We start from the raw sequence: 55255 nt of genomic DNA, 5'->3' as shown, positions 1-55255 counted from the left end.
GCAGGTCGATCGGGCTGCCGCGTTCCACGGAGCTGTCGAAAGTGGTGCCATTGGTCAGCTTGCCGGTGTAGTGAACGGTCACTACATCGGTCGGCTTGGGTTGAGGACCGTCGGCTTTCTTGACCACTTCATACTGCAGGCCGGAAGCAGTGGTGACGACGCCCGGCTTCTTGGCGTTTTCCTCGAGGAATTTCTTGCCGGCAGCCGCCGACTCTTCGCTCAACTTGGCCATGCGCTCTTCAGCACGTTTCTGCAGCGCCGCAAAGGCTTCGACCAGTTCGTCGTCCTTGAGCTTCTGCGGTTTCTTGCCGACGGCATCTTCGATACCCTGGGCCACGGCTTTGGAATCGAGGTCATCCATGCCTTCCTGGGCCAGGCTCTTGCCCATGTTCAGGCCGATACCGTAGGAAGCTTTTTGCGCCGGGGTTTTCAGCTCTACGCTGGAATGCGAATCGCAACCCGCAAGTACCAGGCCTACCAGGGCCACCGCCGCCGCCAACCGATGCTGTTTCATGCTATTTCCTTGTTCATGCGCCTAAAGGGCAATCGTATAAAGCCGCGAGCTTATCAGGCCGCCACGACCAATGGCTACCGGCATGAGAGGGGCAAACAGCCAATAAGTTCAGGTGTTTGGGGCATTTTACAAAACCCTGACAGTCTGCTTACGTCTGCACGGACATGGCTGCGGCGCCACGAGCCAGCAGTCACGGCCATCATGGCTACTTGATGCCAGGCAACGGCTCAGGCATAAGAAGGCAACAACTCGACAAGGATGGTTATCTTGCGCATTTTTTACCGTGTATTACTGGCAGCGTTTCTCCTGATTTGCCTCGGCATCGCGGTGATCCTGTACTACGTCGTCAATCCGAAATTGCCGACTTACGTACCGGCCCAGGTGCGCTATCTGGAGCAATGGAGCGAGGCCGACCGCCAGACCTACTACTACACACCCCAGGGCACCCAGGTCAAAGGCCTGCGTTATGACTGGTTCACGGCCCTGGAATTGCCGTTTTCCGAACAGCGCTTTGCCGAGCCGGCTTATCTGGCGCGCTTCGGCTTTCTGAGCGACCCGAAACGGCCCGCCAGCGCGAACAACCCCGGTAACCTGCCGGTGGGTTTCGCCCGCCATCAGAATCCCGGCAGCCATGAGCAGTACCTGGATATCACCTGTGCCGCCTGCCATACCGGTGAGTTGCGCTATCAAGGCCAGGCGCTGCGGATCGACGGCGGCCCGGCCCAACATGTGCTGCCCTCCAGCGTACCGACGGTACGCGGTGGCAGTTTCGGCCAGGCCATGGTGGCGAGCCTGGCCGCCACCTATTACAACCCCTGGAAGTTCAAGCGCTTTGCCCACAAGGTCCTCGGCGACAACTATGAGGCCCAGTACGATCAGCTGCGCACGGACTTCAAGCAGTCGCTGGACACCTTCCTGCGGGTGGCCTGGAACGATACCCATCGCGGTCTCTATCCGACCCAGGAAGGCCCGGGACGCACCGACGCATTCGGGCGAATCGCCAATGCCAGCTTTGGCGATGCCATTTCCGAGAAGAACTACCGCGTCGCCAATGCCCCCGTGGATTACCCGCAACTCTGGGACATCTGGACCTTCGACTGGGTGCAGTGGACGGCTTCGGCGCAGCAGCCCATGGCGCGCAATATCGGCGAAGCCCTCGGGGTCGGCGCCACGCTGAACTTCTTCGACGCCAATGGCCAGCCGTTGCAAGGTGATGCCCGCTACCCTTCCGGGGTGCGCGTGCGTGACCTGCAACGGATCGAGGAAACCCTCAAGCACCTGCAGCCGCCGCACTGGCCGGAGGATCTGTTCGGCAAGGTCGACCTGCCGTTGGCCGCCAAGGGCCGCGGGTTGTTCGCGGAAAACTGTGCCGGCTGCCATGTGCCACCGGTGACCACGGAAAACGGACGCCCGGTAAAACATCTGGTGTCGATTCCGCTCGCGGTGATCGGCACCGATCCGAACACCGCCAACAACATCGCCGACAATCGTTACGACCTGAGTGCGCTGCAATGGAACCCGGCCGAGCTGGCGAAGCTGCCGGTCCAGCTGCACCCGACGCCCGATGCGCCGCTGGACATGACGCAGTTGTCGGTGGCCAAGGGCCTGGCCTACGTCACCGCCTTCGTCGAAGAGCGTGCTTATCGCGAAGCCAAGGTCACGCCTGAAGAACGCCCGGCCATGGATGGTTTCGGCCTGCCCATCGGCGTGCTCGAACAACGCGCCTACAAGGCCCGGCCGCTGGCCGGCGTGTGGGCCACCCCGCCGTTCCTGCACAACGGTTCGGTGCCTTCGCTGTACCAACTGCTCTCGCCCCAGGACGAGCGCGCCAGCAGCTTCTATCGCGGCACCTTCGAATACGATCCGCGACATCTCGGTTATCGCCAGGAAGCCTTCACCAATGGCTTCCTGTACGACACCCGAATCAGTGGTAACCACAACAGCGGCCACGAATTCCGCGCCGGCAAGCGTGGCAATGGTGTGATCGGTCGCTTGCTGCAGCCCGAGGAACGCTGGGCCCTGCTCGAATACCTGAAAGTCCTGGGCGGCCCGCTGGAGTCGCAACTGCCATGACCCCTTCCCTTCGCGCTTACGTTAAAAGGATCTCTACATGCTGACCCGACTCTGGCTGCGCCTCGGCGCCTTTCTGGGCAAGAGCCTGCTGATCCTGATCGGCCTCGGCCTGGTCGGCTGGGCCCTGGCCAGCGGCTGGTACGCCTGGCGCCACAGTGGCCCGGTATCCACCGAGGAACAGATCCCCGCAGGTGAATCGGCCATGACCCAGGACATCATCCAGACCGCCGTGCGCATCGTCGACCAACACCGCGAGGGCACCCGCTACCTGCGTGACGCGCATGCCAAGGCCCACGGTTGCGTGAAGGCCGAGGTCCAGGTGCCGAGTGATCTGAGCAGCGATCTGCGCCAAGGTGTTTTTGCCGAACCGGGCAAGACCTGGCAGGCGCTGATTCGCCTGTCCAATGGCAACGCCTATCCGCAGTTCGACAGTATTCGCGACGCCCGCGGCATGGCGTTGAAATTGCTCGATGTAGCGGGCAAGCAATTGCTGCCGGGACAACAGGGGCGCAATGAACAGGACTTCGTGATGTTCAGCCATCCGAACTTTTTCGTCAGTGACGTCGCCGAGTACCAGCAGAACATCGGGGCCCAGGCGGACGGCAAGCAGGTGCTGGCGTTTTTCCCGAGCTGGAATCCGACCACCTGGCAGGTACGCCATCTGTTTATTGCCCTGGCGACCTTGGCGCCGGCGCCGAGCAGTCCGACGCAGACCACTTACTTCTCGGTCTCGCCGTACAAGTTCGGCAATGACAACGCCAAGTTCCGCGTGGCTCCCGATCCGCAGAGCTGCCCGGAATATGCCTTGCCGAAGCAGAATGAGGACCTGCCGAACTTCCTGCGCAGCGCCCTGGGCCAACAGTTATCCACAGACCGGGTCCCGGCCTGCTTCGTCTTGCAGATCCAACGGCAGAACGCCCATTTGTATATGCCGATCGAAGACACCAGCATCGAGTGGAAGGAGAGCGACGCGCCGTTCCAGACCGTGGCGCGGATTCGGATCCCGGCCCAGGATTTCGATACGCTGGAACAGAATATCGCCTGTGACAACCAGTCGTTCAGTCCCTGGCATGGGCTGGAGGCACATCGACCGATTGGTGGGATCAACCGGCTGCGTAAAGCGGTGTATGACGCGGTCAGCGATTACCGGCATAGCCGCAATGCCGAACAATGAAAGCCACCCTGCTGACACGTCCCTGTGGCGAGCGGGCTTGCCCGCGCTCGACTGCGCAGCAGTCGCAAAACCGGCTATCTCGGTTTACCTGATGCACCGGATTTGCCGGTTCTGGGGCCGCTTCGCGGCCCAGCGCGGGCAAGCCCGCTCGCCACAAATGGTGTTCGCCGGATACCCTCTACAAACCCCAGACGACAAAAAGCCCGCACAAGGCGGGCTTTCTGTGATGACCTGGCGTTCAGTGCTCCAGATCATTTGAAGATGGCGCAGCGGACGGGACTCGAACCCGCGACCCCCGGCGTGACAGGCCGGTATTCTAACCGACTGAACTACCGCTGCGCGTAGCGTTGAAGCGAAATGGTGGGTGATGACGGGATCGAACCGCCGACCCTCTGCTTGTAAGGCAGATGCTCTCCCAGCTGAGCTAATCACCCTTTCGTTTCGGTGCGGGCGCATTATGCCACAAAAAATCCATAACGCACTGATTTAAATAATCTTTTTTGAATGCCTGAATTTCTCGATAGCGCGCCAGCCAAAAAGCCGCGGGAAATGGCTCGCCGACCGAGGCCGACACCCCGCCGGCGCCGGCCTGCAATGGATTATTTCAGCGCCACCGAAGCACTGCCAGGGCGCCTGTCGAGGTCAGGCTGGACATGCCCACGGACCGCCAGGATGACCACCAGCATACCCAACCCGCACACGCCGGCGGTGATCACGAACGCGACGTTGTAACCACCGCCGTACTGCACCACCAGGCCGGTCAACGACGGCGCGATGATGCCCGCGAGGTTGGCCAGCAAATGAACGAAACCGCCAGTACCGCCCACGCGATTCTTCGGCACGATGTCCTGGATCAGCGCCCAGCAGATCTGTGGTGTGACGAACAGGAAAATACTCGACACCGTGATGCAGGTGACCGCCAGGCTCAACGACGACACCTGGGTGGTGATCATCACGCAGCTGGCCGCCACCCCGAGGCCGACGATCAACACGCACTTGCGCGCCAGGATCACGTTACCCAGCTTCCGCGCCAACGCATCAGTGACAAACCCGCCACCGAGAAAGCCTAATGCCGCGCCCAACCACGGAATCACGGCAATGATACTCATGCTTTTGATGTCCAGATGCTGATAGTCCATCAGGTAGCTGGGCAACCAGGTCAGGAAGAAATACAGCACGTAGTTGAAGCAGAAGAACGCGGTCGCGACGGCCAGTACCGGGGCGGAAAAAATGTAGCTGACCAGGCTGCGGCCTTCCCGCACCCCCTCGACCAATACCTCGGCACGGCTGACACGAATCAACTCGCGCTCGGCCTCGGACACCTTGGGGTGCTGCTCGGGCGTGTCCTTGAATATCCACAACCAGGCCAGCAGCCACAGCGCGCCCAGCAAGGCAATCACCACGAACGACACGCGCCAGCCGTAATTGAACGCCACCAGGCCGACGATCGGCCCGGCCAGGGCGGCGCCCAATGGCTGGCCGCAGTTGGTGAAACCCAGCGCCCGCCCGGCCTCTTCCCGGGGGAACCAGTTGGTGATCGCCTTATTGGTGGTAGTGCCCATCGGGCCCTCGCCCATGCCGAACAACACCCGGAAAATCAGCAGGTGGACGTACCCGGTAATGACCGCCGTCAAGCCGCAAAACAGCGACCAGACACCTGCCGCCCAGGCAAAGACCTTTTTCGGGCCGTAGCTATCGGCCGCCCAACCGCCGACAAAGCACAGGGCGCAGTAGCCGATGAAAAAGCTGCTGAAGATAAAGCCCATCTGGGCATCGTCGATGTGCAGTTCGGTTTTCAACAGTGGCGCCACCACTGACAATGCGGCGCGATCCAGGTAGTTGAGCATGCCGGCAAAAAACAGCAGCCCGGCGATTTTCCAACGGTAGTTGCCTTTCATTTTTCATGGCCTTTATTGTTTTTGGAGTGACAGCGTGGGTGGCTCAACTGACCAGCGCGTGGTCCGTGCAATAGGCCCGCAACACCTCGACATCGGGCACAAAGCCGAGGCCCGGGACGTCGGGCAGGCGCATGCGCGGCTTGAAGGCGAGCTCGGGATACAGCAGGCGCTCGAACTCGATGAAGGGGACTTCCAGCGCCACGTTTTCCGGCAACAATGTGCACAGGTGGGCAACGGCAAGCAGCCCCGGGCCGAAATAGAAGCAATGGGGCACGACGCGGACCGCGTGATCGCGGGCAATCGCAAAGACCTCCAGCATCGCGCTGATCCCCCCGACCTTGGCGACACTGGGCTGCAGGACATCCACCGCACCCTGCTCGACCAAGGCGCGGAGACCGTTCACCCCCGCCGCGTTTTCACCGGCGGAAATCGCCACGCCATGGCGGCGCACCTGGGCCAGGCCGTTGATATCATCCGGTGGCCAGACGGGCTCCTCCAGCCAACCAAGCGCCAGCTCGCGCAACTGTTCAGCCATGGCGCATGCCTGGGCAACGGTCCATGGACAATTGACATCCACCATCAACTCGCCGACCGATATCGGCAGCGCCGCACGGGCCGCCGCGATGGCCGCATAGTTGGTTTCATGCAGTTTGATCTTGCGAAAGCCCTGCTGCTGGGCGCGCTTGACCTGAGCAAACACTTCGTCGGGATCTCCGCCATAACTGACCAGGCTGGCATACAACTCGAGCTCGCGCGGCCTACCGCCCAGCAGTTGGTACAACGGCTGGCCGAGCACCTGCGCGGCCAGGTCCCACAAGGCGATGTCGATACCGGACAAGGCATAGACCATCGGCCCGGTCGAGCCGAAACCATGCAGGGCACGACGCGCGGCCTCCAGAGTCTGCACGCGGTCAGCCAGCGCGGTACCGATGAACATGGGCGCAACCACCTCAGTCAATGCCTTGAAGGTCACCGGGTTGGCGCCATGGCCGAAAGCCTCGCCCCAACCGCTCAGGCCTGTGTCGGTAGTGACCTTGAGCATCAGGCTTTCCATGCGCCGATGTCGGGGGGATGCGGCATTGAAGGCATCGTCATCCCTGCTCGGCCCGAGGTGCTTGCGCTCGGTGGTGCCCGCGGAAAACGGGATGCTCAGGCGGATGATCTCGATACTGCGAATAATCACAGGCAGGTCTCCCAAAGCTTTTTTGTTGATGTTATAAACTGGCAAGGCACAGTGTTACGTTATCGTACAACATCAGGAAGAGCAGAAGGAATGGATCACGCGGGTTATCCGAATTAAAGGAATCGGAAAGGCCGGTATTGGCGGACAGGGCAGGATTGAGCGCGCGGGAATCGAAAAACGCGAGCCGCTGGCGTACTTGAACGAGTACTTGAAAACCACGGCGGGTGATGGGTCAGAAAGGCCTTCGGAAAAACAAAAAAGCCCGCACAAGGCGGGCTTTCTGTGATGAGCTGGCGTTCAGTGGTCCAGATCATCGAATATGGCGCAGCGGACGGGACTCGAACCCGCGACCCCCGGCGTGACAGGCCGGTATTCTAACCGACTGAACTACCGCTGCGCGTAACACTGATAACGAATGGTGGGTGATGACGGGATCGAACCGCCGACCCTCTGCTTGTAAGGCAGATGCTCTCCCGGCTGAGCTAATCACCCTTCGCTTTCGGTGTGGCGCGCATTCTACGGAGCAGTCCAGACTCTGGCAAGCACTTTTTTTAATATTTTTCTCAGGCCTTCCAAAGACTTAGCGAAGGGTTGGCCTATGGGGCCATGAAGAGAATAATGCCCTCCTTTGTATAAAGGAGAGATGCACCCCATGTGGTTCAAGAACCTGCTGATCTATCGCCTGACCCAAGATCTGCCTTTTGATGCCGAGGCGCTGGAGACCGCACTGGCGAGCAAACCGGCCCGCCCCTGTGCAAGCCAGGAGTTGACCACCTATGGTTTCGTCGCGCCCTTCGGCAAAGGCGAGGACGCCCCGTTGGTGCATGTCAGCGGCGACTTCCTGCTGGTGGCCGCGCGCAAGGAAGAACGTATCCTGCCGGGTAGCGTGGTGCGCGATGCGCTGAAGGAAAAGGTTGAGGAGATCGAAGCCGAACAGATGCGCAAGGTCTACAAGAAGGAGCGCGACCAGCTCAAGGATGAAATCATCCAGGCGTTCCTGCCGCGGGCGTTTATCCGTCGTTCCTCGACCTTTGCCGCCATCGCGCCGAAACAGGGCCTGATTTTGGTCAACTCGGCCAGTCCGAAACGCGCCGAAGACCTGCTGTCGACCCTGCGCGAAGTACTCGGCACCCTGCCGGTGCGGCCGCTGACGGTGAAAACCGCGCCAAGCGCGATCATGACCGAGTGGGTGAAGACCCAGGCAGCCGCCGAGCACTTCTTCGTACTCGATGAATGCGAACTGCGTGACACCCATGAAGACGGCGGCATCGTGCGCTGCAAGCGCCAGGACCTGACCGGCGAGGAAATCCAGTTGCACCTGAGCACCGGCAAGGTGGTGACCCAGTTGTCGATGGCCTGGCAGGACAAACTGTCCTTCGTGCTCGACGACAAGATGGTGGTCAAGCGCCTGAAGTTCGAAGACCTGCTGCAGGATCAGGCCGAACAGGACGGCGGCGAAGAAGCCCTGGGCCAGTTGGACGCCAGCTTCACCTTGATGATGCTGACCTTCGGCGAGTTCCTGCCGCAGCTGTTCGAGGCCCTGGGTGGCGAGGAAATGCCGCAGGGTATCTGATCACGCCGTAACAACGGGCGAACGCCTGTGGGAGCGGAGCTTGCCCGCGAAGAACGATGACTCGGTGTGCCAGACAGACCCGGTCGCCAGCATTCGCGGGCAAGCTCCGCTCCCACAGGTACTCCACCGTGTGCAGACTCTCGGTTCGACACAGAGATCCTGGGAGCCGGACTTACCGGAAGGCCATTGAGGCCACCACAAGCTTCGTGGTTAAGCCCCTCTCCCACAGCGCCTGCTTGATCCGCCCCCCATAACAAGGAAAACCCCATGCGCGCACTGGCCACTCTCAGCCGCTTCGTCGGCAATACCTTCGCCTACTGGGTGCTGCTTTTCGCCGTGCTGGCGTTCCTTCAGCCCAGCTGGTTCATCGCCCTGAAATTCGCCATCGTGCCGCTGCTCGGCCTGGTGATGTTCGGCATGGGCCTGACCCTCAAGCTCGACGATTTCGCCGAAGTCGCCCGCCATCCCTGGCGCGTGGCCCTGGGCGTGGTCGCCCACTTTATTATCATGCCCGGCGTCGCCTGGCTGCTCTGCCGGGCCTTTCAACTGCCGGCGGAAATCGCCGTCGGGGTGATCCTGGTCGGCTGCTGCCCCAGCGGCACCTCGTCCAATGTCATGACCTGGCTGGCCCGCGGCGACCTCGCGCTGTCGGTGGCCATCGCCGCCGTCACCACCCTGCTCGCCCCGCTGCTGACGCCCGCACTGATCTGGCTGCTGGCCTCGGCCTGGTTGCCGGTGTCGTTCGGCGAACTGTTCTGGTCGATCCTGCAGGTGGTGTTGCTGCCGATCGTGCTCGGGGTCGTCGCCCAACGGCTGCTGGGGGAGCGGGTCCGCCACGCGGTGGAAGTCCTGCCGCTGGTGTCAGTGGTGAGCATCGTGATCATCGTCGCCGCCGTGGTCGCCGCCAGCCAGGCGAAGATCGCCGAATCCGGGCTGCTGATCATGGCCGTGGTGATGCTGCACAACAGCTTCGGCTACCTGCTGGGCTATTTCACCGGTCGTCTGTTCAAACTGCCACTGGCCCAGCGCAAGTCGCTGGCGCTGGAAGTCGGCATGCAGAACTCAGGGTTGGGCGCCGCACTGGCCAGTGCGCACTTCTCGCCGTTGGCAGCGGTGCCCAGCGCCTTGTTCAGTGTCTGGCACAATATTTCCGGTGCCCTGCTCTCGACCTGGTTCCGACGCATGAGTGAAAAGCAGGACCGCGAACTGGCCGCTGAGCGCGCTCAAAGCTGAGGGGAACTTGACCAGACCGGCAAGAATGCGCACTATACTGCGCAGCGCAGGGACGACCTTGCGGCTTGGGCGCGCTATCCATCCGGGGACGACCCCATCCATAGATGGAGGTTTTCATGTCCTGGATCATTCTGTTTTTCGCCGGTCTGTTCGAAGTCGGCTGGGCCGTTGGCCTGAAGTACACCGACGGTTTCAGCCGCCCGCTCCCCACTACCCTCACCGTCGCGGCCATGGCCATCAGCCTTGGCCTGCTGGGCCTGGCCATGAAGGAATTGCCGCTGGGCACCGCCTATGCGATCTGGACCGGTGTCGGCGCGGTGGGCACGGTGATCGCCGGGATCATCCTGTTTGGTGAGTCCATGGCGTTGTTTCGGCTGGCGAGCGTGGCCTTGATCATTACCGGGTTGGTCGGCTTGAAAGTCTCGGCCGCCTGACATGATCCTTTGTGGGAGCCGGCTTGCCGGCGATGAGGCCAGTGGGCTTTGCATTGCCTGATCGGCCGCCATCGCCGGCAAGCCGGCTACAAGGACCGTGTTCAATCGCAAAGATGTGGGGCCAGAGGGGCCGCCAAAAGCTTCGCGGGCAAGCTCCGCTCCCACACACCTATCTGCGCACCCGCCCCCGCAGTTGCAACACCTGCTCGCGCAGTTGCGCCGGTACCGCCACCTCCGCCCCGACCGGCGTCCCCGCCACCAGGGTCACCCGCGACCACAAGCGCCGGAACAGGCCCTTGGCCGGATCACGGCTGAAGAAACTGCCCCACAAACCTTGCAGCGCCAGCGGAATCACCGGCACCGGGGTCTCCTCCAGCACCCGGGTCATGCCGCCCTTGAACTCATTGATCTCACCGTCACTGGTCAGCTTGCCCTCAGGAAAAATGCACACCAACTCCCCTTCCTTCAGGTACTCGGCGATCTTCCGGAATGCACGCTCATAGATCTCCAGGTCTTCACCGCGCCCGGCAATCGGAATCGCCCCGGCCGTACGGAAGATGAAGTTGAGCACCGGCAAACGGTAGATCTTGTAATACATCACAAAGCGGATCGGCCGCCGCACCGCGCCGCCAATCAGCAACGCATCGACAAACGACACATGGTTGCAGACCAGCAAGGCCGGTCCCTCATCGGGAATCAGCTCCAGGTTGCGGTGTTCGACACGGTACATGGAATGGCTGAGCAGCCAGATCATGAAGCGCATGCTGAACTCGGGCACGATCTTGAAGATATAGGCGTTGACCGCGATGTTCATCAGCGACACCACGAGGAACAACTCGGGAATCGACAGCTTGGCCACGCTCAGCAGCAAGATCGAGACAATCGCCGAGACCACCATGAACAGCGCGTTGAGGATGTTGTTCGCGGCAATCACCCGGGCTCGTTCGTTCTCGGCGGTCCGCGACTGGATCAGGGCATACAGCGGCACGATGTAGAAACCGCCGAACACGCCCAGCCCGAGGATATCCACCAACACCCACCAGGCCTGGTGATAGCCGAGGATCGCCAGCCAGTCGTTGGCCTGCAGGTTCTGCGGCAGGTTGCCGGAATGCCACCACAGCAACAGGCCGAACAGCGTCAGCCCGAACGAGCCGAAGGGCACCAGGCCGATTTCCACCTTGCGCCCCGACAACCGCTCGCAAAGCATGGAGCCGGCGGCAATGCCCACGGAAAACACCGTGAGGATCAGCGTCACCACGGTTTCATCGCCGTACAGCCACTCCTTGGCGTAAGCCGGAATCTGCGTCAGGTAGATCGCCCCGACAAACCAGAACCAGGAGTTGCCGACAATCGAGCGCGACACCGCCGGCGTCTGCCCCAGGCCCAGGCGCAAGGTGGCCCAGGACTGGCTGAAGACATTCCAGTTCAGCCGCAGTTGCGGGCTCGCCGCCGCCGCCCGGGGAATGCCGCGGCTGGCCAGGTAGCCAAGCACCGCCACCAGCACAATGGCGCTGGACACGATGGGCGCGTAGTGCGCCGAAGACATCATCACCCCGGCACCGATGGTCCCCGCCAGGATCGCCAGGAAGGTGCCCATTTCCACCAGGCCATTGCCGCCCACCAGTTCCTCTTCGCGCAGGGCCTGGGGCAGGATCGAGTACTTGACCGGGCCGAACAGCGCCGAGTGGGTGCCCATGGCGAACAGCGTCAGCAGCATCAGCGACAGGTGATCGAACACAAAGCCCACGGCGCCCACCGCCATGATCACGATTTCACCCAGCTTGATCACCCGGATCAACGCGTCCTTGGCGAACTTTTCGCCGAACTGTCCGGCCAGCGCCGAGAATAGGAAGAACGGCAGGATGAACAGCAAGGCACAGAGGTTGACCCAGATACCGCGATCCCCGGTGAGGGCCAGCTTGTAGAGGATGGCGAGGATCAACGATTGCTTGAACAGATTGTCGTTGAACGCCCCGAGGGACTGCGTGACGAAGAACGGCAGGAACCGTCGTGTACGCAGCAGGCTGAATTGTGAGGGGTGACTCATCTTCCCTGTACCTGAGTGGCGCCGAGAGCGGCTTTCTTGTTGGAAGGCGGATCACCGCCCTCGAGCCACAACCTTACCTAATATCGGGCAACTATTTCGCTATTCCTGCCAGGCAAGGTGAAACAAAAAGCTCGCCTTTATAGGCCCCGCGCAGGGTCCGCGAACCGACAATCAGCCAGAGCACCGCCAGCAACGCCACCAGCAACAGGCCGAAGCCGCTGAAAAAACCCAGGTGCAAAGTGCTGGCCAACTTCAAGGTCGCCAGGGAGTAGACCCCCAACGGAAAGGTGAAACCCCACCAGCCGAGATTGAACGGGATGCCCCGGCGCAAATAACGCAGGGTGATCAACACCGCCATCAGCATCCACCACAGGCCCAGGCCCCAGAGGATGAGCCCGGCGACCAGGCCCAGGCCGCTGGCGATCTCGCCCACACCCGATAGTCCGTTGGCGGTGAAAATCGCTGGCGAATCCGCCCCCAGCAACAGCATGCCCAGCGCACCGGTACCGATCGGCCCCAACGCCAACCAACTCGAAGCCGCCATGTTTTCATGGGGCAACTTGTGCAAGGCCATGCGCAACAGCAGGATCACCAGGATGCTGAACGCCACCGGCACCGAAAACGCCCAGAGCACATAGCTGGTGATCAACACATTGAATTGCAGATGGGGATCGAGCAGGTGCGGCGCCAGCAGGCCACCGCTGGCCGACGCCACTTCCGCGGCCACCACCGGCAGCAGCCAGACCGCCGTCATCTGGTCGATGCTGTGCTCCTGGCGGGTGAACATCAGATAGGGAATCAGCACGCCGCAGGCCAGGGACATGGCCACGTCGATCCACCACAGCACTTCGGCGACCTGCACCGCGCTATCGCCCCAGCGCGGCACGCCGAAGACCAGGAAACCGTTGATGATGGTCGCCAGCCCCATGGGAATGGTGCCGAAGAACATCGAGACCGTGGAATGCCCGAAAATCCGCCGCGCCTCATGGAAGAACAACACCCAGCGCGCGCCGTAGAGCAGGCTGAACACGGCGAACAGCAGGATATTGAACAGCCACAGGCCTTCGGCGAAGGCTCGTTGGCCAGGGATTTCAAACGGCAACTGCGCCAGGGCCAGCGCCAGGACACCGGTGCCCATGGTGGCGGCGAACCAGTTCGGGGTGAACTGGCGAATCACTTCGCGGGGATGCTGCAGGTGGCCTAAAGGCCGGATTCCGAATTTGACACTATTGGCGCACGTTTGCATGGCTGACTCCTGTCCTCGGGTGAGGTTGCAGCCATCATAGAACCGGATCGAATATCCATATAACGGGTATTTTCTCTAACTGTTATCTATTTTATAGATAAACATTCAGAGACTGCCTTCGGTTTCGATCACCAGCACCCGCACCTCGCCCAAGGGTTCAGCCAGGTGCTCACAACCGATTTCCGCGTAAAAAATATCGCCGACCTCCAGCACCACGGCCTGCTCGACTCCATCCTTGCGATAACGCATGCGGACCTGGCCATCGAGCACCACAAACACCTCCTGACCGTCATTGACGTGCCAAATATAGGGTTGGTCGGTCCAGTGCAAGCGGGTGCCGATGCCGTTCATGCTGGCAATATCCAGCGCCGCCCAGGGACGGCTGCCGGTGAAGTCGCGGCTGCGGATGATCGTCATGGGCGTTGCCACGCCTGTGGTTGGGACGTCGGGATCGAAGAACAGGGCATGGGCTGGCTCCTTGTCGGGTATTTTCGAGGACTCATGATTGCGCGCAGTCCGTACATTAATAAGTGGCCCGAAAGACAATCTTCGATAAGATCGGGCCAAATTGCTGCTCCGAGCCCACAGCCGATGACCACGATCGATATCGCCGTAATCGCCTTCAACGACATCAGCCCTTTTCATCTGTCCGTACCCACGCTGGTATTCGATGAGCAGCGCGAAGGCGTCGAGATGCCGCGCTTTTCCCTCAGGGTCTGCGGCTTCGAGCCAGGCCCACTGCGGACCTCGGCGGGGTTCGAGATCCAGGTTCATCATGGGCTTGAGGTGCTTGGCCAGGCCGACGTGATCATCATGCCGTCCTGGCGCGACACTGAAGAACGGCCGCCAGAGCCGTTGCTGGAAGCGCTGCGCGGGGCACACCGCAAAGGTACGCGGATCGTCGGCCTGTGCCTGGGGGCCTTTGTCCTCGCCGAAGCAGGGCTGCTGGACGGACGCAAAGCCACCACCCACTGGAATTGGGCCGCGACCTTCGCCCGCAAATACCCCCGGGTACTGCTGGATGCCGATGTGCTGTATGCCGAGTCCGGGCAGTTGCTGACCTCGGCCGGCACCGCCGCCGGCCTGGATTGCTGCCTGTATCTGATGCAGCAACTGTGCGGGGCCGAAGCCACGCACAAGGTGGCCCGGCACCTGGTGGTGGCGCCCCATCGCTCGGGTGGCCAGGCACAGTTTATCGAGCGGCCCCTGCCCATGGCCGGCGAACAGGATCGCATGGGGCAACTGCTGCAATGGCTCGGGCAAAACTTCACCCGGAGCCATTCCCTGGATGAACTGGCGGAGCGAGCGGCCATGAGCCGCCGCTCATTCACCCGGCATTTCAAGCAACTGACCGGGACCACCGTGGGCCAGTGGCTGCTGGGGCAACGGCTGAGCCATGCCCAGCGCCTGCTGGAAAGCAACGCCCAGAGTATCGAAGGCATTGCCCTGGCGGCGGGATTCGGCACGGCCTTGTCGTTGCGCCAGCATTTCCACGCCTCGCTGCGGATTTCCCCGTCGGCTTACCGCGCGCAGTTCATCGGGCGCCGACCCCACTGACGCCGAATACATCCCCTGCAGAAACCAGCTTGCTGGCGATGACGATTTCTCAGGCGACAGCAATGCCGACCATCAACTCGCAATCGCCCTTGTGCGAGCAGAGCTTGCTTGCGAAGAGGCCCGCAAGAGCGCTAAAAGCTTCGCGGCGGTGCGGCGATCCGACAAGCTCCGCTCCCATATTGACCCTGTTCATCCGCCCCTTGCTCCATACGATACATATCCAGTTGAGCCTCCCTGCGCAACCAAGCGGCATCCAGCACCGGCTCCATACCCGATATTGGCCGCTTGATTTCATCGCCACGCACCAACGCACTGCGCAAAATCGCAAACCGTGCCCGGTTGATATGCCCGCCGGAGCCATAGGTGCCGACCTTGCCCAGCCTCGCGGCGACGCCGGTGTGCGCACCGAACCAACCGGCAGCAATCCCCAGGCGCGCCCGGACAAAGGCATGATCACGGAGAATCGCCGCACAGGCCTGGATCAGTCCGATAAACCCCTGGGTCGCCACATCCATGGCTTCCAGGCCATGCAACTGGGCAATGCGCTTGCCAATCCATACGCCCCGGGTCTTGAGCAGCAATGCATCGACGCAGTCATGGGCCAGCTCGACCCGACGCCGCGGCTCGGGCTCGTGCAACAGTGCCCGCCGCAGGCTCTGCAGGGCAAAGGCCATGGGCGCCGCGCCCTGGGGGCGCATCCGCCGCGAGGGCAACACATGACCGAGCAATTGGTGCAGGCCGAACAGACTCTCGGGTTGCAGGAACAATCGAGCCTGGGCGGACAGTGGTTGCCAGGCCACCTCCTGCAACAGGCCGAGCATCTGCGTCAGGTCCGCGGACTGGAGCCTCAAGGCCAACTGCGTGGACGCCGGCAAGGGCGCCCGAAGGCCGGAGCGTGTGGGAGTGGTCATGGCGCGCCGTGGTCATTCCGGTAAAGGACCCCAGTCTGACCAACGCCCCGTCGTTGATCTTGCAATAACCGATCAGTTGGCCGACACGCTCAGGCCAACAGGTCCCGCGCCGGACGACGCCACAGCAACATCAGCAAGGCCCCCAGGGACAGCCCGATCAACATCACGCCGTAGCCGTCGGTCGTGGCGATCAGGCCGAAACGGCGGCACAGGTTGCCCGCCAGCAATGCCGGCAGGCAGAACGCCAGGTAGCTCAGCGCATAAAAGGCCGACATCAATCCTGCCCGCTCATGCGGCAAGGCCAGCGGTACCACACTGCGCAACGCGCCGAGGAAGCCCGAACCGAAGCCGCTGCCCGCCACCAAGGTGGCGAATAAGAACAGAGGGAGACTGCCACTGTGCGCCGCCAGCAAAATCAGGCTGACACCTATGGCCAGCAGTACCGCCCCCAGGCGCAGGGTCTTTTGCGCCGGACGATTGCGCAGGCTGAAAATCGCCAACGCGCCGCTGAGGGTCAGCACCGCCACCAGCACGCCACCGATCAGATTGGAGGTCGAGCCGGTCGCGGCGCGTACCAGCGAAGGCGCGAGTGACAAGTAGAAACCGCCCATGGCCCAGACCGCGACGTCCACCGGCAAGGCTATCCACAGGGCCTTGCGCGCTTGTGCTGGCACATGCAGGGTCGGGCGCAACGACGCCAGCGCGCCCGGCTGTGCACTGACCGTTTCCGGCAGGCGCCAGACAACGGCCGCCTGCACGACCAGCAGGCCGAACAGCATCCAGTACACCAACTGCATCGGATGTGGCGCGAACTCCACCAGTAAACCGGAGCCGAGGCCACCGCAAGCCATCCCCAGCAACGGTGCAATACTGTTGATCAACGGCCCCTTGCGGTTGTCGTTGTCCAGCAGGGACGCACCCAGTACGCTGGTAGCCATGCCGGTGGCAAACCCTTGCAGTGCCCGTGCGGCGATCAACCCTGCGGCGCTGTCGGCCGAGATGAACAGCCACATCGCACCGATATCCAGCAACAATGCCGCAAAGATCACCGGCCGGCGGCCCAGATGGTCGGACAACGAACCGACCGTCAGCAGCGCCGCCAGCAGACTCAGGGCATACACTCCGAAGATCAGCGTCAGGGTCGCCGCGGAAAACTGCAGGGTTTCCTGATACAGGTGGTACAAGGGCGTCGGTGCGCTGGAGGCGGCCAGGAAGGTCAGCAAGCCGAGCGACAGGAACACCAGGCTGGCGCGGTTGGAAACGGGTGTTTCGACGCTATTGGACATGGGCACACTCCACGGCAAGGCACAAAAGCTAAGACATTGCTTTTGCGAAGTGTGCTACGGGCTTTCTCTTAAAGCAAATTCTTTGTGTTAAGGTTTTGACATGGCGATCAAAGAAAGTGTACGTCCGGGTGGCCGCAGTGCGCGGGTGCAGGAATCGATTCATCAAGCGGTCCGCGCGCTTCTCGAGGAGCAGGAGCGCGCGAGCCTGACGGTCCCGCAGATCGCGACACGGGCCGGCGTCACGCCTTCGACCATCTATCGGCGCTGGGGCGACCTGGCGGCGCTATTGGCGGATGTGGCCTTTGCGCGCATGCGCCCGGACGCCGAGCCGGCCAATACCGGCAGCCTGCGCGGCGACCTGCAAGCCTGGGCCGAGCAGTATCTGGATGAGATCAGCTCGGAACCGGGCCGACAGATGATGCGTGACGTGCAATGCCGCCCCAGCACCGGCTATTGCACGACCATTCTCGGCGGGCAGTTACAGACCATTCTGGATCGTTACCCGCAGGCAACGCCGCCCAGCGTCGAGCGCCTGCTCGACCTGATCGTCGCGCCGACGGTGTTCCGGGTGCTGTTCGCGGAAAAGCCGTTGAGTGTCGAGGCCTTGCACCGGCAGATAGAGCTCGCCCTGCACGGCTGAACAGCCAGCCGCGACACTCCACCACGCTGCGACCTTGGTCGACACTGACGCCGCCCGGCCATCGTGCGAGACTGTAGCGCCGAGGGCTGGACCGCCCTGGGGGATGTCTTTTGCCGGGAGTTTCCATGTCGCTGTCCAGCGGGCTGATCGCCGCCGTCGCCCTGGCCTATATGGCCATCATGTTCGCCATCGCCTTTTATGGCGACCGTCGCAGTGCGGCCCTGCCGCCGCGTATGCGCGCCTGGGTGTACAGCCTGTCGCTGGCAGTCTATTGCACCAGCTGGACCTTCTTCGGCGCGGTCGGCCAGGCCGCCGACCAGCTCTGGGCCTTCCTGCCGATCTACCTGGGCCCCGTGCTGTTGCTGGTATTCGCGCCCTGGGTCCTGCAAAAGATGGTGCTGATCAGCAAACAGGAAAACATCACTTCCATCGCCGACTTCATCGCCGCCCGCTATGGCAAGTCGCAGTCCCTGGCGGTGGTGGTGGCATTGATCTGCATGGTCGGCGTGTTGCCGTATATCGCCCTGCAACTGAAGGGCATAGTCCTCGGCGTCAACCTGTTGATCGGCGCCGGAGCCGACGCCATGGGAGTGCGGGCCCAGGACACGGCACTGATCGTCTCGCTGATCCTGGCGCTGTTCACCATCGTCTTCGGCACCCGTAACCTCGACGCCACCGAACACCATCGCGGCATGGTGCTGGCAATCGCCTTCGAGGCCCTGGTCAAGCTGTTTGCCTTTCTCGCCGTCGGCGCCTTCGTCACCTACGGCCTGTATGACGGCTTCGATGATCTGTTCAACCAGGCCCGGACCTCGGCGCTGCTGGCCGAATACTGGGAGGAAACGGTCAACTGGCCGTCCATGGTGGTACAGACCGGCGTGGCGATGATGGCGATCATCTGCCTGCCCCGGCAGTTCCATGTCACCGTGGTGGAGAACATCGAGCCCCAGGACCTGCGCCTGGCCAAGTGGGTGTTCCCCGCCTACCTGATCCTCGCGGCCTTGTTCGTGGTGCCGATTGCCCTGGCCGGGCGCATGATGCTGCCCACCGATGTGTTGCGCGATTCCTACGTCATCAGCCTGCCGCTGGCCCAGGCCCATCCGGCGCTGGCCTTGCTGGCCTTTATCGGCGGTGCCTCGGCGGCCACCGGCATGGTGATTGTCGCCAGCGTCGCACTGTCGACCATGGTCTCCAACGACATGCTGCTGCCCTGGCTGCTGCGGCGACAGAACTCCGAGCGGCCGTTCGAAGCGTTCCGCCACTGGATGCTCTCGGTACGCCGGATCAGCATCGTCGCCATTCTGCTGCTGGCCTACGTCAGCTACCGGCTGCTGGGCTCGACCGCGAGCCTGGCGACCATCGGCCAGATCGCCTTCGCCGCCGTGACCCAACTGGCGCCGGCCATGCTCGGCGCGCTGTACTGGAAACAGGCCAACCGGCGCGGGGTGTTTGCCGGTATCGCCGGGGGCACGTTCCTCTGGTTCTATACCCTGATCCTGCCGATCGCCGCCCGCAGCCTGGGCTGGTCGCTGAGCAGCTTCCCCGGCTTGGCCTGGCTCCACGGCAACCCGTTGAACCTGCCGATCAGCCCCCTGACCCAAGGCGTGGTGCTGTCGCTGGCGGGCAACTTCACCCTGTTCGCCTGGGTCTCGGTGCTGTCGCGCACGCGAGTCTCCGAGCACTGGCAGGCCGGGCGCTTCATCGGCCAGGAACTCCACGCCCGCCCCAGTGCCCGCTCGATGCTGGCGGTGCAGATCGAGGACCTGCTGAGCCTCGCCGCGCGCTTTGTCGGCGAGGAACGCGCGCGCCAGAGTTTTATCCGTTTCGCCTACCGCCAGGGCAAGGGTTTCAACCCGAACCAGAACGCCGACAGCGACTGGATCGCCCACACCGAACGCCTGCTGGCCGGGGTCCTCGGCGCCTCCTCGACCCGCGCGGTGGTAAAGGCCGCCATCGAAGGGCGCGAAATGCAGCTCGAAGATGTCGTCAAGATCGCCGACGAAGCCTCCGAAGTACTCCAGTTCAACCGTGCCTTGCTGCAAGGCGCCATCGAAAACATCACCCAAGGCATCAGCGTGGTCGACCAGTCACTGAAACTGGTGGCCTGGAACCGACGTTACCTGGAGCTGTTCAACTACCCGGACGGCCTGATCAGCGTCGGTCGGCCGATTGCCGATATCATCCGTTACAACGCCGAACGCGGCCTGTGCGGCCCCGGCGAGGCCGAAGTGCATGTCGCTCGGCGCCTGCACTGGATGCGCCAGGGCCGCGCGCATACCTCGGAACGACTGTTCCCCAACGGCCGGGTGATCGAGCTGATCGGCAACCCGATGCCCGGTGGCGGTTTTGTCATGAGTTTCACCGACATCACCGCGTTCCGCGAGGCCGAACAGGCCCTCACCGAAGCCAACGAGGGCCTGGAACGGCGCGTCGCCGAACGAACCCACGAACTGTCGCAACTGAACCTGGCGCTGACCGAGGCCAAGGGCACGGCGGAAGCGGCCAACCAATCCAAGACCCGCTTCCTCGCGGCGGTCAGCCACGACCTGATGCAGCCGCTGAACGCCGCCCGGCTGTTCTCCGCCGCACTTTCCCATCAGGACGACAGCCTGTCCCAGGAAGCCAAGCAACTGGTCCAGCACCTGGACAGCTCGCTGCGCTCGGCCGAAGACCTGATCAGCGACCTGCTGGATATCTCGCGCCTGGAGAACGGCAAGATCACACCCAATCCGCAACCCTTTGTCCTCAACGAACTGTTCGACACCCTCGGCGCGGAATTCAAGGCCCTGGCCCAGGAGCAAGGCATGAGCTTCCGGGTGCGTGGCAGCCGCTTGCCGGTGAACAGCGATATCAAGCTGTTGCGGCGGATCCTGCAGAACTTCCTGACCAATGCCTTCCGCTACGCCAAGGGGCCGGTCCTGCTCGGCGTGCGGCGCCAGGGCGGGCAGCTGTCGCTGGAGGTCTGGGACCGCGGCCCGGGTATTCCCGAGGACAAGCGCCAGGTGATTTTCGAGGAATTCAAACGCCTCGACAGCCACCAGACCCGCGCCGAAAAAGGCCTGGGGCTGGGCCTGGCGATTGCCGACGGGCTCTGCCGGGTGCTCGGCCATCACCTGCAAGTGCGTTCCTGGCCGGGGCACGGCAGTGTGTTCAGCGTCAGCGTGCCGATTGCCAGTCATCCGGCGAGTGCGGCCGGCAAGGCCGCGCCCGTCAACGGCCATGCATTGAGCGGGGCGCAGGTATTATGCGTGGATAACGAAGACAGCATCCTGATCGGCATGCACAGCCTGCTGACCCGTTGGGGCTGCCGGGTTTCGACCGCGCGCAATCGCGAGGAGTGCGCGGCCTTGCTCGATGGCGGCCTGCGTCCGCAACTGGCGCTGGTGGACTATCACCTGGACGACGGCGAGACCGGTACCGGATTGATGACCTGGATGCGCACGCGCCTGGCGGAACCGCTGCCCGGCGTGGTGATCAGCGCCGACCTGCGCCCGGAAACCGTCGCACAGGTGCATGGGGCGGGGTTGGAGTACCTGGCCAAGCCGGTGAAGCCGGCGGCGTTGCGGGCGTTGTTGAGTCGGCATCTGCCCCTCTGAAGGTACGCACCGGGACTCACTTGTGGCGAGCGGGATTGTCGGGACGCCGCACCGCCGCGCTCGACTGTGAAGCAGTCGTAAAACCTGTGATTGCGTTCTGCCTGACACAATGAAGTCGCTGATTTCAGGGCTGCTTTGCAGCCCAACGCGGGCAAGCCCGCTCGCCACAAGTCTGGGCTCGGGCTTGAAGAACCATTACTCCGGCAACTCGACCACACCATTTTCATCGGTCATCGCCCGCTCCAGCAACTCCGCCGGCAGGCTCTTGCTCGCCCGCGCGCCCAACAACTTGAGCTGTTCGCTGCGGCTGACCAGGTTGCCACGTCCGTCCGTCAACTTGTTGCGGGCGGCGGCGTAGGCCTTGTCCAGTTGCTGGAGGCGACTGCCGACCTCATCCAGGTCCTGGATGAACAACACGAACTTGTCATACAGCCAACCGGCGCGCTCGGCGATTTCCCGGGCGTTCTGGCTCTGCCGTTCCTGTTTCCAGAGGCTGTCGATCACCCGCAAGGTAGCAAGCAAGGTGGTCGGGCTGACAATCACGATATTGCGGTCGAAAGCTTCCTGGAACAGGTTCGGCTCAGCCTGCAAGGCCGCCGAAAACGCCGCTTCGATGGGCACGAAGAGCAAGACGAAATCCAGGCTGTGCAAGCCTTCGAGACGCTTGTAGTCCTTGCCGGCCAGGCCCTTCACATGATTGCGCAGCGACAGCACATGCTGCTTGAGCGCCGCCTGGCCGATCACCTCGTCGTCGGCGCCGACGTATTGCTGATAGGCGGTCAGGCTGACCTTGGAGTCCACCACCACCTGCTTGTCACCCGGCAACAGGATCAGCACATCCGGCTGGAAACGCTCGCCGTCCGGCCCTTTCAGGCTGACCTGGGTCTGGTACTCACGACCCTTTTCCAGCCCGGCATGCTCAAGCACCCGTTCGAGAATCAATTCGCCCCAGTTACCCTGGGTCTTCTGCCCCTTGAGCGCGCGGGTCAGGTTGGTCGCCTCATCGCTCAGGCGCAGGTTCAGCTGTTGCAGGCGCTCCAGTTCCTTGCCCAGGGAGAAACGCTCGCGAGCTTCCTGTTGATAACTCTCTTCCACACGCTTTTCAAAGGACTGGATGCGCTCCTTCAACGGGTCGAGCAATTGTCCGAGGCGTTGCTGGCTGTTTTCGGCAAAACGCGCCTCGCGCTCGTCGAAGATCTTTCCAGCCAGTTCGGCAAACTGCGCGCGCAGCTCATCGCGCGAGCCTTGCAGGTCGTCCAGGCGCTGCTGATGGCTGTCCTGCTGCTCGCGCAGCTCGGCGCTCAACGACGCCGCCTGGGCATCCAGGCGGCGCAGCTCGGCCTCTTTCTGGGCGCGTTCGAGGTTCCAGGCATGGGCGGCGTCACGGGCGTTGTCACGCTCGATCTGCAGCAGCTCGACTTCCCGGCGCAACGCCGCCAGTTCCGCCTGCTTGAGCGTATTGGCCTGGCTCAGGTCGCTGACCTCGTCACGACAGGCATCCAACTGCGCGCCGAGCCCCTCCGCCGCCAGGCGGGCACTGCTCAAACGCTCGTCCAGCAGCGCCCATTCGGCCTGGGCGGCACTCGCCCGGCGCTGCAACTGCCAGGCCAGCACCAGCAACGGCAGCGCCGCCCCCGCCAAACCGAGCAAGAGACTGGTCAGATCCAACGCCATAAGGACTCCCAAGGTGCCAACGAATTGTAAAGAATCAAGGGTAACGAACGTGGTCGGCGATGGACAGTTCGGCCCGGGGAGAAATCGTATAGGCCCTGGACAGGGGCAAGGAGTCCAAGCGAAATTTCATGTAGCACTGCGCGCCAGATCGCAGGGCGCGCCACTCTACGCTGTTTTTCGTACGGGTAAAGCCGAAAAAACCCGGCATGCCCGTGCTAGAGCAAGCGCTTGGGACAATCCACAGAAGCTGTGGATAACTCAGTGGACAACCCCTTCCCAACCCTCGCAAAGCCGCATGGAATGGGGCTCGCAGTCAAACTGTCGATTTTTTCACCAATAAAAAAAGACGATATTTTTCATTGACTTGTATTTGCGATACAGGCATTCGAGGGACAGATTGCGCAGATGACAGTCAGGTGACAAGCCCTGGCCCGATTGTGCACAAGTAGTGCGATAACGGTTATATCGACGCACCTTTTTTGCACAGCCCCGGCCTTCCGCTCTCCAGCGCCGCCTCTGGCGCCGGTACGTCGCCCTCTTTCGTGCGGCCTTCCACCAGCGGGATCGTGCCTCGGCGCCCAGGCAGCGGCTTGAACAACATTTTTTGCTAACATACTTCCCTTATCCGTTTCAATGCGATAGTATCCGCACCGTTAGTACCAAGCTGAAAGTCAATTCTGGTCGAACACTCCCGCACAAGCACTCTCCAAAATGGATCAGTCGCTCGAAAAAGGGATCGGCCCCTCGATGGTTTCCAGGTAGATCTTCTCCAGCACAGCCTTATGAAAGGCGGCTGCCGAAACTGATTACTCTGACCGAACCAACCTGCATGATTGATCAGGATCTTCACCCCGGGCCCAGAACCTTAGCCCTTGTTGTGATTGCCTGCCCTCCTAAGTACCTACCTGCCAGCCCAAGCGCCACTCACTTTCATGCGCTTCAACTGGCGGCTTTGTTCCAGTCAGGTTCTTCGTCCGATCCATAATGGTTCGACGCTACTGGAACGTTTTAACGTTGCACGGATCAGATTCCGTGTCATTTGCAGGAACACCTAATAATTATGTCGACTCAAATCCATACCCAGGACGCCATTCGCACCCTGACCAACGCCTTCGCACCGATGAACTGCCTGATCATGGCCGCTCGCAAAGGCTGCTTCAGCTTCACGCTGGTCAACGAACACGGTATCGCTCGTCACAGCGAACGCTTGTATCCGGACCAGTATTCCAGCGCCGAACCGCTGCAGGCGGTCATCGAACGCACGCGCCAAGCCCTGGTTGCCTGAAGTTCGAAACAAGCTGTAACCCAAAAGCCCGGCCTTGGTTGCCGGGCTTTTTATTGCCTGAAGTTTCGCGATTTTGGCTGTATGACTAAGTACGAATAAATATATAAGCCGGGTGCTCATGGCCTAAATATTTTAAAAACAGACCTTTACAGCAAAGATATGACACTACACTTCAACTCAAGCGGCCCGGGCCGCTTCCGGCGGGCCTGAACGCCTCCACCGCTACCTGGGGCCAGGCCACGCCGACCAATAAGAAATCGCCGATCACGGCAGGAGCATCGAGGGTGTCATGGGTATCGCCGCCAGGGAACTGCGCCTTTATGTGATTCGTCCGACCCTGCTGTACCTGGGTCGCCACAGCCTGAGCGCCGAAGCGCTGCTGCTGGGCATCGCCGCCAGCCAGTCGGACCTCGGCTCGGCCCTGCACGACCGTCGCGGCCACGGCCTGTACTGCATCGACGAGGGCCGCCATGCCGCGCTATGGGACCGCTACCTGGCCCCGGACCCGGAATTGGCCAGCCTGGTTCGCGGCCTGGCCAGCCAGCACGCTTTTTTAAGCAGCCCGAATCTCGAACTCGCGGTGAATTTGCGTTATTCCACCGCCATCGCCTGGCTGCTGGTGGAAGAACACCACCCACACCTGCCCGCCATCGACGATCTGCTCGGTATGGCGCGGATCTGGCGACAGACTTTCCAGCCACAAGGACGTTTAAGGGACTTCACTCGCGCCTGGCGCAGTTGTGACTCATCGGTCACTCCGATCGCCTGTTAGAGCCAATACCGAGTTTCTGGAAAAACCCACCGATTTTGGTCGGATTGTCCTACAAAACCGCTCTATCTCCGGTAATTCAGCCTATAGCGCCGAAGCGAAAATGTTGGTAGTTTTCGCCACGGTGATCACCACGGAGTTCTAATAATGAAAAAAGTAATGCTCAAGACCACACTCAGCCTCGCCGTTGCTCTGGCATCCACCCAGTTGTTCGCGAGTGGCTTTGCCCTCAACGAACAGAGCATCAGCGGGATGGGGACCGGTTTCGCAGGTCGATCTTCTTCTGCCGACGATCCAAGCACTATCTACGGTAACCCTGCCGGTATGTCCCGCCTCAAGGGCCAACAAATCACCGTTGGCGCTGCCTCCATCGATGCTTCAACCGATATCAAGGACGTCAGTGGTCGCTCACGGGGCCAGAACGACGGCGACATGGTTCCGTTCACCACAGTGCCGATGCTGTTCTATACCAACCAGCTCAACGATCAATGGTCGATCGGCTTTGGTGCCTACGCCCCCTTCGGGCTGGTCACCAACTACGGCGCCAACTTCCAGGGCCGCGCCTTCGGCAGCAAGAGCGAAGTCAAGGTCGTGACCTTCCAGCCAACCATCAGCTATGCCTTTAACGACAAGGTATCGGTTGGTTTCGGCCCGACCATCAACCGCATTTCCGGTGAACTGCAATCGGATCTGACGCTTAACCCTCTGGTTTCGGACGTCAACGTCAAGCTCAAGGGAGACGACACTGCCCTGGGCTTCAACCTCGGCGTGCTGGTCCAGGCCACCGATACCACGCGTGTAGGCCTGACCTATCACTCGAAGGTAAATTACGATTTAGAGGGGCACACGCAGATCACCGCGCCTACCGCGCTTACAGGCATCGTCAACAGCAATCGCTATAACGCTTCGTTGAAAATCGCGACACCGGAATCCTATGACCTGTCGGTCACCCAGGACATGTCGGACGCCTGGAAACTCTATGCGGGTACCACCTGGACTCGCTGGAGCCGCCTGAAGGACATTACGGTCAATAACGAAGGAGTGACAGCGGCTGCGGGCGGTGTTGCTTCCCCGTCGCTTTTCGGCACCATCACCGAACCACAAAACTGGCACGACACCTGGGCGTATGCCGTGGGTACTTCCTACCAGTTGAGCAAACAGTGGGTTCTGCGCACCGGCCTGACCTTCGACCAGTCGCCAACCAACAACACGGACCGTTCGCCGCGTATTCCTACCGGTGACCGTACGATCATCAGCTTCGGTGCCGGTTATGCCGTTAACGAAAATCTGACCATCGACGGCGCCATTTCCTATCTCAAGGAAGAGGACATCAACGTGAGTAAGTCCAACGCGCTAGCCAGCTACAACGCCAAGTACGAAAACAGCGCATGGGGCTATGGCCTGGGCGCTACGTACAAGTTCTGATTCACGACGAAGCTGAACCGCTCGTTAGCTGGATAGAAAAAACCCGCATCGTCTGATGCGGGTTTTTTATTGCCCCTAGCAAGCGCCCATGCCCAACTGCATCAACGCCAACCCGCCCTGGTGCCAGCCCCACCAGGACAACGCCAGCAGCAAGGCGATCAGCGCCAGGGCCAGCAGCCGCGACCAGAAGCCACTCATGCCAGGCCTGCCTGCGCCTGCAACCGCGCCACGGGCCGCTCACGCACCGGCCAGTTCAAAGCCGCAGCGAGCAGGCTCAGAAGGATCGAGACCTGCCAGATCAAGTCGTAGCTGCCGGTATGGTCATACACCACTCCACCCAGCCAACCGCCAAGGAAAGCCCCCAACTGGTGGAAGAGAAACACGATCCCACCGAGCATGGAGAGATTGCGCACGCCGAACAGGGTCGCCACGGTGCCGTTGGTCAGGGGCACCGTCGACAGCCAGAGAAACCCCATCGCCATGCCGAACAGGTAGGCGCTGAATTGCGTGACCGGCACCCAGAGAAACACCACGATCACCACCGCCCGCGCCAGGTACAGGGCAGTCAACAGGCGTGGCTTGGACATCCTGCCGCCGAGCCAGCCGGCGGTGTAGGTGCCGAAGATATTGAACAGGCCGATCAGCGCCAGCACCGTGGTGCCGACGGTGGCCGGCAGATGCTGGTCGACCAGGTAGGCCGGCAGGTGCACGCCGATGAATACCACCTGGAAACCGCAGACAAAAAAACCGAACGCCAGCAACCAGAAGCCGGAATGGGAACAGGCCTCGCGCAGCGCCTCGGACAGGGTCTGCTCGCCCTCGAACTTGGGCAGCGGCTTGTCCTTGAGCAGGCCCACCAACGGCACGATCAGCGCCACCAGCACGCCCAACACCAGCAACGCCGTCGACCAGCCGAGCCAGCCGATCAACCCCAGGGTCCCCGGCAGCATGGCGAACTGACCGAAAGACCCGGCGGCACTGGCGATGCCCATGGCCATGCTGCGCTTCTCCGGCGGCACAGCGCGCCCGACCACACCGAGGATCACCGAGAACGAGGTCCCCGACAGGCCGATACCGATCAGCAGGCCGGCACTCAGGGACAGGCTCAGGGCGGAGTCGGACAAGCCCATGCAGAACAGTCCGACGGCGTAGAGCACGCCACCGATCACCACCACTTTCGCCGCACCGAAACGATCGGCCAGGGCCCCGGTGAAAGGCTGGGCCAGCCCCCAGATCAGGTTCTGCAAGGCGATGGCAAAGGCGAACACCTCGCGGCCCCAGCCGAACTGCGCGCTCATGGGCGGCAGGAACAGCCCGAAACCGTGCCGTATCCCAAGGGACAGCGCGAGAATCAGCGCGCTCCCGAGCAAAATCCAGCCACTGGCACGCCACATCGATGTCATTGTTATGCTCCATTAACGGGTATATACCCGCTTTATTCAAATAAAACGGCGATTACTCGCCGCTTGCCAACTCTTCCAGCAAGGCCAGCAGGGTCGCGCGCTTTTCTTCCCCGAGACGCTCCACCAGACGCTGCTGCGAGGCTTCCCAGGCAGGCTCGGCGGCCACCAGTCGCTCGGCCCCGGCGTCGGTGAGCCGGACCAGGCGGTTACGCTGGTCGGCGCCCTCGGTCAGGGCCACCAGGCCATCACACTCCAGCACCCGCAGGTTACGCCCGAGGGTACTGCGATCCAGGCCCATGGCTTCGGCCAGGCTGGAAATGCTCGGCTGGTCGAGACGCTTGAGATTACACAACAGAGAATACTGGGCGACGTTGATCCCGAAGCCGTCGAGAGCGCCGTCGTAATGCCTGCTGACGCCACGAGCGGCGCGACGCAGGCTGATGCATAAGCAATCGGTCGATAACATGGTGTGTGTATATACCCGTAACACAGTGAAAACAAGTTTGAACGATAGATCAGTGGTGTGGCGGCTGACGTCATCGCCGGCAAGCCAGGCTCCCACAGGTGGGTGGCGGTGTGGCAAATGTGGTAACCGACGCAGGTCGTGTAGGAGCTGGCTTGCCAGCGATGACATGCGCAAGATCGTCGAAGCTCCCCTCAGACCAATGCCCATCCCACCAACACCGCCATCTCCAGCAGTTCCAGCAACGCCCCCGCCGTATCGCCGGTGGTGCCGCCCAAGCGCCGCAGCATCAGTTGCCGCAACCAGCAGAAGCCCAGCAGCGCCAGCAATACCGCCCCGGCGCCCTTGAGCCCGGCCAGCAGTCCACAAAACAGCGCGCTCGCCAGCAACACATACCAGCCGGCCCGCCGTGGCAGATGATCGGCCAATGCCTGTCCCAAGCCACCGGCACGCACGTAGGGCGTGGTCAGGAACAACCCGAGCAAGGCACTACGGCCGATCAGCGGCACGAACAACAATGCCAGCGTCTGCCGCTGCTCGATCAACGCCAGCACGGCACAGAACTTCAACAACAGCACCAGCACCAGCGTAACCACGGCAATCGGTCCGCTGCGCGGATCCTTCATGATCAGCAAGGTCCGCTCGCGGTCGCCGAAGCCGCCCAGCCAGGCATCCGCGCTGTCGGCCAGGCCGTCCAGGTGCAGGCCGCCACTGAGCAGCACCCAGGCCGTCAACAGCAAGGCGGCATGGAGCAACGGCGGCGCGCCCGCCAACGCCCAATCGAGCGCATAAAGCACCACGCCGAACAACAACCCCACCAGCGGATAGCAGAGCAGCGACCGGCCCATTTGCCGAGGTTCCGGCATGCCCGGCAAGCGAATCGGCAGGCTGCTGAGAAACTGCAAGGCGATCCAGAACGGCAAACACTTCACGGCGCCTCCCTCAGCCCACCGTCGACCGCCACCCGCAGGGCGAACAAGGCGCCATGGGCCACCTCGACCTGCAACAACTGCTCACGCGGCAACCCACGAGCCTGGGCCAGCAAAACCTTCATCACCCCGCCATGACTGATCAACAGCACGCGCTGGCCGGCATAGCGCTGCCGCAAGCGCGATACCGCCGCCAGCACCCGCTCGGCGAACTGCCGCACCGGCTCGCCATCAGGCGGTGTGAAGGCATAGGGATCGGACCAGAACCGGCCCAGGTCATCGGCGTCCGTCTCCATCAACGCTGCCGCGCTCTGTCCTTCCCAGGCCCCGAAATGCAACTCGCGCAGGTCACGCTCGATCTCGACCGGAAGCCCCAGACCCGCACCCAGCTGTTCGGCAAACCGCGCACAGCGCTGCAACGGCGAACTGATCAAGCGATCCCAAGGCCCTTGCCGCGCCACACCGGCATGCATCTGTTCCCAGCCCTTGGGCGTCAAGGCATCGTCCAGGCTGCCGCGCAAGCCGCCACCCAGCTCGGTTTCACCATGACGCAGCAGGTCCAGGCGCAAGGTCATGCCGGGCGATCCGCCACGGCCGCCTCGGCAAAGGTCGCCATCTGCCCGTGCAGGTCGCAGGCCAGGCGCACCAAGGGCACCGCCAGTGCCGCGCCGCTACCCTCGCCCAGGCGCAGGCCCAGATCGAGCAAAGGTTCGGCCAGCAAGCTTTCCAGGACATGCCGATGGCCGCGTTCGGCGCCGCGGTGGGCGAAGATCAACCACTGCCGGCACTCGGGATTCAAGCGCACCGCGACCATCGCCGCGACGGTGCAGATAAAACCGTCGACCAGCGCCGCCACGCCTTCCTGGGCACAGGCCACATAGGCCCCGGCCAGCGCCGCGATCTCGAAGCCGCCCAGGCGGAACAAGGCCTGCAACGGATCGTCGGTGTGTTCGGCATGCAGCGCCAGCGCCCGCTCGATGACCTGCGCCTTGTGGCTGACGCCGGCCGGGTCGAGGCCGGTGCCGGGGCCGGCCAACAACGCCGCCGGGCATTTCAGCAGCGCACAGGCCACGGCACTGGCCGAAGCCGTGTTGCCGATGCCCATTTCGCCGCCGATAAACAATTCAGCGCCCGCCGCCACCGCGCGCCGTACGCTGTCACGTCCGGCTTCCAGCGCCAACCGGCCCTGGGCTTCGCTCATGGCCGGGCCCTGGGCGAAGTTCGCGGTGCCGGCACCGATCTGCAGATGCCGCACACCCGGCAGGTTGAGCATCGGCGTCACGGTACCGAGGTCGTTGATATCCAGCTGCGCGCCCAACTGCCGTGCCAACACGCTGATCGCCGCGCCGCCGCCAACGAAATTGGCGAGCATCTGCCCGGTCACTTCCTGCGGATAAGCCGATACGCCTTCGGCCACCACGCCATGGTCACCGGCAAAAATCGCGATCCATAATGTATCGACCCGCGGCTTGAGGCGGCCCTGCAAACCCGCCAGTTGCACCGCGACCTGCTCCAGCTGGCCCAGGGAGCCGCTGGGTTTGGTCAATTGTTGCTGACGCTCGAACGCCGCGTCCTGTGCCGGTAGATCAATCGCCTTGCACGGGTTCAGCCACCACGATTCACTCATAACGCAGTTCCTTTCAAAGTCAGGGGCAAGCCGGCGACCGTCAGCACCACACGCTGACAACGCTCGGCCAGAGCTTGATGCAGCCAACCGGCTTCATCGACATAACGGCGAGTCAATTCGCCCAGCGGGACGATACCCAGGCCGGTTTCGTTGCTGACAAAAATGATCTCTCCCGGCAACTGCGCGAGGCTCAGTAACAGGGCTTCGCGCTCGTTCTTCAAACGCTCGGCGTCGTCGAGCATGAGTAGATTGGTCAACCACAGGGTCAGGCAATCGACCAACAGACAGGCATCGACCGCCGCGTTCTCACGCAGCACACGCGCCAGTTCCAGCGGTTCTTCGATCAACTGCCAATGGGCCGGACGCCGTTGGCGATGCAGGGCGACCCGCTCGTTCAACTCGCCGTCCTGCGGCTGGCTGGTGGCGATATAGGTCACCGGCAGCATGCTTTGCGCCGCCAGGCGTTCAGCCAGGCGACTCTTGCCGGAACGGGCACCACCGAGGATCAGTTGCAACATGCTAGGACGCCCTTTGTTCAAGACCGCAAAGTTGGCGCAAGCGGTCGGTATCCAGATGTTTTTCCACCAGGTCGGCCAGGCGCTCGATATCGCGCTCGCGCAGGGCGTGATAATCCACCTCCTGTACCTGCGCCAAACCGGCCCAGCGCAGCAGCGCAGTGCACGCCCGGGGCGACTCGAACAACCCGTGCAGGTAAGTCCCGAGCACCTGTCCGTCGGCACTTCGAGCGCCGTCGCAACGACCGTCGGCCAGATGCACCAGCGGTTGCTCCAGCGCCGTGCCGACGGTCACTCCCGCATGGATCTCATAACCGCTGACCTCAGCGTCTTCCAGTGCCAGGCGGCCATGCACATTGCGCAGTTGTTTTTCCTGCTCAAGCTCGGTGCTCAAGGCCAGCAGGCCAAATCCGCCGCTGGAACCCGGAGCCCCTTCCAGGCCCAAGGGATCATGCACCTGCTCGCCGAGCATCTGCAGGCCGCCGCAGATCCCCAGCACCTTGCCGCCATAGCGCAGGTGACGGCTGAGCGCCGTATCCCAGCCTTGCTCGCGCAGATAAGCCAGGTCGCTGCGCACGCTCTTGGAGCCGGGCAGGATAATCAGGTCCGAGGGCGGAATGGCCTGGCCGGGACCGATAAATTGCAAGTCGACCTGCGGATGCAGGCGCAACGGATCGAAATCGGTGTGGTTGCTGATCCGTGGCAGTACCGGCACCACCACCCTCAGCACCTGGTCGGCCTTGTCGGCCTGGCGTTGATCGAGACCGTCCTCGGCCTCCAGGTGCAAGTCCAGCACATAGGGCAGCACGCCGATCACCGGTTTGCCGGTGCGCTGCTCCAGCCAATCCAGGCCGGGCTGCAACAGCGCGAGATCGCCGCGAAAACGGTTGATGATAAAACCCTTGACCCGCGCCTGCTCACTGGCCGACAACAGCTCGAGGGTGCCCACCAGATGGGCGAATACCCCTCCGCGATTGATATCGGCAATCAACAGCACCGGGCAGTCCACCGCCTCGGCAAAGCCCATGTTGGCGATATCCCCGGCACGCAGATTGATCTCCGCCGGCGACCCCGCACCCTCGACCATCACCACCGGATAAGCGGCGCTCAGACGCTGGTGCGAGGCCAGCACGGCCTGCATGGCGATGCTTTTGTAGTCGTGATAGGCCACGGCGTTCATGCTGGTCACGGCACGGCCATGGATGATCACCTGGGCACCGGTGTCGCTGTTGGGCTTGAGCAATACCGGGTTCATATCGGTGTGCGGCGCCAGGCCCGCCGCCTGGGCCTGGACCGCCTGGGCCCGGCCGATCTCGCCGCCGTCGGCGGTCACCGCGCTGTTGAGCGCCATGTTCTGCGGTTTGAACGGCACCACCTGTACGCCCTGGCGGGTCAGCCAGCGGCACAATGCGGTCACCAGGGTACTTTTGCCGGCATCGGAGGTGGTGCCCTGCACCATCAGGGTGGTCATGCCGGCTCCCCGGCAAAGGCCAGCAACGCTTGCTCCAGCCGCAGCCAATCCGCTTCATTGGCGGGCAGGCCGAACCGCAGGCTGCTGTTCTGGGTGAACAGTCGCAGCAGAATGCCTCGGCGCGCCATGAACTCATACAGCGCCTCGGCCCGCGAAGTCACCAGCCACTGGAACAGCGCGCAACCGCCCTGGGGTGCCAGATCGAAACGCGTCAACAACGCCACCAGGCGCTGGCTGGCCTGTTCACTGCGCACCCGCTGGCGCTCATGGCCGGCGCTGTCGGCGAGGCAGACCTGCCCCAGGACCCGCGTCGGCCCGCTGACTGCCCAGGGCCCGACCTGTTCGGCGAGCAGCTTGAGCAACTTGCCTTCGGCCAGGACAAAACCCAGGCGCACACCGGCCAGGCCAAAGAACTTGCCGAACGAACGCAGGACAATCAACCCGACCTGATCACTGTGGACCGCCAGGCTGCGCTGCGGCGTGTTATCCATGAAGGCTTCATCCACCACCAGCCAGCCACCGCGCTGGGCCAGGCGCGCATGCCATTCCAGCAACTGCTCCGGGGCCAGGCTCAGGCCGGTGGGATTGTTCGGGTTGACCACCACCAGCACATCGAGGCTGTCGAGAAAAAACTCGACTTCGTGCTCCAGTACTTCGCGCACGATGTAGCCGTTGCGCCGCCAGGCTTCGGCGTGCTCGGCGTAACAAGGCGACAGCACACCGACCTTGCCCGAACGCCGCAGGCGCGGCAGCAACTGGATCGCCGCCTGGGAGCCGGGCACCGGCAACACCTGGGGGGCGCCGTAATAGCTGCAGGCGGCCTGCTCCAGGCCGTCATCGGTTTCCGGCAGGCGCGCCCAGGCACGCTCGGGGATCGCCGGGATCGGCCAGGGCCAGGGCGCGAGGCCACTGGACAGGTCCAGCCAATCGGCCTCGGCAATCCCGTAATGTTGCACCGCCTTGCGCAGGCGCCCGCCGTGCTCAAGCATAGATCTCAGCTCCCAGACAGAGAATCAGCAACCACAACCACACACCCCGTTGCACCAACTGCCAGCCGCGCTCGATGGAACCGGCGGTCGCCGGCTCCCCTTCGCCCAACGGCGGACGCTGATGCAATTCACCGTGATAAATCGCCGCGCCGCCCAACTCGACGCCCAGCGCCCCGGCACCGGCCGCCATCACCGGCCCGGCATTCGGGCTGTCCCAGGTCGGTCCCTGGCGGCGCCAACATTGCACTGCCAGGCCGGTCTTGCCGAGCAAGGCGTAGGTCAGCGCCACCAGGCGTGCAGGAATATAGTTCAAGACATCGTCGATCCGCGCCGCCGCCCAGCCAAAACGCTCGAAACGTTCGTTGCGATACCCCCACATGGCGTCCAGGGTGTTGCTCAGGCGATACAACACCACGCCGGGCGCACCGGCCACGACAAACCAGAACAACGCGGCGAACACCGCATCGCTGCCATTTTCCAGGACCGACTCGGTGGCCGCGCGGGCCACTTCGGTGTGATCGAGCTCCGTGGTCTGGCGACTGACCAGATAGCTCACGCGCTGGCGCGCGCGATCCAGGTCGTCGCTGCGCAAGGCCTGGGCCACCGGGAGAACGTGCTCCCCGAGGCTGCGCAGGCCGAGGGCGCAATACAGCGCGACGATCTCGACCAGCCAGCCGACATAAGGCGCCCACGACAAGGCCGTGGCCAAGAGGGTCAACGGCAGCACCGCGAGCACCCAGGCGGTGACGCCATGACTGCGCCAGCCACGCCCGCCGGAGTTGAAACGTTGTTCGATACGGTCCGCCAGACGGCCGAACGCCACCAGCGGATGCCAGCGTTTGGGTTCGCCCAGCAGCGCATCCAGCGCAACTCCGGCGACACTCAACAACGCCACACTCATTGACTCACTCCCCAATAATTCTCATACAGCAATTCACACAAGGGGCGCGGCTGCGCCCAACCTTCCAGCACCAGCATAGGGGCTGGATAAAATCCCTGGACCGGCCCCAGGCACAGCACCGCCAGCGGCTTGGCCCCCGCCGGCAGACCGAGCAGTTGCGCCAGTGCCAGCGGCTCGAACAACGAGACCCAGCCCATGCCCAGGCCTTCGGCACGAGCGGCCAGCCAGAGATTCTGGATAGCGCAGGACAAGGACGCCATATCCATTTCCGGCAAGGTCCGCCGACCGAAGATATATCGCTCGCGATCATCCATCAGCGCGGCGACCAGCACCTCGGCACAGTCGTTGATGCCTTCGACCTTCAACTTCATGAACTCATCGGAACGCTCGCCCAGGGCCTCGGCGGTGCGTATCCGTTCTTCTTCCACCAACTGCTGGATCCGGCCGCGCAAGACGCGGTCGCTGATGCGAATAAAGCGCCAGGGCTGCATCAGCCCGACACTGGGTGCCTGATGCGCCGCTTCCAGCAAGCGCGAGAGCAACTCGGGCGCCACGCTGCCACCGGTAAAGTGACGCATATCGCGGCGTTCACCGATGACACGGTAGACCGCCGCGCGTTCTTCAGGACTAAAAGCGTTGTCGGTCATGGCCTCCGCGCGGGTAAGTCCGCGCGCTCCGAGAGTGCGCCGACCTTGGCAAGGTGAATATCAGGTGCCAGCAACGCGGCAATCGCCCGCGGATTTGACGGAAAATAAAAATGCACATAAGAGGCGGTCAGCCGCCCCTGGCGATACACCGCTTCGGCACCGCGCCCGCCATTGGGGCTCAGGCCCCGGGCAATCGGCTCCAGTGCCGTGGTGGTCAGCGAATGGTGATAGGTGTGACCGCGCAACAGCCCTTCCGGCAATTCCACCCCCTGCAAGGCCAGGGCCGCCAGGCGCTTCTGCATCGTCGCCTCCCCCGCCAGCAGGCCGAGCAGCTCGGCGCGTTGCCCTTCGACATCGGTCAGCGCATCGAGCAGATAGAGCATTCCGCCGCATTCGGCGAGCAAGGGCTTGCCGGCCTGATGATGGGCACGGATCGCCGCCAGCATCGGGGCGTTCTGCCCCAGGGCCAGGTGATGCAACTCCGGATAACCACCGGGCAGGTAAAGACTGTCCGCCTCGGGCAAGAGCTGATCGTGGATCGGCGAGAAAAAGCGCAACTCGGCGCCCATGGCCCGCAGCAGGTCCAGGTTGGCGCCATAGATGAAGGCAAAGGCCTCGTCACGGGCGACAGCGATACGCACGCCGGCCAGCAGCGGCTCGGTGGTCACCGGCGCGGGCGCCTCAAAGGCCACCGGCGGCGGCAAGACGACCTCGCAGCTGCCGGCCAGGGCCTCGGCGGCCGCGTCCAGGCGCTTGTCCAAGTCGTTCAATTCGCTGGCCTGCACCAGGCCGAGATGACGGCTCGGCAGCTCGATCCCGGTTTCCCGGGAGAGCGCGCCATACCAGCGCAGGCCTTCGGTCAGGCTGCCTTCGAGCAATTGCGCGTGGCGCAGGGTGCCGACGCGGTTGGCCAGCACCCCGGCAAACGGCAGGTCCGGCTGGTAGCGCGCCAGCCCCAGGGCCAGGGCGCCAAAGGTCTGGGCCATGGCCGTACCGTCGATGACGCCGAGCACCGGCACACCGAAATGCCGGGCCAGATCGGCGCTCGACGGCGTGCCGTCGAACAGCCCCATGACCCCTTCGATCAGGATCAGGTCGGCCTCGCCGGCCGCCTCCCAGAGCAGCCGGCGACTTTCCTCGGCGCCGACCATCCACAAATCCAACTGATAGACCGGCGCACCGCTGGCACGCTCATGAATCATCGGGTCGAGAAAATCCGGGCCGCACTTGAACACCCGGACCTTGCGTCCCTGATTGCGGTGCAGGCGCGCCAGGGCCGCCGTCACCGTGGTCTTGCCCTGGCCGGAAGCCGGCGCGGCGATCAGCACCGCCGGGCAATGACGCGCTAGCCTCATAGCTCGATGCCCTTCTGGGCCTTGATCCCGGCCTGGAACGCATGCTTGAGCAGGCCCATTTCGGTCACGGTGTCGGCCAGTTCGATCATTTCCGGCTTGGCGCCACGTCCGGTGACCAGCACGTGCTGCATCGGCGGACGGGCTTGCAGGTCGCTCAGGACCTGATCGAGGTCCAGGTAACCGTGCTTGAGGGCGATATTCAGCTCATCGAGCACCACCAGGCCGATGCCCGGGTCGCGGAGCATTTCCCGGGAGACGTCCCAGGCGGCTTCGGCGGCGGCGATATCGCGCTGGCGATCCTGGGTCTCCCAGGTAAAGCCCTCGCCCATCACATGGAAGCGCACCTGCTCGGGAAACCGCCGGAAGAACAGCTCTTCGCCAGTGCTGTTACGGCCCTTGATAAATTGCACCACGCCGCACTGCATGCCATGCCCCATGGCCCGGGCGAGCATGCCGAAAGCCGAGCTGCTCTTGCCTTTGCCATTGCCGGTCAGGACCAGCAGCAGGCCGCATTCGTTCGGCGCACTGGCGATACGCTCGTCGATCACGGCTTTTTTGCGCAGCATGCGCGCCAGGTGGCGTTCGTCGCGATCGGGGGATTCGTTCATGGCAGCTCTCCGTTGGGGCTGGATAAGGCAAACGGGGGGCAGGGAAAAACGCGGCCGGAGCCGTCCAGCATCGCCCGCCGTGACGCTGTGGGATGGATCAGGCCGGTCTCCGGGCTCATGAGCGCGTATTCGCGGGACCGCGCGCCTTCCCATGTCGGCTGGACACAGTGGCTCAAGGCGCGGTCTTGACTCATCTACCGTTGCGGGGGCAGCGCCGGAATCGCACCTGTCGAAGGGCTCACCGGCTTCCCTGTTTCACTCTGTCGACGGTTCGCCACAGAGCACCTGAAACAATCGGCGAAGGTTAGAGGGTTGGGGGTGGAGCGTCAAATAAAGCCGCCGCGATAAAAATCACAAGGCCACCGTAACGATCAGGAACAACTGCGACCCAGATCAAAAAACCGGCGCCAGAATTTGTGCTACGTTGAGGAAGGTGATATCAGATAGCCACAACCCCACTCAACAATAAAAAAGGGAAGCCCCATGCAAGGACTGGTCATCAACAATCCGAAACTGGAATTCCTGCGTCCCGCCCTGGAGCGCTGGTCCGAGTGCATCGATCGCTACAACCAGCTTCTCGGTGACGGTCAGGCGCCCTACTGGTTCAACGAGCGGGCCAACCTGGGGTTGTTGTCGGCCGCGGCCTGGGCGGCGGAAATGGTCACCCTGGAGCACTTCCAGACCAAGAAGCAGCTCGAAGACGGCGATCGCGGCGGACGCTGCGACCTACAGATCTCCACCGCCCAGGAGTCGGTCTATATCCAGGCCACGCAACGCTGGCCCAAGGTCAGCAACCTGAACCCGATGCCGGCCTTGCTCGACGTCGCGAGCGATGCCAGGAGAATCAGCCACCCCCACCATCTGAAACTCGGCTGCCTGTTCCTCTCGCCGCTCAAACCACAACAGAGCCCGAGCCCGGAAGACCTGCAGGACATGGTCGACGACCTGCAAAAAGCCAACAGCTGCGCCGTGGCCTGGTACTTCCCCTACGCCTATCGCAAGCTGCACAACGAAGCCGGCCAGTATCACCCCGGCATCGCCCTGCTGCTCAAGGAAGCCTGAGCGAACACCTAGACCTTACGGCACAGCGTCAGACCGTCGCCCAGCGGCAACAGTGACAAATCCACCCGCGCGTCATCCTTCAAGGCCCGGTTCAGCGCCTGGATGGCCCGGGTGTCGGCGCTTTGCGCATTCACCTCCAGCACCCGCCCGCTCCATAGCGTGTTATCGAAAATCGCCAGGCCGCCCGTGCGCAGCAAGCGCAAGGCACTTTCCAGGTATGCCGGGTAATTGGCCTTGTCGGCATCGATGAAGATCAGGTCGAACTGCCCGCCCTGCCCTTGCCGCTCCAACTGCGCCAGGGTTTCCAGCGCCGGCGCCAAGCGTAGCTCGATGCGTTCGGCCAGCCCCGCTTCCCGCCAGTAGCGTAGCGCGGTGGCGTTGTAGTCCCCGGGAATGTCGCAGCACAACAGGCTACCGCCCTCCGGCAAGGCCGAAGCCATGCACAAGGCGCTGTAGCCGGTGAAGGTGCCGACTTCGAGCAGACGCCGGGCGCCGCTCAGCTTGACCAGCAGCGCGAGGAACTGGCCCTGTTCCGGAGCCACCTGCCAGCGCGCCATGGGCAGCGCCTGGGTTTCGTCACGCAGTCGCTTGAGCAGCGGCGTTTCGCGCAGGGAAACGTCCAGCAGATAGCCGTAAAGGGCATCGTCAAGCTTGAGGGTGCGAGCGGTCATGACAACCTCGCGGGAATGCGTTGACTAAGGGTTGCTCGCCAGGTGCCCGGCCGGCAACACGCGCTTGGCGTTCAAGTAGGCGTGTTGCCAATAGGTCTTGGACAGGCTGTCCAGTTTCACCGTGCCGCCGGTGGCCGGCGCATGGACGAAACGGCCTTCGCCGACATAGATACCGGCATGGCTGACCTGGGAGCCGCCATTGGTGGCGAAGAAGATCAGGTCGCCGGTCTGCAAGGCGTTCTGCGGCACGTTCGGCGCGCGCATCACAATCATCTCACGAGTCGAGCGCGGCAGGTTGATGCCAGCCATGTCGCGATACACATAGCTGATCAGGCCACTGCAATCAAAACCCGAATCTGGTGTGTTGCCGCCCCAGCGATAAGGCGTGCCGACCAGGCCCAAGGCGCGGAACAGCACGTCTTCAGCTTCTGGCGAGGAGGGTTGCGGGGAGGCGAAGACCATGGGGCGAGCCACCGGAGCTGGCGGCGGCGGCGCATGGCCAGCACAGGCACCGAGCAAGGCGGTGAAAGCTATCAAGGCAATACGGGCCGTGGTCGACATGTGCAGAAATCCTGACTGAATGCGGCTTTCTCTGCCGTGGCGTGGAGAAATCAAAACCGCGCAAGCAAGGCTCGCGCGGTCAGATACTCAACAATATGTCAGGATTCTAGCGGCTATACGCCAAACTTCAAGTATCACTTTAACTTTGGACGTTTTTTGTACAGCTTGCCGAGCATCAGAAACTGGCATTTAGCCATTAGCGAGGCCAATGGCGCTGAAAACGTCCAAGCGATTACTTGTTGCTGGCGGTGACCACGGTCGGAGCCATCGCCAAGGCGCGCTTGGCTTCGATGAAGGTCTTGCTCCAGTAGCTGTCGCCCAGGCTGTCGATCCGGACACCTCCGCTGCGGCGGCTGCTGGAATGGATGAACTGGTCATCACCCAGGTAGATCCCGGCGTGGCTGACACGCCCGCGACGACCATTGGTGGCGAAGAATAGCAGGTCACCCGGCTTGAGCTTGTTACGCGCTACCAACGGCGCCTTCACGTTGATCATCTCACGGGTGGAGCGCGGCAGGTCGAGCCCGGCTTCCTCGCGGAACAGATAACCGATGAAGCCGCTGCAGTCAAAGCCGGAACTCTCGTTGGTGCCGCCAAAACGGTAACGGGTACCGATCAGGGACATGCCACGTTCGAGAATGCTGTCGGCAAGAACTGGCAGCTGGTAAGGCTTACCGTCGGCGAACTCGGCGAGTTCCTTTTCCGTGGCCAGTTCGTCGTCCAGTACGGCCGAAGATTTGACGCCAGAAACCGATGCGGTTTTGACCGAATTATCGACCTGTTGTTGCGAAACCGGCGTATGCGCCGCGCAACCGAACAACAGAGTAACAAGTGCGAGAGGCACGAGGGGTGCGAAGCGATTTAGCATGGGCACGACCGTGGCTGAATTTGTTAGGAGGCGTGACTATGCCCTCTATCACCCTCATTTGCAAATTTTATGGAACAAGATGTGACTCGGTCGTTTCTTGAAAACATCTAAGGACTTAATACCCATACGGTTCTCGCACGCCCGAAAAAAGCTTCCGGCGTGGGTTTTGTGACGTCTGGATTTTGGCGAAAAAACGCTGAAAGCCCCGGTTTTACCAGCCCAGGGTCTCTTTGAGAAAGGGGATGGTGAGCTTGCGCTGGGCCTGTAATGAGGCCTGATCGAGCCGTTCGAGCAATTCGAACAGGGCGCTCATGCTGCGGGTACCACGGGTCAGGATGAAATGCCCTACTTCGTCGGTCAAATGCAGGCCGCGTCTTGAAGCACGCAGTTGCAAAGCCCGCAGCTTGTCTTCATCCGAGAGCGGGCGCATCTGGAAAATCAGTGCCAGGGTCAGGCGCGATTTCAGGTCGGCCAGCTTGACCGGCAGTTCACGCGGCGAAGTCGAGGCGGCAATCAGCAGGCGTCGCCCGCTGTCACGCAGACGGTTGAACAGGTGAAACAACGCCTCTTCCCAATCGGCGCGCCCGGCGACCACTTGCAGGTCATCCAGGCACACCAGCTCGTACTGCTCTAGGTTATCGAGCAACTCGACCCCACGGTCCATCAACTCCGCCAACGGCAGGTACACCGCTGGCTCCCCCATCTGCTCGAAGCGCAGGCAAGCCGCCTGCAACAGGTGGGTACGCCCCACGCCGTCCTTGCCCCAGAGGTAGATCAGGCTTTCGGTCCACCCGGCGTCGGCTTCGCATAGCCGCTCGACATAGCCGAGTGCAGCGGCATTGGCGCCTGGGTAGTAGTTGATGAAGGTGGCGTCATCACGCAGACGCACACCTAGGGGCAGCTGAATCGGTTTCATGCTGACTGAACGGTTACCGGGAACCGTTAGTGGCCTCTGTGTAAAGTTTGCAAAGTTTATACCCGTGAGGCTGGGTGCACAATGCAACAGACCACAAGCAAAATCAAAGGTTTGCGCGCGCCGTTCAGAGATCGGGGTCTTCCTGGCCAGCGTACATGTCCGAACTTTTGTACAGATCGTGCATATGCCGCACCAACACCATGATCACCGCGGCCACCGGCAGGGCCAGCAATACGCCGGTGAAACCGAACAGCTCACCGCCGGCGAGGATCGCGAAGATCACCGCCACCGGGTGCAGGCCGATGCGGTCGCCGACCAATAGCGGGGTGAGCACCATCCCTTCCAGGGCCTGGCCGATCATGAACACCACGACGATACCGATCATCGGGTACAGGTCGCCGCCAAACTGGAACAGGCCGGCAACAATCGCCGCGCCGATGCCAATCACGAAACCCATGTAAGGAACAATCGCCGCCAGCCCGGCCAGCAGGCCGATCAACAGGCCCAGCTCCAGGCCGACCAGCATCAGGCCACCGGCATAGATCACCCCCAACGCCAGCATCACCAGCAACTGGCCGCGCATGAACGCACCCAGTACGTCATGACACTCACCCGCCAGGGAAACGATACGTTCCTCACGGTCACGGGGCAGCAGGCTGCGGATCTTCGCCATCATCAGGTCCCAGTCCCGCAGCAGGTAGAAACTCACCACGGGCACCAGCAACAGGTTCGCCGCAAAGCCGATCAGCGCCAGGCCCGAGGCCGTCGCCTGGGACAGCACCACGCCGACGATGTCGGTGGTCTGGCCCATGTGCTCGCTGATGGCCGCCTTGACCTTGTCGAACTTCCAGAAACCGTCGGCCAGGCCGAATTTGTGCTGGGCCCAGGGCATGGCCGTGTGCTGCAGCCAGTCGAGCATCTGCGGCGCCAGTTCATACAGGCGGAAGAACTGCTTGGCCAACATCGGCACCAGCACCAGCAGCAAGGCCATCAACACCAGGATAAACAGCGCGAACACCGAGACCACGCCCCAGGTCCGGGACATCCCGAGCTTTTCCAGGCGGTCGACCACCGGATCGAACATATAGGCCAGCAGCAAGCTCACCAGGAACGGCGAGAGTATCGGGTGCAACAGGTACACGAACACGCACAGCAGGATCGCCGCGCCCAACCAGAACCATCGACGTGTGTCGGTCATGGACGACCTCTGCCTTATATATAGAAAGAAATTCGATAGAACCGAAAACTACCAACGGAAACGCAACTGCGCGGGCGTCGGCGTCGGTGCAACAGGTGCCGCGACCCCAGGTGCAACTGGCGGAGCACTGGCGGCCAGCGCCGGCGAAGCTTCGCCCGCCGGGACTTCCTGCAACTTCGCCAACCCCAGTTGCGCGCGCAACTGCTCGGCACTGCCGCTGACCTGATAGACGATCCGGTCGCCGTCCACGCTTTGCGGCCGAGCACCAAAAGGTTCGAGCAGATGCTCCAGCGCCGCGTAACGCTCCAGGGTCATGCCCTGCACTTCCAGCAGTTGCTCGGTGGCAGCCCCGGGCTTGGCCGCAAAGCGCGGTGCCAGGCGCTCACTCACCGCCAACAGCACGGCATCCGCCAGCGCCGCGCCATCGGTGCCCTGGGCCGTGCCCTGCTCCTTCTGGTCGCCCAGCCACAGACGCCATTTCGCCTGCCACTGCCCGCCGTCTTCATGGGCATGCACCGCCAGCAGCGCATCGGCGCCGTAGCGCTCGGACACGGCGTGCAACGGCGAGGCATCGCTGCCTTCAAGGTTCTTCGCGGTGGCCACGATCTGCTCATCCAGGTCGGCCAATGGCAGACGCAGCGGCAGGCCACGGTGTTGCGCCGCGCGGCGCAGCGGCTCGGCGGCCGCCTGACCGTCACCGACCAGGTTCGACCCCTCGGTCGAATCATTCAGCCACCAACCGAGAATCGCCGGCCGGTTGCTGCCCCACAGCGCCAGCCCGGCCCCCCGCAGGGCGCGATCAGTGCTCACCGGGTCGAAATCCACCTGCAGGCTTTCCGGCGGCCCGGCGTCATAGCCGTACTGGCTGATGATTTGCTGCGGGTCCTTGCGCACCTCGGCCAGGCCGGGGCTCTGCAGCGCCTTGGGATCGCCGGTCAGGCGCAACACCAGGGTTTCCAGGGCCCGCTGGGTGGCCTGGTTGCGTTCATCCGGGGTCTGGCTGCTGACCGGTTCGCGTACCTGGTACAAGCCATTCAGGGTTTGCGCGTGGATCGCCAGGCTCAACAGGGAAAGACAGCCGGCACTCAATAATTTGATCAGACGCATGAAAAATTCCCGACGGACAGAAAGCGGCAGGTAATGACCGCATGAATAGACGACAGGCTTAGGAGACCACGGCGCAGTGCCATTATTCACACAATCACTGAAAAGTTTTCCCCCGTCATAAAGATCGCGGGGCAAGGGCTATACCTTATACAGCCTGGTCAATGGCGGCCAGCACGAGTGCACGGGGATTTTTTTAACACGATATGACCCTGCCGTCGGCCCGAGGATGGCCGCTGCTGCCCAAGCCTGATAAAATCGCGCGCCTTCGCAGACCGGCGAGCATCAGGCCCCAGGGAAACCCGAACCCGTTCGTGTTCCCCAGCAAGCCCAAGCGCTGCCGGTCGATACCCCCTGAATCCCCCCTAAAGGCCTGGATCATGAGCAAGCAACCCTCCCTGAGCTACAAGGACGCCGGTGTAGACATCGACGCCGGTGAAGCATTGGTCGAACGCATCAAGAGCGTGGCCAAGCGCACTGCGCGCCCGGAAGTCATGGGCGGCCTGGGCGGTTTCGGCGCCCTCTGCGAGATCCCGGCCGGTTACAAGCAGCCGGTCCTGGTCTCCGGCACCGACGGCGTCGGCACCAAGCTGCGCCTGGCGCTGAACCTGAACAAGCATGACAGCATCGGCATCGACCTGGTGGCCATGTGCGTGAACGACCTGGTGGTCTGCGGTGCCGAACCGTTGTTCTTCCTCGATTACTACGCCACTGGCAAGCTCAATGTCGACACCGCCGCCCAGGTGGTCACCGGCATCGGCGCCGGCTGCGAACTGGCCGGCTGCTCCCTGGTAGGCGGCGAAACCGCTGAAATGCCGGGCATGTACGAAGGCGAGGACTACGACCTGGCCGGTTTCTGCGTCGGCGTGGTGGAAAAAGCCGAGATCATCGACGGCTCGAAAGTCGCGGCCGGCGATGCCCTGCTCGCCCTGCCGTCTTCCGGCCCGCACTCCAACGGCTACTCGCTGATCCGCAAGATCATCGAAGTGTCGGGTGCCGACATCGAAACCATCCAGCTCGACGGCAAGCCGCTGACCGACCTGCTGATGGCGCCGACCCGCATCTACGTCAAGCCCCTGCTCAAGCTGATCAAGGACACCGGCGCAGTCAAGGCCATGGCCCACATCACCGGCGGCGGCCTGCTCGACAACATCCCGCGGGTGCTGCCTGAAGGCGCCCAGGCCGTGGTCGACGTGGCCAGCTGGCAGCGTCCAGCGGTCTTCGACTGGCTGCAGGAAAAAGGCAACGTCAATGAAACCGAGATGCACCGCGTGCTGAACTGCGGCGTCGGCATGGTCATCTGCGTCGCCCAGGAACACGTCGAAGCAGCCCTGAAGGTCCTGCGCGAAGCCGGCGAGCAGCCATGGGTCATCGGCCAGATCGCCACCGCCGCCGAAGGTGCAGCCCAGGTCGAGCTGAAGAACCTCAAGGCCCACTGATGTCCGAGCCGATGACCTCGACCTGTAACGTCGTGGTGTTGCTGTCCGGTACCGGCAGCAACTTGCAGGCCCTGATCGACAACGTGCGGACCGGTGAAAATCCGGCCCGCATCGCCGCGGTGATCTCCAACCGCGCCGACGCCTACGGCCTGCAACGTGCCCGGGACGCGGGAATCGAAACCCGCACCCTGGACCACAAGGCCTTCGACGGTCGCGAAGCCTTCGATACCGCGCTGATCGAACTGATCGACGCCTTCAATCCGCAACTGGTGGTGCTGGCCGGCTTCATGCGCATTCTCAGCGCTGACTTCGTCCGCCACTATCAAGGGCGCCTGCTGAATATCCACCCCTCTCTCCTGCCCAAGTACAAAGGCCTGCACACCCACCAGCGCGCGCTGGAAGCCGGTGATCGGGAACATGGCTGCAGCGTGCACTTCGTCACCGAGGAACTCGATGGCGGGCCTCTGGTCGTACAGGCTGTGGTTACGGTAGAGTCTGACGATACCGCGCAGAGTCTGGCGCAACGGGTCCACACCCAGGAACACAGGATTTATCCGCTGGCGGTACGCTGGTTTGCCGAGGGGCGTTTGGTCCTGGGCGAACAGGGTGCATTGTTGGACGGTCAATTACTTGCGGCCAGCGGCCAAATGATTCGAACCTAGGAGATTTTATGCGTCGTGCCCTGCTCTTCGCCCTTACCCTGCTCGCCTTGCCGGCAGTGCAAGCAGCGGATCTTCAACCTTTCTCCGCCAGCTATACCGCCGACTGGAAACAACTGCCCATGAGCGGTTCGGCCGAGCGCAGCCTGTCGAAAAACGATAACGGCACCTGGACCTTGAGTTTCAAGGCTTCCATGATGATCGCCAGCCTGACCGAGGAAAGCACCATCCGCCTCGAAAAGGACACCCTGTTGCCACAGAGCTACAACTTCGAACGTGGCGGCCTGGGCAAGGCGAAGAAGATCAACCTGGACTTCGACTGGGCGTCGAAGATGGTCACCGGCAGCGATCGCGGTGATCCGGTCAAGGTGCCTCTGAACAGCGGCATGCTCGACAAGTCGACTTATCAGTTGGCCCTGCAACGTGATGTCGCGGCCGGCAAGAAAAGCATGAGCTACCAGGTGGTCGAAGGCACCGACACCGACACCTACGACTTCCGGGTGCTGGGCCCTGAGACCGTCAGCACCAAGGCTGGCTCGGTGGATGCGATCAAGGTCGAGCGCGTGCGCGACCCGACGCAGAACAAGCGCACTACCGTGATGTGGTTCGCCAAGGATTGGGATTACCTGCTGGTCCGCCTGCAACAGGTGGAAACCGACGGCAAGGAGTACAACATCATGCTCCAGGAAGGCACCGTGGCCGGCAAAGAGGTCAAGGGCAGCTGATTCAAGCGCCCAGAAAGAGCCCCGCGAACGCGGGGCTTTTTTATGTCCACGATAAAACCTGCGCCACGCTTCTGTAGGAGCTGGCTTGCCAGCGATAGCGACCTGAGATTCACCACCGTCCTCTTACCCTAACCACGCTCGCAAGTGTCTGGGACGCTGTTTTGCAGCGCAGCCAAGATGAAACTTTTGTCAGAAAACTCCCGCCCGAAAGGCGCAAACCCACGCAATCCGGGCCTTCGGCCATTATTGCACTTCCTGCAAAAATAAATTCCGTCCGTTACCGATTTACGTAGGAGGCTAATGAATCATATAACAGAGGCCTGCGACGCGTTGCCGCAGTTCAACAGAGACTGGAGCTTGCAGATGACCGTAAAAGTAACCGAACGCGATGATGCACACATGTCCCATGAAGGCGTTGCCCACGGCATTCGAATCTGGGATGTACACCAGCAGGACCTCCTGGTAGGCATGTTTCACAACGAGACCGACGCTCATAATTATAAGAACGAGCTGGAAACCCTCGAGAAGAAACGCGAGATGCAGGCGTCCTGAACGCCTGGCAGTGACAGACTTGTGAAACGACAAACCCCGCACACCTGGCGGGGTTTGTCGTTTCAGGCCGGAGCAGGTGTGGAGGTGTGCCGGCTTAAGCGACTTGAGCGATATGCAGCTCAACATGCAATCCGGCAGCGGCCAGCCTGTTGATCATCGGTGTCATCGCATTGAGAAAGGCACCATTTTGACGTACAGTCAAAGCAATATTGTCCACTTCGCCGAGGGGAATTCATCATGGGCGTCGCTACAGACACCAGACAGGACCGTATCAATCTCCGGCTGAAGCCCAGCGCCAAGAATACGCTGGAGCGCGCCGCGAGCTTTGAAGGCAAGACCGTCAGTAATTTCATACTGACCAGTGCGTTGGCTCATGCTGAAAAAACCATTCATGAGCACGAAGCCATGAGCCTGAATAGCAGAGACTCCGAAGTCTTCTTCAATGCATTGGCCAAACCGATCCGCTTCAACGAAAAACTGACCGCCGCCTTCGAGGAACATGATCAGCGCGTCACCAGCCAATGACCGATTATTCAAATTTGCTCATACGACCACTGGGGAGTGATCACGACAGGCCTGGATTCCATTGCGGCGTAGCCTCACTGGATGACTATATTCAAAAGCAGGCCCGTCAGGATGTGAAGCGCCGTGTCAGCCGAGTCTTTGTGGCAACCACGGCGGAACAACCGAAGAGTATTGCGGGCTACTACACGCTCTCCACCCTGTCGATTGAACTCAGCCAATTGCCGGGCGACCTCGCCTCTAAACTCCCACGACATCCTGTGCCAGCAGCCTTGCTAGGCAGGTTGGCGGTCAATCACGCGGCTCAGCGTCATGGGGTGGGGAAAATCCTGCTGGTCGATGCCATCAAGCGAACCCTGGCCGTCAGCGATGAGATCGCCATTTACGCCATGGTCGTCGATGCCATTGATGAGCGAGCACAGCGTTTCTATGAATCATTCGGTTTCTCGCCTCTTGGTTCAGAAAGCCGACGCTTGTTCCTACCGCTCAAATCCATCTGAATCCGCTCATCGCGACACACCGTTTTGCACAGCCCTTAAACGGAAAAGAGATCAAGCAGCCAAGTGCCTGATCTCTCTTGGCGGAGCTGCCTCAACCTGTCGGATGACTGTCCAATGCGGACGCCAGCTGATTGGACGGGGACGAACCCTCAAGCAGCGCATCCACCACCGCCCGCGCCACCTCCACCGAATGCAACATGCCCCAGAACAACGCCCGCTCGACGGGGTTGGTATGCAGGCTGATTTCGTCGCCATTGAGCTCCGCGGTTTCGAGCAGATTGGAAACGTAGGTCAGTGCGTCCTGGGCATTGATGCCCGGTTGGATGGCGAACAGCGTGGGCTTGTACGGGGCTTCGGGGGTGACGGGTTTGGCGCAGGTGAACGCGAGGGTATCGAGCAAACGGGGCGTGTTTGCCAGATCTGGCTCGGGCTCGCTGGATAGTGTGTCAGAGAGTTTACGCAGGTACTGGCCTTTGTCGGCGGTGCTGAGGGGTTTGCCAGTGATCGGCGGATCGGGAGTGATTTTCTTAGCCATGGAGATACTCCTATTCAGTAAAGGAGTTCGCCACATTTCGTTACCAAGCGAAGGGGTGGCGAACTGTACGCAGGTTGGTAAACCGGTGAATAGGAACCGGCAGGCCGAAGCCTCCTGCGCACAGCCCGCCATAACGCGAACACAAACAAAAAAGCCGCTCTCGCGGCGCTGTGCGCCTACTCAAATCCGGGTTACCAAGCCCGATCGCTGAATTTGCAGCGACACTTGAACAGTAACCCCGGCATTTGGCGCACGCAATATTCTCCCATGCCTGAAGCATGTGGGAAATATGAGTTTTTTCGGCAGGCCATTTCGCGTATTGATTGGGTGCTGCTGAGCCGCGTGCTCTAAAGCGAAGACCCAAACCTTACCCCATGTTGATGAAGAGCCGCTCTTCAGCATTCGATTTATTTTCTTCCGCGTCCGATGGAAAGAGCTCATGTGGTCGACCAGATGGATTGTCTAGTAGCAACCCCTGCAGACTACATAGTCCCGCCGGCGAATTTCGCCCAACTTCACGTTCGTTTCTAGCCGACAGCGAGGACAGGGTATATCGGTACGTAACCGGTCAAGGTTGAACGGGCTCACGGTTAACGACAGTTTGAACATCCATTTTCCTCGCAATGAAAGGAGTGGAAAGCAAGACCCACTGCTACCTGAAGCATCACATCGCCCAAGGATAGCCTATCGCCGACATTGAGCCCATTGCCCGCCAAAACGCCGGCACATGGGCGTCAAGACCCAATGAGTCCGTTGACAAATCTCCCCCCACATAGCGGTCAACTCGTGTTTCAGAGACTCCTGACCACCAAGTGCATCGAGTAGGCGTGCAAACGATCAGGCACATCGCTATGTTTGATCACGGTGAAGTGAATACTACTCGCCACTGCACGTAAAGACTAAAAGGAGTAGATTCTGATGACTCGGACAAAAATCAACATAGATAAGGCATGGCTGAAACGTAACGGCTTCTTCTGCAAGGACGCATTCGTTGCAGAAGCCCTGAAATATCTCAAGATCGCTTGTGCTGGGATGCTGCTCACGTTGCTGGCAGGCATTGCGCCACCGAGTCTGCATCCTGAATACCTGAAGAACGCTTCGTTTCAAGGATTGGGGCCAGAGCTGTGGAATGTTGCAGGGACACCTGGATTGATCGGCTTAGGGCTGTTTGTACTGTTTCCCAAACGCCGCTTCTTCGCCGGCTGCGCCAGGATCGCCTTAGAAATATCATATTCGGTTGGGACACTGATGACTGGCGTCTTCGCGGGTTGGTTTCTGGTTGAGGCGCCTCTGATGCTCACGAAGCATGGGTTTGTATGGACGTTATTCTTTGGGGGTGTTGCCATCGTAGGCCTTTCGATCTGCGCCCTAATGAACGGCTTCGTTTGGTACCTAAGCTGGCTGATCAGAGGAGACATGGCTTTTCAAAACTGGCTCAATGAACTTAAGATCATTCACCGGGCCGCAATCGGCGCCTTCTTTGTCCTCATGCCGACACTTACATATATCTTTCAGACTGCACAGTGATCACGTCCAGGCGTCGCAATGACGCCTGAACGGCTATTTTTAACCTTGACTCAAGGCCGGTCAATGAGTTCCCTCTTTTTGCCCTTAATTCCTCTGCATCATACATATCTCGTCTCGCAATTCATCAGCAGACATCCCCCAGTTTTTTTGACGAACCTTATAGGTTTTTTGTCTCCCCATCATCAACTTAAATTTCTACCAGGAGCTCCTGATCCTCGAAGCTTTGAAACTCCTTTATCAATTTTTTAATTACCCCCTAACAATCCGACCTAGCTGCCCAGAAACATCTTTCATATTAATCACCTATGCGATTAAGACACACATCAAAAGTTCCTGCCCGCGCTCCCTTACTCCCAAGCGCCTTAACCGAAGCTGTCATTTTTCACGCAACAAATAAGAACCATGCCCATTAGGCCCACCCCGTGATTCGGACTCTGCCACCTATCACCCAAAGTCCATTACTTTTACTCGCCAACAAATTCTTTACGACGAAACACAACCCTTTCAGAACTAAGAAGATGAGGTAATTTCTTATCACTCACAACAACTTCATACCTACTCTTCAATCGAGAGTCTTGGTAGGCCGTATATTGACACACAATATCATCAACCTCCTCAATATCATCTTCAGCATTAGTTTCGAGATAAAAGGTCAACACCCACTCATCACCATCCAGCGACAAAACAACCATTCTAAAATTCGGAGTAATCGCGCCTATCATTGCCTGGACGAGCATCAAAACCTGATAATTCCAAGTATTCAAATCAAATCCTGAATTCATTTTTGACTCCAATTTGGATTGGTCGGAACAATACTAGGTTTGGTTGTCCCTTTAACTATAAACACATTTGTTGGCTGACTATCTATGCCAGCTCCCTTATTGACATTTACCCCAGTAACCCCTTCGTATTTTATTATAGGGAACCCTTGGTTATTCTTCCCAAGAATTTGTACTTTACCAGTGCCCAAAAATGGGACGGATTTATTTTCTGTTCATTTACTGCCGACCCTTGGCGCCCACCGACAGAATCAAATAAATCCGTCCCCTTTTTCTCTCTTTTTCTCTCGTGGTAAAGGCCAGCGGGAAGAAGTCTTGGGTCTTACGGTTTCAACTGGCAGGAAAACGCCGGGAGATGGGATTGGGTGGATTCCCCGACGTGAAGCTGAAGGACGCACGTTCTGAGGCGGTGATTCAACGACAGCTCCTTCAAAAGAAAATAGACCCTCTCGCTGAGCGCGAGGCCGCACGGTTGGCAGTGGCCAAAGCAGCACTCGCCGAACAAGCCAAAGCCATCACCTTCAAATCCGTTGCCCTGGATTACATAGCGGCTCATCGCTCCGGCTGGAAAAACGCGAAGCACGCCCAACAATGGGAAAATACGTTAACAACCTACGCCTACCCCGTGCTGGAAAACTTAAGTGCCAAAGAGGTGACCACTGAGCATGTACTCAAAGTGCTCACCCCGATATGGCAGGTCAAGCCAGAAACGGCTTCCCGTGTCCGTAACCGACTGGAAATGGTGCTTGATGCCGCGAAGGTGAGAGGACTGCGCGAAGGGGAAAATCCAGCCCGGTGGCGTGGGCATCTCGACAAACTGCTACCTCCACGCTCCAGGGTTAAATCCGTGGTCCATCACCCCGCACTACCGTGGGTAGAGATGCCTGCGTTCATGAAGGAAATAAGTAAGCATGACGAGCTCAGCTACAAAGCCATGCAGATGACCATCTTGACCGCGTGCAGAACAAACGAAGTTCTTGGAGCAACCTGGGATGAATTCGATCTAGAGAAGCGAGTCTGGAAAATACCGCCTCATCGGATGAAGGCTGCGAAGGAGCATCGCGTGCCATTGAGTCAAGCGGCCCTGGATCTGCTCAATGGTTTGATCCGGATTCGTGGTAATTCCCACGTATTTCCGGGGGCTCGGGAAGGCAAGCATCTGTCCAACATGTCGATGCTCATGGGGCTTCGTCGCATGGGCCGCACTGATTTAACCATGCACGGCTTTCGCTCCACGTTTCGCGACTGGGCGGCGGAGTCGACTCAATATCCAAGAGAGGTCTGCGAACTGGCTTTGGCACATGTGCGGCAAGACAAGGTGGAGGCGGCCTATTTTCGCGGTGATCTATTTGAAAAGCGCCAAGCGATGATGTCAGATTGGGCCGCATTCGTAACTCAACCACCGCGAGGATAATTTGCTTACTACTTCCACTCATGCATCTTTTAGATGCATGAGTGGATAGCTTTATGTTTTCCCAATAATTATTAATGTGAAATTTCGGCGCCGATCGAAAGCGCTGAGCGGCGAGTAACGTCCCAGCGTTTACCATGCGTAGTCTCTGAATAAATTAACGCCCTCTCCTTCTAGCCCCAAGGAATAAATTTATTATTCCTCCAACACTGCCAGTCTATATCGATTTTTTTAAACAGACATACCAAACTTTAACAGGTTTCGCCAAAAAAACTCAGCACATCATCAAGCTCAACTTCCCATTCTGAAATTTTAGCCCCATCCTCATTAACCGTAGCTCGACCATCAACATACTCATTGATTTTACCCTCTTCGAACGCTCCATCGATGTCATCTAAGAATAATACTTTATTTTGCACAAACACCTTCGACGCTCCGAAATACAATACCCATACAAACAAAAAATTCGTCTGCAGTGGATCATGCATCGATACGATCAGAGCAGAATGCGTTTTACTACCGTAGCCTTCAGCAAAGGAGCGCTTCCAGCTTTCGATGTACTGCTCCCGAGTCCAATACGATACAGGCGCATAAAAATGCTCTATTGAGCCTGAAAGCTCAATATGCCCCTCCAGTACGGCCTCTCCGAAAAATTCAGACACTTCCCGGGCTATCACAACGTTAAAGGTCATTAATTTTTAATCCAGTTCAAATTTTTGTCATAGGTACCTAGTCTATTCCCCTTTTTATCAAACACTTTCCAACCATCGCTGACATTGTGCCCGTCTATGTCGGGAGTAATGTACTGCTTGCCATTATAAAACACGCTCTGACCATGGGAGTCAAACGGAGCTTTTTGCGGTGGAATGCGTTGACTGTAGCCTAGATCTGCTGCTGCATCCTTTAAAATACTCCCTTTTGCACCAGAACTACCTCTGCCGCCAACTAAAGGGGACACTAAAGGGGACAGATTTGAATGGCACTTACTTAACGACTAACTGACTGATATAGCTGCAAAAAATGAAAAAAGGCTGGTCTTGGTCTACGGTGATAGTTGCGAACACACACCGATCAAGCAAGGACACAGCCCGAGTGAATCGTAGACGCCAAATCGTCCGGCATCAACAGCAACGTATGCGCCAGCACGCCACGAACAGCAATGCTCATGCTTTCTTCAAGCTGCTCACCAATCCAGAGCTACTGCGGGGTATCGAGTCGTCGATACCCAAACATCGCCAGCGGCTATTCCCGCCGACCGAAACACTGTCGATGTTTTTGGCCCAGGCGATGAGCGCCGATCAGTCCTGCCAGAATGCCGTGAATGATTTGTCTATCAAACGCTCCTGCGCGGGTTTGAAACCCAACAGTGTTCATACGGGGGCTTACTGCAAGGCCAGAGCGCGGTTGCCGGTGGAGGTGGTTTCAACCTTGTTGCGCTCCACGGGGTCATCAATGAGCAACCAGGCTCCGTCGTCATGGCGTTGGAGGGGGCGGCCTGTGCGCCTCGTGGACGGCACCACGGTCACCCTGCCGGATACGCCGGCCAACCAAGAGGCCTACCCGCAATCTCGTGGGCAAAAAGCCGGGCTGGGCTTTCCCATCTGCCGGTTGGTGGGAATCGTTTGTCTCGCCAGCGGTGCTGTTTTGGATGCCTCGTTGGGACGTTTTCGCGGTAAAGGAGGCGATGAGCAGACGCTGCTCAGAACCATGCTCGACACCTTGGATCGAGGTGACATTGTGCTGGGCGATGCCTATTACGCGACGTATTTTTTGTTGTGTGAGCTGCAACATCGAGGAGTGGACGGGGTGTTCGAACAATACGGCGCTCGACGGCGTAGCACGGACTTTCAGATGGGAAAGATCTTGGGGTCGGAAGATCATTTGATTGAGTTGAAAAAGCCCAAGACAAAACCGTCCTGGATGAGTCAGGTCTATTACGAAGAGGCCCCTGAAACGCTGACCGTACGTGAACTGAAGGCCGGCGGGAAAATCCTGGTCACCACCTTGAGTTGTCCGCAGCAAGTGCCCAAAGCGGCCCTCAAATCACTGTTCAAGGACCGATGGCATGTGGAGCTGGATCTGCGCAACCTCAAGACGACGTTGGGGCTTGAAACACTGAGCTGTAAGACACCGGGTATGGCCGTCAAAGAGCTGTGGATCTATTTGCTGGCGCACAACCTGATACGGATGATCATGGCGCAATCGGCCCTGTTAGCTGACTGCCTTCCTCGCGAGCTGAGCTTCAAACATAGCCTTCAGCTATGCCTCGCGTTGAGGCACTACGGGACTCAAGAACAGGATGATAAGGTGCTGGATTTGCTCGAGCTGATTGCCCAGAAGCGTGTCGGAAAGCGTCCTGGCAGGATTGAACCGCGCGCAATAAAACGAAGGCCCAAGCCTTACCCCATGCTGATGAAAACACGCCGATCAGCAAGGACCGAGGTCAGGAAGAATGGACATCCGAAGAAGGTTAAGTAAGTGCCATTCAAATCCGTCCCCTTTTCCACGAATAGTTGTGTTCTCTCTTTGGCCTTCTCCAAAAGATGGTTCATATCGTTCTCAAAAAACTGAAATACGGATCATAGTGGTCCAATGCATTGACCGGAAGCCATTGCGCCGGAATGAAAGGCGTCTCACATTTCACCTCATAACCACTACGCCAGGCAATTTTGGCGTAAATGACGCCGAAGGTTGAAATCAGTCCCTCGGAATATCCGTTCTCGCTACTGAGCCTTTTTCTTATGGATGCCGCCGACGTCAACTCAAGCAAAGCGTGCTCCATGGCAGGCTTGTCCCCATT

Annotated in this window: 54 protein-coding genes, 4 tRNA genes, 1 pseudogene and 1 riboswitch (1 of these 60 cut by a window edge); of the genes and pseudogenes, 21 read left to right on the top strand and 38 right to left on the bottom strand. The window is 60.9% G+C overall.

Annotated features, from left to right (window positions below; genetic code table 11):
• On the bottom strand, nucleotides 1-514 hold the 5' portion of the coding sequence (locus M5B96_RS11740) for an FKBP-type peptidyl-prolyl cis-trans isomerase (protein ID WP_248796863.1). The gene continues 200 nt to the left of window position 1, outside the view; the window shows 514 of its 714 coding nt (coding positions 1-514); it begins with the start codon at nucleotides 512-514; the stop codon falls past the left edge of the window.
• Between the two features lie 267 nt (nucleotides 515-781).
• Here M5B96_RS11740 and M5B96_RS11735 point away from each other — a divergent pair, with 267 nt between their 5' ends.
• Both M5B96_RS11735 and M5B96_RS11730 read left to right on the top strand, forming a co-directional pair.
• Entirely contained in the window at nucleotides 782-2587 is a 1806-nt protein-coding gene (locus M5B96_RS11735; RefSeq protein ID WP_248796862.1) for a di-heme-cytochrome C peroxidase, read from the top strand.
• Between the two features lie 37 nt (nucleotides 2588-2624).
• Nucleotides 2625-3761, top strand: coding sequence for a catalase family protein (locus M5B96_RS11730; RefSeq protein ID WP_248796861.1), 1137 nt, complete (start codon nucleotides 2625-2627; stop codon nucleotides 3759-3761).
• 262 nt (nucleotides 3762-4023) lie between these two features.
• Here M5B96_RS11730 and M5B96_RS11725 read toward each other — a convergent pair.
• The 6 genes from M5B96_RS11725 to M5B96_RS11700 form a co-directional block, all read right to left on the bottom strand.
• A tRNA-Asp gene (locus M5B96_RS11725) sits at nucleotides 4024-4100 on the bottom strand.
• A 19-nt stretch (nucleotides 4101-4119) separates the two neighbouring features.
• A tRNA-Val gene (locus M5B96_RS11720) sits at nucleotides 4120-4195 on the bottom strand.
• 165 nt (nucleotides 4196-4360) lie between these two features.
• Nucleotides 4361-5659: an MFS transporter gene (locus M5B96_RS11715; protein WP_248796860.1), complete on the bottom strand. Its 1299-nt coding sequence runs from the start codon at nucleotides 5657-5659 to the stop codon at nucleotides 4361-4363.
• A gap of 43 nt (nucleotides 5660-5702) precedes the next feature.
• Nucleotides 5703-6842 carry a mandelate racemase/muconate lactonizing enzyme family protein gene (locus M5B96_RS11710; protein ID WP_248796859.1) on the bottom strand — a complete coding sequence of 380 codons (1140 nt, stop codon included), beginning with the start codon at nucleotides 6840-6842 and terminating at the stop codon, nucleotides 5703-5705.
• A gap of 320 nt (nucleotides 6843-7162) precedes the next feature.
• A tRNA-Asp gene (locus M5B96_RS11705) sits at nucleotides 7163-7239 on the bottom strand.
• A gap of 19 nt (nucleotides 7240-7258) precedes the next feature.
• Nucleotides 7259-7334, bottom strand: a tRNA-Val gene (locus tag M5B96_RS11700).
• 160 nt (nucleotides 7335-7494) lie between these two features.
• Here M5B96_RS11700 and rdgC point away from each other — a divergent pair.
• The 3 genes from rdgC (at nucleotide 7495) to sugE (ending at nucleotide 10082) form a co-directional block, all read left to right on the top strand.
• Nucleotides 7495-8415 carry a recombination-associated protein RdgC gene (gene rdgC / locus M5B96_RS11695; protein ID WP_248796858.1) on the top strand — a complete coding sequence of 307 codons (921 nt, stop codon included), beginning with the start codon at nucleotides 7495-7497 and terminating at the stop codon, nucleotides 8413-8415.
• Between the two features lie 267 nt (nucleotides 8416-8682).
• Complete coding sequence (locus tag M5B96_RS11690) at nucleotides 8683-9648, top strand: bile acid:sodium symporter family protein (protein ID WP_248796857.1); 966 nt, start codon at nucleotides 8683-8685, stop codon at nucleotides 9646-9648.
• A gap of 116 nt (nucleotides 9649-9764) precedes the next feature.
• Nucleotides 9765-10082: a quaternary ammonium compound efflux SMR transporter SugE gene (gene sugE / locus M5B96_RS11685; RefSeq protein WP_248796856.1), complete on the top strand. Its 318-nt coding sequence runs from the start codon at nucleotides 9765-9767 to the stop codon at nucleotides 10080-10082.
• A 169-nt stretch (nucleotides 10083-10251) separates the two neighbouring features.
• Here the strand turns inward: sugE and M5B96_RS11680 are convergent, their stop codons facing one another.
• From M5B96_RS11680 to M5B96_RS11670, 3 genes are all read right to left on the bottom strand, one after another.
• Nucleotides 10252-12129 (bottom strand): MFS transporter, encoded by a 1878-nt coding sequence (locus tag M5B96_RS11680; protein WP_248796855.1) that lies wholly within the window; start codon nucleotides 12127-12129, stop codon nucleotides 10252-10254.
• Nucleotides 12130-12220: 91 nt separating this feature from the next.
• Nucleotides 12221-13375, bottom strand: a complete 1155-nt coding sequence (locus M5B96_RS11675) for a TDT family transporter (protein ID WP_248796854.1) — start codon at nucleotides 13373-13375, stop codon at nucleotides 12221-12223.
• A 105-nt stretch (nucleotides 13376-13480) separates the two neighbouring features.
• A complete protein-coding gene (locus M5B96_RS11670) occupies nucleotides 13481-13792 on the bottom strand; it encodes a cupin domain-containing protein (RefSeq protein WP_248796853.1) in 312 nt (103 codons plus the stop codon).
• A gap of 174 nt (nucleotides 13793-13966) precedes the next feature.
• Here M5B96_RS11670 and M5B96_RS11665 point away from each other — a divergent pair, with 174 nt between their 5' ends.
• Nucleotides 13967-14932: a helix-turn-helix domain-containing protein gene (locus M5B96_RS11665; protein WP_248796852.1), complete on the top strand. Its 966-nt coding sequence runs from the start codon at nucleotides 13967-13969 to the stop codon at nucleotides 14930-14932.
• A 131-nt stretch (nucleotides 14933-15063) separates the two neighbouring features.
• Here M5B96_RS11665 and M5B96_RS11660 read toward each other — a convergent pair whose 3' ends face one another.
• Both M5B96_RS11660 and M5B96_RS11655 read right to left on the bottom strand, forming a co-directional pair.
• Nucleotides 15064-15843 (bottom strand): hypothetical protein, encoded by a 780-nt coding sequence (locus M5B96_RS11660; RefSeq protein ID WP_248796851.1) that lies wholly within the window; start codon nucleotides 15841-15843, stop codon nucleotides 15064-15066.
• Between the two features lie 89 nt (nucleotides 15844-15932).
• On the bottom strand, nucleotides 15933-17129 hold the full coding sequence (locus M5B96_RS11655; RefSeq protein WP_248796850.1) for an MFS transporter: 1197 nt from the start codon (nucleotides 17127-17129) through the stop codon (nucleotides 15933-15935).
• Nucleotides 17130-17229: 100 nt separating this feature from the next.
• Between M5B96_RS11655 and M5B96_RS11650 the strand changes: the two genes are divergently transcribed.
• Together M5B96_RS11650 and M5B96_RS11645 are read left to right on the top strand one after the other, a co-directional pair.
• Nucleotides 17230-17769, top strand: a complete 540-nt coding sequence (locus tag M5B96_RS11650; RefSeq protein ID WP_248796849.1) for a TetR/AcrR family transcriptional regulator — start codon at nucleotides 17230-17232, stop codon at nucleotides 17767-17769.
• A gap of 125 nt (nucleotides 17770-17894) precedes the next feature.
• Nucleotides 17895-21365 (top strand): hybrid sensor histidine kinase/response regulator, encoded by a 3471-nt coding sequence (locus M5B96_RS11645; protein ID WP_248796848.1) that lies wholly within the window; start codon nucleotides 17895-17897, stop codon nucleotides 21363-21365.
• Nucleotides 21366-21560: 195 nt separating this feature from the next.
• Here the strand turns inward: M5B96_RS11645 and rmuC are convergent, their stop codons facing one another.
• On the bottom strand, nucleotides 21561-22925 hold the full coding sequence (rmuC, locus tag M5B96_RS11640) for a DNA recombination protein RmuC (RefSeq protein WP_248797072.1): 1365 nt from the start codon (nucleotides 22923-22925) through the stop codon (nucleotides 21561-21563).
• A gap of 1174 nt (nucleotides 22926-24099) precedes the next feature.
• Here rmuC and M5B96_RS11635 point away from each other — a divergent pair.
• From M5B96_RS11635 to M5B96_RS11625, 3 genes are all read left to right on the top strand, one after another.
• Nucleotides 24100-24324, top strand: coding sequence for a hypothetical protein (locus M5B96_RS11635; protein ID WP_007898912.1), 225 nt, complete (start codon nucleotides 24100-24102; stop codon nucleotides 24322-24324).
• Between the two features lie 289 nt (nucleotides 24325-24613).
• On the top strand, nucleotides 24614-25096 hold the full coding sequence (locus M5B96_RS11630) for a hypothetical protein (RefSeq protein WP_248796847.1): 483 nt from the start codon (nucleotides 24614-24616) through the stop codon (nucleotides 25094-25096).
• A 144-nt stretch (nucleotides 25097-25240) separates the two neighbouring features.
• Nucleotides 25241-26518 carry an OmpP1/FadL family transporter gene (locus M5B96_RS11625; RefSeq protein ID WP_248796846.1) on the top strand — a complete coding sequence of 426 codons (1278 nt, stop codon included), beginning with the start codon at nucleotides 25241-25243 and terminating at the stop codon, nucleotides 26516-26518.
• 75 nt (nucleotides 26519-26593) lie between these two features.
• Here M5B96_RS11625 and M5B96_RS32525 read toward each other — a convergent pair whose 3' ends face one another.
• The 13 genes from M5B96_RS32525 to cobO form a co-directional block, all read right to left on the bottom strand.
• Nucleotides 26594-26716, bottom strand: a complete 123-nt coding sequence (locus tag M5B96_RS32525) for a hypothetical protein (RefSeq protein WP_263859534.1) — start codon at nucleotides 26714-26716, stop codon at nucleotides 26594-26596.
• On the bottom strand, nucleotides 26713-27912 hold the full coding sequence (locus M5B96_RS11620; protein WP_248797071.1) for an MFS transporter: 1200 nt from the start codon (nucleotides 27910-27912) through the stop codon (nucleotides 26713-26715). The genes M5B96_RS32525 and M5B96_RS11620 overlap by 4 nt, the downstream gene beginning before the upstream one ends.
• A 61-nt stretch (nucleotides 27913-27973) precedes the next feature.
• A complete protein-coding gene (locus tag M5B96_RS11615; protein ID WP_248796845.1) occupies nucleotides 27974-28387 on the bottom strand; it encodes a MarR family winged helix-turn-helix transcriptional regulator in 414 nt (137 codons plus the stop codon).
• A gap of 191 nt (nucleotides 28388-28578) precedes the next feature.
• Nucleotides 28579-29316 carry an adenosylcobinamide-GDP ribazoletransferase gene (locus tag M5B96_RS11610; RefSeq protein ID WP_318654834.1) on the bottom strand — a complete coding sequence of 246 codons (738 nt, stop codon included), beginning with the start codon at nucleotides 29314-29316 and terminating at the stop codon, nucleotides 28579-28581.
• A complete protein-coding gene (cobC, locus tag M5B96_RS11605; RefSeq protein ID WP_248796844.1) occupies nucleotides 29313-29888 on the bottom strand; it encodes an alpha-ribazole phosphatase family protein in 576 nt (191 codons plus the stop codon). Before cobC ends, M5B96_RS11610 begins: the two co-directional genes overlap by 4 nt.
• Nucleotides 29885-30940: a nicotinate-nucleotide--dimethylbenzimidazole phosphoribosyltransferase gene (cobT, locus tag M5B96_RS11600; RefSeq protein WP_248796843.1), complete on the bottom strand. Its 1056-nt coding sequence runs from the start codon at nucleotides 30938-30940 to the stop codon at nucleotides 29885-29887. The genes cobC and cobT overlap by 4 nt, the downstream gene beginning before the upstream one ends.
• A complete protein-coding gene (cobU, locus tag M5B96_RS11595; protein WP_248796842.1) occupies nucleotides 30937-31458 on the bottom strand; it encodes a bifunctional adenosylcobinamide kinase/adenosylcobinamide-phosphate guanylyltransferase in 522 nt (173 codons plus the stop codon). Before cobU ends, cobT begins: the two co-directional genes overlap by 4 nt.
• A gap of 1 nt (nucleotide 31459) precedes the next feature.
• Nucleotides 31460-32926 (bottom strand): cobyric acid synthase, encoded by a 1467-nt coding sequence (locus M5B96_RS11590; protein ID WP_248796841.1) that lies wholly within the window; start codon nucleotides 32924-32926, stop codon nucleotides 31460-31462.
• Nucleotides 32923-33915: a threonine-phosphate decarboxylase CobD gene (cobD, locus tag M5B96_RS11585; RefSeq protein WP_248796840.1), complete on the bottom strand. Its 993-nt coding sequence runs from the start codon at nucleotides 33913-33915 to the stop codon at nucleotides 32923-32925. Before cobD ends, M5B96_RS11590 begins: the two co-directional genes overlap by 4 nt.
• Entirely contained in the window at nucleotides 33908-34816 is a 909-nt protein-coding gene (gene cbiB, locus M5B96_RS11580) for an adenosylcobinamide-phosphate synthase CbiB (protein ID WP_248796839.1), read from the bottom strand. The genes cobD and cbiB overlap by 8 nt, the downstream gene beginning before the upstream one ends.
• Nucleotides 34813-35463 (bottom strand): 5,6-dimethylbenzimidazole synthase, encoded by a 651-nt coding sequence (gene bluB, locus M5B96_RS11575; RefSeq protein ID WP_248796838.1) that lies wholly within the window; start codon nucleotides 35461-35463, stop codon nucleotides 34813-34815. Before bluB ends, cbiB begins: the two co-directional genes overlap by 4 nt.
• Nucleotides 35460-36818: a cobyrinate a,c-diamide synthase gene (locus M5B96_RS11570; RefSeq protein ID WP_248796837.1), complete on the bottom strand. Its 1359-nt coding sequence runs from the start codon at nucleotides 36816-36818 to the stop codon at nucleotides 35460-35462. The genes bluB and M5B96_RS11570 overlap by 4 nt, the downstream gene beginning before the upstream one ends.
• Nucleotides 36815-37426, bottom strand: a complete 612-nt coding sequence (cobO, locus tag M5B96_RS11565; RefSeq protein WP_248796836.1) for a cob(I)yrinic acid a,c-diamide adenosyltransferase — start codon at nucleotides 37424-37426, stop codon at nucleotides 36815-36817. Before cobO ends, M5B96_RS11570 begins: the two co-directional genes overlap by 4 nt.
• Nucleotides 37427-37508: 82 nt before the next feature.
• Nucleotides 37509-37730, bottom strand: a riboswitch (cobalamin riboswitch).
• A 179-nt stretch (nucleotides 37731-37909) separates the two neighbouring features.
• Between cobO and M5B96_RS11560 the strand changes: the two genes are divergently transcribed.
• On the top strand, nucleotides 37910-38488 hold the full coding sequence (locus M5B96_RS11560; protein WP_248796835.1) for a hypothetical protein: 579 nt from the start codon (nucleotides 37910-37912) through the stop codon (nucleotides 38486-38488).
• Nucleotides 38489-38496: 8 nt separating this feature from the next.
• Here the strand turns inward: M5B96_RS11560 and M5B96_RS11555 are convergent, their stop codons facing one another.
• The 6 genes from M5B96_RS11555 to M5B96_RS11530 all read right to left on the bottom strand — a co-directional run bounded on the left by M5B96_RS11555 (nucleotide 38497) and on the right by M5B96_RS11530 (nucleotide 43809).
• Complete coding sequence (locus M5B96_RS11555) at nucleotides 38497-39159, bottom strand: class I SAM-dependent methyltransferase (protein ID WP_248796834.1); 663 nt, start codon at nucleotides 39157-39159, stop codon at nucleotides 38497-38499.
• A gap of 24 nt (nucleotides 39160-39183) precedes the next feature.
• On the bottom strand, nucleotides 39184-39720 hold the full coding sequence (locus M5B96_RS11550) for a C40 family peptidase (RefSeq protein ID WP_248796833.1): 537 nt from the start codon (nucleotides 39718-39720) through the stop codon (nucleotides 39184-39186).
• 232 nt (nucleotides 39721-39952) lie between these two features.
• Nucleotides 39953-40588 (bottom strand): C40 family peptidase, encoded by a 636-nt coding sequence (locus tag M5B96_RS11545; RefSeq protein ID WP_248796832.1) that lies wholly within the window; start codon nucleotides 40586-40588, stop codon nucleotides 39953-39955.
• Between the two features lie 211 nt (nucleotides 40589-40799).
• Nucleotides 40800-41504, bottom strand: a complete 705-nt coding sequence (gene hda, locus M5B96_RS11540; RefSeq protein ID WP_100940947.1) for a DnaA regulatory inactivator Hda — start codon at nucleotides 41502-41504, stop codon at nucleotides 40800-40802.
• A 124-nt stretch (nucleotides 41505-41628) separates the two neighbouring features.
• Nucleotides 41629-42702: an AI-2E family transporter gene (locus tag M5B96_RS11535; RefSeq protein WP_248796831.1), complete on the bottom strand. Its 1074-nt coding sequence runs from the start codon at nucleotides 42700-42702 to the stop codon at nucleotides 41629-41631.
• A 48-nt stretch (nucleotides 42703-42750) separates the two neighbouring features.
• On the bottom strand, nucleotides 42751-43809 hold the full coding sequence (locus M5B96_RS11530) for a DUF2066 domain-containing protein (protein WP_248796830.1): 1059 nt from the start codon (nucleotides 43807-43809) through the stop codon (nucleotides 42751-42753).
• 377 nt (nucleotides 43810-44186) lie between these two features.
• Between M5B96_RS11530 and purM the strand changes: the two genes are divergently transcribed.
• The 6 genes from purM (at nucleotide 44187) to M5B96_RS11500 (ending at nucleotide 48203) form a co-directional block, all read left to right on the top strand.
• The gene (purM, locus tag M5B96_RS11525) at nucleotides 44187-45245 is read left to right on the top strand and encodes a phosphoribosylformylglycinamidine cyclo-ligase (protein WP_248796829.1); all 1059 of its coding nucleotides are present in this window, start codon (nucleotides 44187-44189) and stop codon (nucleotides 45243-45245) included.
• An 11-nt stretch (nucleotides 45246-45256) separates the two neighbouring features.
• Nucleotides 45257-45907 carry a phosphoribosylglycinamide formyltransferase gene (gene purN, locus M5B96_RS11520; protein ID WP_248797069.1) on the top strand — a complete coding sequence of 217 codons (651 nt, stop codon included), beginning with the start codon at nucleotides 45257-45259 and terminating at the stop codon, nucleotides 45905-45907.
• A gap of 8 nt (nucleotides 45908-45915) precedes the next feature.
• Entirely contained in the window at nucleotides 45916-46629 is a 714-nt protein-coding gene (locus tag M5B96_RS11515; protein ID WP_248796828.1) for a DUF3108 domain-containing protein, read from the top strand.
• Nucleotides 46630-46992: 363 nt separating this feature from the next.
• On the top strand, nucleotides 46993-47181 hold the full coding sequence (locus M5B96_RS11510) for a hypothetical protein (protein WP_100940982.1): 189 nt from the start codon (nucleotides 46993-46995) through the stop codon (nucleotides 47179-47181).
• Nucleotides 47182-47418: 237 nt separating this feature from the next.
• Complete coding sequence (locus M5B96_RS11505; protein ID WP_103499728.1) at nucleotides 47419-47706, top strand: DUF1778 domain-containing protein; 288 nt, start codon at nucleotides 47419-47421, stop codon at nucleotides 47704-47706.
• Complete coding sequence (locus tag M5B96_RS11500; RefSeq protein ID WP_248796827.1) at nucleotides 47703-48203, top strand: GNAT family N-acetyltransferase; 501 nt, start codon at nucleotides 47703-47705, stop codon at nucleotides 48201-48203. The genes M5B96_RS11505 and M5B96_RS11500 overlap by 4 nt, the downstream gene beginning before the upstream one ends.
• 91 nt (nucleotides 48204-48294) lie before the next feature.
• On the opposite strand, the gene M5B96_RS11495 is transcribed toward M5B96_RS11500, so the two are convergent.
• Nucleotides 48295-48738 (bottom strand): hypothetical protein, encoded by a 444-nt coding sequence (locus tag M5B96_RS11495; RefSeq protein ID WP_248796826.1) that lies wholly within the window; start codon nucleotides 48736-48738, stop codon nucleotides 48295-48297.
• A gap of 918 nt (nucleotides 48739-49656) precedes the next feature.
• On the opposite strand from M5B96_RS11495, the gene M5B96_RS11490 reads away from it, so the two are divergent.
• Nucleotides 49657-50265 carry a hypothetical protein gene (locus tag M5B96_RS11490; RefSeq protein WP_248796825.1) on the top strand — a complete coding sequence of 203 codons (609 nt, stop codon included), beginning with the start codon at nucleotides 49657-49659 and terminating at the stop codon, nucleotides 50263-50265.
• 295 nt (nucleotides 50266-50560) lie between these two features.
• On the opposite strand, the gene M5B96_RS32720 is transcribed toward M5B96_RS11490, so the two are convergent.
• Together M5B96_RS32720 and M5B96_RS11485 are read right to left on the bottom strand one after the other, a co-directional pair.
• Complete coding sequence (locus M5B96_RS32720) at nucleotides 50561-50644, bottom strand: toxin C-terminal domain-containing protein (protein ID WP_412548602.1); 84 nt, start codon at nucleotides 50642-50644, stop codon at nucleotides 50561-50563.
• Between the two features lie 85 nt (nucleotides 50645-50729).
• Nucleotides 50730-51047, bottom strand: coding sequence for a hypothetical protein (locus M5B96_RS11485; RefSeq protein ID WP_248796824.1), 318 nt, complete (start codon nucleotides 51045-51047; stop codon nucleotides 50730-50732).
• Nucleotides 51048-51333: 286 nt separating this feature from the next.
• Between M5B96_RS11485 and M5B96_RS32590 the strand changes: the two genes are divergently transcribed.
• A complete protein-coding gene (locus tag M5B96_RS32590) occupies nucleotides 51334-52458 on the top strand; it encodes a tyrosine-type recombinase/integrase (RefSeq protein WP_248796823.1) in 1125 nt (374 codons plus the stop codon).
• A 248-nt stretch (nucleotides 52459-52706) separates the two neighbouring features.
• On the opposite strand, the gene M5B96_RS11475 is transcribed toward M5B96_RS32590, so the two are convergent.
• Together M5B96_RS11475 and M5B96_RS32715 are read right to left on the bottom strand one after the other, a co-directional pair.
• On the bottom strand, nucleotides 52707-53147 hold the full coding sequence (locus M5B96_RS11475; RefSeq protein ID WP_248796822.1) for a hypothetical protein: 441 nt from the start codon (nucleotides 53145-53147) through the stop codon (nucleotides 52707-52709).
• The gene (locus tag M5B96_RS32715; RefSeq protein ID WP_412548601.1) at nucleotides 53147-53413 is read right to left on the bottom strand and encodes a toxin C-terminal domain-containing protein; all 267 of its coding nucleotides are present in this window, start codon (nucleotides 53411-53413) and stop codon (nucleotides 53147-53149) included. Before M5B96_RS32715 ends, M5B96_RS11475 begins: the two co-directional genes overlap by 1 nt.
• Before the next feature lie 134 nt (nucleotides 53414-53547).
• Between M5B96_RS32715 and M5B96_RS11470 the strand changes: the two genes are divergently transcribed.
• Nucleotides 53548-54933, top strand: coding sequence for an IS4 family transposase (locus tag M5B96_RS11470; RefSeq protein ID WP_248796821.1), 1386 nt, complete (start codon nucleotides 53548-53550; stop codon nucleotides 54931-54933).
• Nucleotides 54934-55003: 70 nt separating this feature from the next.
• Here M5B96_RS11470 and M5B96_RS11465 read toward each other — a convergent pair.
• Nucleotides 55004-55255, bottom strand: a pseudogene (locus M5B96_RS11465) (hypothetical protein); the annotation flags it as partial.

Source organism: Pseudomonas sp. MWU13-2105 (genome assembly GCF_023242315.1).
Taxonomy (GTDB): Bacteria; Pseudomonadota; Gammaproteobacteria; order Pseudomonadales; family Pseudomonadaceae; genus Aquipseudomonas.
This window is presented reverse-complemented; position numbering and strand designations above follow the sequence as displayed.

Excerpts from the sequence above, each read along its gene's own strand:
- M5B96_RS11730 (WP_248796861.1), top strand. The coding sequence starts at position 2,625 with ATGCTGACCCGACTCTGGCTGCGCCTCGGCGCCTTTCTGGGCAAGAGC.
- M5B96_RS11680 (WP_248796855.1), bottom strand. The coding sequence starts at position 12,129 with ATGAGTCACCCCTCACAATTCAGCCTGCTGCGTACACGACGGTTCCTG.
- M5B96_RS11650 (WP_248796849.1), top strand. The coding sequence starts at position 17,230 with ATGGCGATCAAAGAAAGTGTACGTCCGGGTGGCCGCAGTGCGCGGGTG.
- M5B96_RS11635 (WP_007898912.1), top strand. The coding sequence starts at position 24,100 with ATGTCGACTCAAATCCATACCCAGGACGCCATTCGCACCCTGACCAAC.
- M5B96_RS11495 (WP_248796826.1), bottom strand. The coding sequence starts at position 48,738 with ATGGCTAAGAAAATCACTCCCGATCCGCCGATCACTGGCAAACCCCTC.
- M5B96_RS11560 (WP_248796835.1), top strand. The coding sequence starts at position 37,910 with ATGCAAGGACTGGTCATCAACAATCCGAAACTGGAATTCCTGCGTCCC.
- M5B96_RS11715 (WP_248796860.1), bottom strand. The coding sequence starts at position 5,659 with ATGAAAGGCAACTACCGTTGGAAAATCGCCGGGCTGCTGTTTTTTGCC.
- M5B96_RS11505 (WP_103499728.1), top strand. The coding sequence starts at position 47,419 with ATGGGCGTCGCTACAGACACCAGACAGGACCGTATCAATCTCCGGCTG.
- M5B96_RS11555 (WP_248796834.1), bottom strand. The coding sequence starts at position 39,159 with ATGACCGCTCGCACCCTCAAGCTTGACGATGCCCTTTACGGCTATCTG.
- hda (WP_100940947.1), bottom strand. The coding sequence starts at position 41,504 with ATGAAACCGATTCAGCTGCCCCTAGGTGTGCGTCTGCGTGATGACGCC.
- M5B96_RS32720 (WP_412548602.1), bottom strand. The coding sequence starts at position 50,644 with ATGACAGCTTCGGTTAAGGCGCTTGGGAGTAAGGGAGCGCGGGCAGGA.
- cobC (WP_248796844.1), bottom strand. The coding sequence starts at position 29,888 with ATGACCTTGCGCCTGGACCTGCTGCGTCATGGTGAAACCGAGCTGGGT.
- cobU (WP_248796842.1), bottom strand. The coding sequence starts at position 31,458 with ATGTTGCAACTGATCCTCGGTGGTGCCCGTTCCGGCAAGAGTCGCCTG.
- M5B96_RS11500 (WP_248796827.1), top strand. The coding sequence starts at position 47,703 with ATGACCGATTATTCAAATTTGCTCATACGACCACTGGGGAGTGATCAC.
- M5B96_RS11660 (WP_248796851.1), bottom strand. The coding sequence starts at position 15,843 with ATGACCACTCCCACACGCTCCGGCCTTCGGGCGCCCTTGCCGGCGTCC.
- M5B96_RS11620 (WP_248797071.1), bottom strand. The coding sequence starts at position 27,912 with ATGTGGCGTGCCAGTGGCTGGATTTTGCTCGGGAGCGCGCTGATTCTC.
- M5B96_RS11535 (WP_248796831.1), bottom strand. The coding sequence starts at position 42,702 with ATGACCGACACACGTCGATGGTTCTGGTTGGGCGCGGCGATCCTGCTG.
- M5B96_RS11485 (WP_248796824.1), bottom strand. The coding sequence starts at position 51,047 with ATGAATTCAGGATTTGATTTGAATACTTGGAATTATCAGGTTTTGATG.
- cobT (WP_248796843.1), bottom strand. The coding sequence starts at position 30,940 with ATGAGTGAATCGTGGTGGCTGAACCCGTGCAAGGCGATTGATCTACCG.
- purN (WP_248797069.1), top strand. The coding sequence starts at position 45,257 with ATGACCTCGACCTGTAACGTCGTGGTGTTGCTGTCCGGTACCGGCAGC.
- M5B96_RS11645 (WP_248796848.1), top strand. The coding sequence starts at position 17,895 with ATGTCGCTGTCCAGCGGGCTGATCGCCGCCGTCGCCCTGGCCTATATG.
- M5B96_RS11490 (WP_248796825.1), top strand. The coding sequence starts at position 49,657 with ATGACTCGGACAAAAATCAACATAGATAAGGCATGGCTGAAACGTAAC.
- M5B96_RS11475 (WP_248796822.1), bottom strand. The coding sequence starts at position 53,147 with ATGACCTTTAACGTTGTGATAGCCCGGGAAGTGTCTGAATTTTTCGGA.
- M5B96_RS11615 (WP_248796845.1), bottom strand. The coding sequence starts at position 28,387 with ATGTTATCGACCGATTGCTTATGCATCAGCCTGCGTCGCGCCGCTCGT.
- M5B96_RS11690 (WP_248796857.1), top strand. The coding sequence starts at position 8,683 with ATGCGCGCACTGGCCACTCTCAGCCGCTTCGTCGGCAATACCTTCGCC.
- cobO (WP_248796836.1), bottom strand. The coding sequence starts at position 37,426 with ATGAACGAATCCCCCGATCGCGACGAACGCCACCTGGCGCGCATGCTG.
- M5B96_RS11515 (WP_248796828.1), top strand. The coding sequence starts at position 45,916 with ATGCGTCGTGCCCTGCTCTTCGCCCTTACCCTGCTCGCCTTGCCGGCA.
- M5B96_RS11530 (WP_248796830.1), bottom strand. The coding sequence starts at position 43,809 with ATGCGTCTGATCAAATTATTGAGTGCCGGCTGTCTTTCCCTGTTGAGC.
- M5B96_RS11570 (WP_248796837.1), bottom strand. The coding sequence starts at position 36,818 with ATGAGGCTAGCGCGTCATTGCCCGGCGGTGCTGATCGCCGCGCCGGCT.
- sugE (WP_248796856.1), top strand. The coding sequence starts at position 9,765 with ATGTCCTGGATCATTCTGTTTTTCGCCGGTCTGTTCGAAGTCGGCTGG.
- M5B96_RS11655 (WP_248796850.1), bottom strand. The coding sequence starts at position 17,129 with ATGTCCAATAGCGTCGAAACACCCGTTTCCAACCGCGCCAGCCTGGTG.
- cbiB (WP_248796839.1), bottom strand. The coding sequence starts at position 34,816 with ATGAGTGTGGCGTTGTTGAGTGTCGCCGGAGTTGCGCTGGATGCGCTG.
- M5B96_RS11550 (WP_248796833.1), bottom strand. The coding sequence starts at position 39,720 with ATGTCGACCACGGCCCGTATTGCCTTGATAGCTTTCACCGCCTTGCTC.
- M5B96_RS11510 (WP_100940982.1), top strand. The coding sequence starts at position 46,993 with ATGACCGTAAAAGTAACCGAACGCGATGATGCACACATGTCCCATGAA.
- M5B96_RS11675 (WP_248796854.1), bottom strand. The coding sequence starts at position 13,375 with ATGCAAACGTGCGCCAATAGTGTCAAATTCGGAATCCGGCCTTTAGGC.
- rdgC (WP_248796858.1), top strand. The coding sequence starts at position 7,495 with ATGTGGTTCAAGAACCTGCTGATCTATCGCCTGACCCAAGATCTGCCT.
- M5B96_RS11630 (WP_248796847.1), top strand. The coding sequence starts at position 24,614 with ATGGGTATCGCCGCCAGGGAACTGCGCCTTTATGTGATTCGTCCGACC.
- cobD (WP_248796840.1), bottom strand. The coding sequence starts at position 33,915 with ATGCTTGAGCACGGCGGGCGCCTGCGCAAGGCGGTGCAACATTACGGG.
- M5B96_RS11545 (WP_248796832.1), bottom strand. The coding sequence starts at position 40,588 with ATGCTAAATCGCTTCGCACCCCTCGTGCCTCTCGCACTTGTTACTCTG.
- bluB (WP_248796838.1), bottom strand. The coding sequence starts at position 35,463 with ATGACCGACAACGCTTTTAGTCCTGAAGAACGCGCGGCGGTCTACCGT.
- purM (WP_248796829.1), top strand. The coding sequence starts at position 44,187 with ATGAGCAAGCAACCCTCCCTGAGCTACAAGGACGCCGGTGTAGACATC.
- M5B96_RS11670 (WP_248796853.1), bottom strand. The coding sequence starts at position 13,792 with ATGACGATCATCCGCAGCCGCGACTTCACCGGCAGCCGTCCCTGGGCG.
- M5B96_RS11625 (WP_248796846.1), top strand. The coding sequence starts at position 25,241 with ATGAAAAAAGTAATGCTCAAGACCACACTCAGCCTCGCCGTTGCTCTG.
- M5B96_RS11665 (WP_248796852.1), top strand. The coding sequence starts at position 13,967 with ATGACCACGATCGATATCGCCGTAATCGCCTTCAACGACATCAGCCCT.
- M5B96_RS32525 (WP_263859534.1), bottom strand. The coding sequence starts at position 26,716 with ATGAGTGGCTTCTGGTCGCGGCTGCTGGCCCTGGCGCTGATCGCCTTG.
- M5B96_RS11590 (WP_248796841.1), bottom strand. The coding sequence starts at position 32,926 with ATGACCACCCTGATGGTGCAGGGCACCACCTCCGATGCCGGCAAAAGT.